Origin of the sequence: Stenotrophomonas sp. (genome assembly GCF_032099025.1) — a bacterium.
GTDB lineage: Bacteria > Pseudomonadota > Gammaproteobacteria > Xanthomonadales > Xanthomonadaceae > Stenotrophomonas.
In genome coordinates this window covers 357,465-413,707 of sequence record NZ_DAMCID010000001.1, presented here as the reverse complement: position 1 = coordinate 413,707, position 56,243 = coordinate 357,465, and the positions used below count along the sequence as shown (strand labels likewise).

The 56,243-nt window shown below is 63.2% G+C and carries 54 protein-coding genes and 3 pseudogenes (1 of these 57 only partly in view); 29 read left to right on the top strand and 28 right to left on the bottom strand.

What is annotated here, in order from left to right; translation table 11 throughout:
• Together RT456_RS01775 and RT456_RS01770 are read right to left on the bottom strand one after the other, a co-directional pair.
• Positions 1-1,702, bottom strand: partial view of a P-loop NTPase fold protein gene (locus RT456_RS01775; protein WP_313341655.1) — the 5' portion only. Its footprint begins 158 nt before the window's first position; the window shows 1,702 of its 1,860 coding nt (coding positions 1-1,702); the start codon lies at positions 1,700-1,702; its stop codon lies beyond the left edge, outside the window.
• Between the two features lie 404 nt (positions 1,703-2,106).
• Positions 2,107-3,138, bottom strand: coding sequence for a DNA-binding protein (locus tag RT456_RS01770; protein ID WP_313341652.1), 1,032 nt, complete (start codon positions 3,136-3,138; stop codon positions 2,107-2,109).
• Between the two features lie 272 nt (positions 3,139-3,410).
• Here RT456_RS01770 and RT456_RS01765 point away from each other — a divergent pair, with 272 nt between their 5' ends.
• The 7 genes from RT456_RS01765 to RT456_RS01735 all read left to right on the top strand — a co-directional run bounded on the left by RT456_RS01765 (position 3,411) and on the right by RT456_RS01735 (position 9,520).
• On the top strand, positions 3,411-4,991 hold the full coding sequence (locus tag RT456_RS01765; RefSeq protein ID WP_312734949.1) for an AAA family ATPase: 1,581 nt from the start codon (positions 3,411-3,413) through the stop codon (positions 4,989-4,991).
• Positions 4,969-6,066 carry a UvrD-helicase domain-containing protein gene (locus tag RT456_RS01760; protein ID WP_312734951.1) on the top strand — a complete coding sequence of 366 codons (1,098 nt, stop codon included), beginning with the start codon at positions 4,969-4,971 and terminating at the stop codon, positions 6,064-6,066. Before RT456_RS01765 ends, RT456_RS01760 begins: the two co-directional genes overlap by 23 nt.
• A 111-nt stretch (positions 6,067-6,177) precedes the next feature.
• Positions 6,178-6,525: a metalloregulator ArsR/SmtB family transcription factor gene (locus RT456_RS01755; protein WP_312734953.1), complete on the top strand. Its 348-nt coding sequence runs from the start codon at positions 6,178-6,180 to the stop codon at positions 6,523-6,525.
• Entirely contained in the window at positions 6,522-7,052 is a 531-nt protein-coding gene (locus RT456_RS01750) for an arsenate reductase ArsC (protein WP_312734955.1), read from the top strand. The genes RT456_RS01755 and RT456_RS01750 overlap by 4 nt, the downstream gene beginning before the upstream one ends.
• Positions 7,053-7,061: 9 nt before the next feature.
• Positions 7,062-7,475: an arsenate reductase (glutaredoxin) gene (arsC, locus tag RT456_RS01745; protein ID WP_312734958.1), complete on the top strand. Its 414-nt coding sequence runs from the start codon at positions 7,062-7,064 to the stop codon at positions 7,473-7,475.
• Positions 7,472-8,197 carry an arsenical resistance protein ArsH gene (arsH, locus tag RT456_RS01740; protein WP_057681756.1) on the top strand — a complete coding sequence of 242 codons (726 nt, stop codon included), beginning with the start codon at positions 7,472-7,474 and terminating at the stop codon, positions 8,195-8,197. The genes arsC and arsH overlap by 4 nt, the downstream gene beginning before the upstream one ends.
• Before the next feature lie 18 nt (positions 8,198-8,215).
• Positions 8,216-9,520 carry an arsenic transporter gene (locus RT456_RS01735; protein WP_312734963.1) on the top strand — a complete coding sequence of 435 codons (1,305 nt, stop codon included), beginning with the start codon at positions 8,216-8,218 and terminating at the stop codon, positions 9,518-9,520.
• A 32-nt stretch (positions 9,521-9,552) separates the two neighbouring features.
• On the opposite strand, the gene RT456_RS01730 is transcribed toward RT456_RS01735, so the two are convergent.
• The 6 genes from RT456_RS01730 to RT456_RS01705 form a co-directional block, all read right to left on the bottom strand.
• Positions 9,553-9,831 (bottom strand): hypothetical protein, encoded by a 279-nt coding sequence (locus RT456_RS01730; RefSeq protein ID WP_312734966.1) that lies wholly within the window; start codon positions 9,829-9,831, stop codon positions 9,553-9,555.
• Positions 9,828-13,025, bottom strand: coding sequence for a CusA/CzcA family heavy metal efflux RND transporter (locus tag RT456_RS01725; protein ID WP_312734970.1), 3,198 nt, complete (start codon positions 13,023-13,025; stop codon positions 9,828-9,830). Before RT456_RS01725 ends, RT456_RS01730 begins: the two co-directional genes overlap by 4 nt.
• An 8-nt stretch (positions 13,026-13,033) precedes the next feature.
• The gene (locus tag RT456_RS01720; protein WP_312734971.1) at positions 13,034-13,984 is read right to left on the bottom strand and encodes an efflux RND transporter periplasmic adaptor subunit; all 951 of its coding nucleotides are present in this window, start codon (positions 13,982-13,984) and stop codon (positions 13,034-13,036) included.
• Positions 13,981-15,258, bottom strand: coding sequence for a TolC family protein (locus RT456_RS01715; protein WP_312735473.1), 1,278 nt, complete (start codon positions 15,256-15,258; stop codon positions 13,981-13,983). The genes RT456_RS01720 and RT456_RS01715 overlap by 4 nt, the downstream gene beginning before the upstream one ends.
• Positions 15,259-15,341: 83 nt before the next feature.
• Complete coding sequence (locus RT456_RS01710; protein WP_312734972.1) at positions 15,342-15,698, bottom strand: hypothetical protein; 357 nt, start codon at positions 15,696-15,698, stop codon at positions 15,342-15,344.
• A complete protein-coding gene (locus RT456_RS01705) occupies positions 15,695-16,312 on the bottom strand; it encodes a cation transporter (protein ID WP_313341644.1) in 618 nt (205 codons plus the stop codon). Before RT456_RS01705 ends, RT456_RS01710 begins: the two co-directional genes overlap by 4 nt.
• Positions 16,313-16,416: 104 nt before the next feature.
• Between RT456_RS01705 and RT456_RS01700 the strand changes: the two genes are divergently transcribed.
• The 3 genes and pseudogenes from RT456_RS01700 to RT456_RS01690 all read left to right on the top strand — a co-directional run.
• Positions 16,417-16,830, top strand: coding sequence for a helix-turn-helix domain-containing protein (locus tag RT456_RS01700; protein ID WP_017160757.1), 414 nt, complete (start codon positions 16,417-16,419; stop codon positions 16,828-16,830).
• Positions 16,827-17,834 (top strand): annotated as a pseudogene (locus RT456_RS01695) (site-specific integrase); the annotation flags it as partial. The gene RT456_RS01700 and the pseudogene RT456_RS01695, both read left to right, overlap by 4 nt.
• A pseudogene (locus RT456_RS01690) lies at positions 17,807-17,986 on the top strand (hypothetical protein); the annotation flags it as partial. The pseudogenes RT456_RS01695 and RT456_RS01690, both read left to right, overlap by 28 nt.
• Before the next feature lie 82 nt (positions 17,987-18,068).
• Here RT456_RS01690 and RT456_RS01685 read toward each other — a convergent pair.
• The 5 genes from RT456_RS01685 to RT456_RS01665 form a co-directional block, all read right to left on the bottom strand.
• Positions 18,069-19,508 (bottom strand): hypothetical protein, encoded by a 1,440-nt coding sequence (locus tag RT456_RS01685; RefSeq protein WP_312734977.1) that lies wholly within the window; start codon positions 19,506-19,508, stop codon positions 18,069-18,071.
• Positions 19,505-20,515 (bottom strand): ATP-binding protein, encoded by a 1,011-nt coding sequence (locus tag RT456_RS01680; protein WP_312734980.1) that lies wholly within the window; start codon positions 20,513-20,515, stop codon positions 19,505-19,507. Before RT456_RS01680 ends, RT456_RS01685 begins: the two co-directional genes overlap by 4 nt.
• An 11-nt stretch (positions 20,516-20,526) precedes the next feature.
• Positions 20,527-22,332 (bottom strand): Mu transposase C-terminal domain-containing protein, encoded by a 1,806-nt coding sequence (locus RT456_RS01675; protein ID WP_313341636.1) that lies wholly within the window; start codon positions 22,330-22,332, stop codon positions 20,527-20,529.
• 115 nt (positions 22,333-22,447) lie between these two features.
• The gene (locus tag RT456_RS01670) at positions 22,448-22,978 is read right to left on the bottom strand and encodes a hypothetical protein (protein ID WP_312734987.1); all 531 of its coding nucleotides are present in this window, start codon (positions 22,976-22,978) and stop codon (positions 22,448-22,450) included.
• 488 nt (positions 22,979-23,466) lie between these two features.
• Complete coding sequence (locus tag RT456_RS01665) at positions 23,467-24,675, bottom strand: serine hydrolase domain-containing protein (RefSeq protein WP_313341633.1); 1,209 nt, start codon at positions 24,673-24,675, stop codon at positions 23,467-23,469.
• A gap of 126 nt (positions 24,676-24,801) precedes the next feature.
• On the opposite strand from RT456_RS01665, the gene RT456_RS01660 reads away from it, so the two are divergent.
• Positions 24,802-25,368, top strand: coding sequence for a hypothetical protein (locus tag RT456_RS01660; RefSeq protein ID WP_313341631.1), 567 nt, complete (start codon positions 24,802-24,804; stop codon positions 25,366-25,368).
• A 9-nt stretch (positions 25,369-25,377) separates the two neighbouring features.
• On the opposite strand, the gene RT456_RS01655 is transcribed toward RT456_RS01660, so the two are convergent.
• The 3 genes and pseudogenes from RT456_RS01655 to RT456_RS01645 form a co-directional block, all read right to left on the bottom strand.
• A complete protein-coding gene (locus tag RT456_RS01655) occupies positions 25,378-26,511 on the bottom strand; it encodes a hypothetical protein (protein WP_313341913.1) in 1,134 nt (377 codons plus the stop codon).
• Between the two features lie 255 nt (positions 26,512-26,766).
• Positions 26,767-27,321 (bottom strand): hypothetical protein, encoded by a 555-nt coding sequence (locus tag RT456_RS01650; protein ID WP_313341628.1) that lies wholly within the window; start codon positions 27,319-27,321, stop codon positions 26,767-26,769.
• Between the two features lie 319 nt (positions 27,322-27,640).
• A pseudogene (locus tag RT456_RS01645) lies at positions 27,641-27,937 on the bottom strand (DUF3526 domain-containing protein); the annotation flags it as partial.
• 43 nt (positions 27,938-27,980) lie between these two features.
• Here RT456_RS01645 and RT456_RS01640 point away from each other — a divergent pair.
• The gene (locus RT456_RS01640) at positions 27,981-28,415 is read left to right on the top strand and encodes a hypothetical protein (protein WP_313341625.1); all 435 of its coding nucleotides are present in this window, start codon (positions 27,981-27,983) and stop codon (positions 28,413-28,415) included.
• Positions 28,416-28,449: 34 nt separating this feature from the next.
• Here RT456_RS01640 and RT456_RS01635 read toward each other — a convergent pair whose 3' ends face one another.
• The 4 genes from RT456_RS01635 to RT456_RS01620 form a co-directional block, all read right to left on the bottom strand.
• Positions 28,450-29,379, bottom strand: coding sequence for a hypothetical protein (locus RT456_RS01635; protein WP_313341622.1), 930 nt, complete (start codon positions 29,377-29,379; stop codon positions 28,450-28,452).
• Positions 29,380-29,690: 311 nt separating this feature from the next.
• Positions 29,691-30,188, bottom strand: a complete 498-nt coding sequence (locus tag RT456_RS01630; protein ID WP_313341620.1) for a hypothetical protein — start codon at positions 30,186-30,188, stop codon at positions 29,691-29,693.
• Between the two features lie 210 nt (positions 30,189-30,398).
• Complete coding sequence (locus tag RT456_RS01625; protein WP_313341617.1) at positions 30,399-31,301, bottom strand: hypothetical protein; 903 nt, start codon at positions 31,299-31,301, stop codon at positions 30,399-30,401.
• A 264-nt stretch (positions 31,302-31,565) separates the two neighbouring features.
• Positions 31,566-32,297, bottom strand: coding sequence for a hypothetical protein (locus RT456_RS01620; protein WP_313341615.1), 732 nt, complete (start codon positions 32,295-32,297; stop codon positions 31,566-31,568).
• A 361-nt stretch (positions 32,298-32,658) separates the two neighbouring features.
• On the opposite strand from RT456_RS01620, the gene RT456_RS01615 reads away from it, so the two are divergent.
• The 3 genes from RT456_RS01615 to RT456_RS01605 all read left to right on the top strand — a co-directional run bounded on the left by RT456_RS01615 (position 32,659) and on the right by RT456_RS01605 (position 34,501).
• Positions 32,659-33,156: a ferritin-like domain-containing protein gene (locus RT456_RS01615; RefSeq protein WP_313341612.1), complete on the top strand. Its 498-nt coding sequence runs from the start codon at positions 32,659-32,661 to the stop codon at positions 33,154-33,156.
• Positions 33,157-33,298: 142 nt separating this feature from the next.
• Complete coding sequence (locus RT456_RS01610; protein WP_313341609.1) at positions 33,299-33,937, top strand: DUF6766 family protein; 639 nt, start codon at positions 33,299-33,301, stop codon at positions 33,935-33,937.
• A gap of 15 nt (positions 33,938-33,952) precedes the next feature.
• Positions 33,953-34,501 carry an isochorismatase family cysteine hydrolase gene (locus tag RT456_RS01605; RefSeq protein ID WP_313341607.1) on the top strand — a complete coding sequence of 183 codons (549 nt, stop codon included), beginning with the start codon at positions 33,953-33,955 and terminating at the stop codon, positions 34,499-34,501.
• 33 nt (positions 34,502-34,534) lie between these two features.
• Here the strand turns inward: RT456_RS01605 and RT456_RS01600 are convergent, their stop codons facing one another.
• Both RT456_RS01600 and RT456_RS01595 read right to left on the bottom strand, forming a co-directional pair.
• Positions 34,535-35,344, bottom strand: coding sequence for an OBAP family protein (locus RT456_RS01600; protein ID WP_313341604.1), 810 nt, complete (start codon positions 35,342-35,344; stop codon positions 34,535-34,537).
• 505 nt (positions 35,345-35,849) lie between these two features.
• Positions 35,850-36,224, bottom strand: a complete 375-nt coding sequence (locus tag RT456_RS01595) for a response regulator (protein ID WP_313341601.1) — start codon at positions 36,222-36,224, stop codon at positions 35,850-35,852.
• A 161-nt stretch (positions 36,225-36,385) separates the two neighbouring features.
• On the opposite strand from RT456_RS01595, the gene RT456_RS01590 reads away from it, so the two are divergent.
• Entirely contained in the window at positions 36,386-37,528 is a 1,143-nt protein-coding gene (locus RT456_RS01590; protein WP_313341598.1) for an ATP-binding protein, read from the top strand.
• Positions 37,518-37,886: a response regulator gene (locus RT456_RS01585; protein ID WP_313341595.1), complete on the top strand. Its 369-nt coding sequence runs from the start codon at positions 37,518-37,520 to the stop codon at positions 37,884-37,886. Before RT456_RS01590 ends, RT456_RS01585 begins: the two co-directional genes overlap by 11 nt.
• 33 nt (positions 37,887-37,919) lie before the next feature.
• Here the strand turns inward: RT456_RS01585 and RT456_RS01580 are convergent, their stop codons facing one another.
• Complete coding sequence (locus tag RT456_RS01580) at positions 37,920-39,083, bottom strand: zinc-dependent alcohol dehydrogenase (RefSeq protein ID WP_313341593.1); 1,164 nt, start codon at positions 39,081-39,083, stop codon at positions 37,920-37,922.
• Between the two features lie 153 nt (positions 39,084-39,236).
• Here RT456_RS01580 and RT456_RS01575 point away from each other — a divergent pair, with 153 nt between their 5' ends.
• The 3 genes from RT456_RS01575 (at position 39,237) to RT456_RS01565 (ending at position 42,625) form a co-directional block, all read left to right on the top strand.
• Complete coding sequence (locus RT456_RS01575; protein WP_313341590.1) at positions 39,237-39,716, top strand: DUF4126 domain-containing protein; 480 nt, start codon at positions 39,237-39,239, stop codon at positions 39,714-39,716.
• A 106-nt stretch (positions 39,717-39,822) separates the two neighbouring features.
• The gene (locus tag RT456_RS01570) at positions 39,823-40,689 is read left to right on the top strand and encodes an SDR family oxidoreductase (protein ID WP_313341587.1); all 867 of its coding nucleotides are present in this window, start codon (positions 39,823-39,825) and stop codon (positions 40,687-40,689) included.
• Positions 40,690-40,801: 112 nt separating this feature from the next.
• Positions 40,802-42,625 carry a glycoside hydrolase family 15 protein gene (locus tag RT456_RS01565; protein WP_313341584.1) on the top strand — a complete coding sequence of 608 codons (1,824 nt, stop codon included), beginning with the start codon at positions 40,802-40,804 and terminating at the stop codon, positions 42,623-42,625.
• A gap of 115 nt (positions 42,626-42,740) precedes the next feature.
• On the opposite strand, the gene RT456_RS01560 is transcribed toward RT456_RS01565, so the two are convergent.
• Complete coding sequence (locus RT456_RS01560; protein ID WP_313341581.1) at positions 42,741-43,061, bottom strand: hypothetical protein; 321 nt, start codon at positions 43,059-43,061, stop codon at positions 42,741-42,743.
• Positions 43,062-43,797: 736 nt separating this feature from the next.
• Here RT456_RS01560 and RT456_RS01555 point away from each other — a divergent pair.
• Positions 43,798-44,469: a methyltransferase gene (locus RT456_RS01555; protein WP_313341578.1), complete on the top strand. Its 672-nt coding sequence runs from the start codon at positions 43,798-43,800 to the stop codon at positions 44,467-44,469.
• Here RT456_RS01555 and ltaE read toward each other — a convergent pair whose 3' ends face one another.
• From ltaE to RT456_RS01535, 4 genes are all read right to left on the bottom strand, one after another.
• The gene (ltaE, locus tag RT456_RS01550) at positions 44,470-45,498 is read right to left on the bottom strand and encodes a low-specificity L-threonine aldolase (protein ID WP_313341575.1); all 1,029 of its coding nucleotides are present in this window, start codon (positions 45,496-45,498) and stop codon (positions 44,470-44,472) included.
• 102 nt (positions 45,499-45,600) lie between these two features.
• Positions 45,601-45,957: a hypothetical protein gene (locus tag RT456_RS01545; protein WP_313341572.1), complete on the bottom strand. Its 357-nt coding sequence runs from the start codon at positions 45,955-45,957 to the stop codon at positions 45,601-45,603.
• The gene (locus RT456_RS01540) at positions 45,945-46,394 is read right to left on the bottom strand and encodes a hypothetical protein (protein ID WP_313341569.1); all 450 of its coding nucleotides are present in this window, start codon (positions 46,392-46,394) and stop codon (positions 45,945-45,947) included. The genes RT456_RS01545 and RT456_RS01540 overlap by 13 nt, the downstream gene beginning before the upstream one ends.
• A 52-nt stretch (positions 46,395-46,446) precedes the next feature.
• Entirely contained in the window at positions 46,447-46,989 is a 543-nt protein-coding gene (locus RT456_RS01535) for a hypothetical protein (protein ID WP_313341566.1), read from the bottom strand.
• Between the two features lie 575 nt (positions 46,990-47,564).
• Between RT456_RS01535 and RT456_RS01530 the strand changes: the two genes are divergently transcribed.
• The 8 genes from RT456_RS01530 to RT456_RS01495 form a co-directional block, all read left to right on the top strand.
• Positions 47,565-48,557 carry a sigma-54 dependent transcriptional regulator gene (locus RT456_RS01530; protein WP_313341563.1) on the top strand — a complete coding sequence of 331 codons (993 nt, stop codon included), beginning with the start codon at positions 47,565-47,567 and terminating at the stop codon, positions 48,555-48,557.
• Between the two features lie 206 nt (positions 48,558-48,763).
• Entirely contained in the window at positions 48,764-49,045 is a 282-nt protein-coding gene (locus RT456_RS01525) for a hypothetical protein (RefSeq protein ID WP_313341560.1), read from the top strand.
• Between the two features lie 21 nt (positions 49,046-49,066).
• Positions 49,067-50,971, top strand: a complete 1,905-nt coding sequence (locus RT456_RS01520; RefSeq protein WP_313341558.1) for a phage tail sheath subtilisin-like domain-containing protein — start codon at positions 49,067-49,069, stop codon at positions 50,969-50,971.
• A gap of 25 nt (positions 50,972-50,996) precedes the next feature.
• Complete coding sequence (locus RT456_RS01515; protein ID WP_313341555.1) at positions 50,997-51,521, top strand: phage tail protein; 525 nt, start codon at positions 50,997-50,999, stop codon at positions 51,519-51,521.
• An 11-nt stretch (positions 51,522-51,532) separates the two neighbouring features.
• Positions 51,533-52,288, top strand: a complete 756-nt coding sequence (locus tag RT456_RS01510; protein WP_313341552.1) for a hypothetical protein — start codon at positions 51,533-51,535, stop codon at positions 52,286-52,288.
• Positions 52,285-53,094, top strand: a complete 810-nt coding sequence (locus tag RT456_RS01505) for a hypothetical protein (RefSeq protein ID WP_313341549.1) — start codon at positions 52,285-52,287, stop codon at positions 53,092-53,094. Before RT456_RS01510 ends, RT456_RS01505 begins: the two co-directional genes overlap by 4 nt.
• Entirely contained in the window at positions 53,091-54,374 is a 1,284-nt protein-coding gene (locus tag RT456_RS01500; RefSeq protein WP_313341546.1) for a DUF4255 domain-containing protein, read from the top strand. Before RT456_RS01505 ends, RT456_RS01500 begins: the two co-directional genes overlap by 4 nt.
• A gap of 5 nt (positions 54,375-54,379) precedes the next feature.
• On the top strand, positions 54,380-56,243 hold a 1,864-nt coding region (locus RT456_RS01495), incomplete at its 3' end, for an ATP-binding protein (RefSeq protein ID WP_313341543.1).

Genomic DNA, 56,243 nt, shown 5'->3' with positions numbered 1-56,243 from the left:
TACCGACGAACCCACGATCAATGATCCCGGTGAGGCCTGTTGCATCAAGGCGCAGGAGGTCCTGCAGCCCCTGTGCGAAAAGGTCACGGCGGCCTTGGTCGCCAGCCTGCGCAAGGCGCGTCACGATCTCGGAGGCTAGCAGTCCCCGTCCTTCCGAGGACAGCTTGATGAAATCGCTCTTGCGCGCAAGCAGGGATTTCCGGGCGGTCACGGCGGCGAGCAGTTCGCCGACGTCGTCTGGTAGGCCTGAGCCGGTTACCAAGCGCGCATCCCGAATAATGAAGAGGTAGGGACGGAGGTCAGCCTCGGCGATCTTGGGCTCAAGTGTTGCCCAGCGGCTGATCTTGGGATCGTTGGCGAAGTCGGTGGAAGCCTCGACGTCATCCGCCTTCGCGCTCGCCTTGGCGGCGTTCGGCCGAGGCTTGGAATCGCGAGGGGCTTCCAACTGTCGCAACATAGTGCTGGTGCCGTCCCCTTCGCGACACTCCGCGGCGATGGCGTCGAACAGGTCTGGATGGAAGTACTCAGCAAGCATAAGCTTCATTAACGGCGCGACCTTAATGTCATCTAGTCCGCGCGCATGTGCCGCCCGTAAGCGAACGAACACGGCGTTGATGAACCGTTTGATTTGGCGTGGATTTCCATCGGTGCCCGCAGCAAGTACTGGCGCAATGCCCAGCATCAAGGCCTGCAATGAGCGCAGAGACTCATTGGCGTTCATACTGGCTTGGACTGGCGCCAAGTTAAGCTGCTGCGTCAGCCATGGCTTCTTCAATAGCTCCTTCGCCTGGGCGAGCACCGTGAGGAAGCCGGTATCAGAACTTCCCAGCACGCCCTCAAGCAGGAGTAATTGGACGTAATGGCCGACCTCTACTGGTCCCAAGACCGGCAACACGAACGGCACCTGGATCAGTTTGTCCAAATAGTTACGCGCGTACTCGTCACCTTTCAGGCCCGGCCGGGCGGGGAAATGCTCCCTAACCGCATATTCGATCATGGCTCGGTCGCAGCCAAGGACAAATACCGTCCGCGGGCCCGAAAGGAACAGGCGGATCGCCTCGAGCGTGCCAATCGCGGTCTGCGGCAAACAGCGATCCAGGTCATCGACTAAGACCACGAGCTGCTTAATTCCAGTCTTGGTCAACAGCTCGTTGAAATCACGACGGAAGCCGTGTAGATCCAGCGGGTCGTCCGCCGGCGTGTCCTTACCCACGATCTCGGTGGCAGTGTCGAAGTTCTCGCCTGCAGCCTCCTTCGATAGCAGCGTGGGAAGCATCAGCGCCAGACCGGCTGGACCGGCCACCAAAGCGCCGATCCCGCCGACGACGCCGGCCCGAGCCAGCTTCAAGTAGTCGATCCGTTTGCGCAGGCGATGGAACAGATCCGTTGCCTTGGCAACGAATTTCTTTTCCTGCTGGAGATGGCGGACTATGCCCTCCAAGATCGCAATCTTGGCGTCTTCGAAGCCCTCATACTCCCAGCCGTTGAACCACAATGCGGCTACGCCGGCCTGGTCCTCCAGTGAGTTCTTGACCAGCGACAACACGGTGGACTTGCCTGCGCCCCAGTCCCCATGAACCCCGAGCACCAAGCCGTGGTCTGGATGCGCGCGGATGACTTCTGCGATGGTGCGCGCCAGCGGTTCCGCGTGCAGCAAGTCCACGACCGCCACGTCGTCCGGAAAAATAAGCAATCCTTGCATGTCCCCCCCCTGGGGCTGCTACGGCTCGTTTCACCCCCGCCCTACCGCGGGTGTTTCCTTATCTATTTGCGTCCGAGTTTGCTATGGATAAGGTCATTAAGTGACGCCATGCCGGTCTTCTTCAACAGTGTACCCAGCTGCATGTCACTGCGTACGCCGAAGTCGCGGCCATATTGTGACTCGATCGTATCCACGCGAGTGTCGTCTCGCTTGTCGCGCAAGCGGCCGTTCTGGTTACGTGCGCGGTTTCCGCGCATCCCCTCCGCATCCTTTCTCACGTCGCACCTCCGTTGACGGGCTGCACCTGCTCATTCTAGCGCCATAATGCCGGGCCCAGGCAAGTGCGGCCAACACTTAATTTGGGGAGCTGTTTTCCACGTAGGCTATGGCGAAGGCGTCCTTTCCTATGAGATTCGCTTGGAGCCTTTACCGGCGGAACGGGCCGGCCCAAGCTGGGCTAAAAGCGGCTCTAGGGTGCTCAGGCGCACGGTGGCGCGGAGCGTCTCCGTCTCGGCGTGCTCGCGTCGTTCGCGCTCCTGGACCACCTCGGTCCGGACTTGCGCGAGCTCTTGTCGAGCCACCTCCAAGGTCTGGGTGTCTTGGCCCCAGCGCACCTGCAACGCCTGGTATTCGGCCGCCGCCAGGCGCAGCGTATCGAGCTCGCCCTGTTGCGTCTGGACGGTCTGCCGCAGCTGTGCCACCTCCCTTTCCACCCGGGTGTGGCGTTCCAGCCACTGGCCGTTCTCCCGGTTGAGCTGCACCAGGTCATGGTTCTTGGCGTTCAATGCTTCGTTGGCTTGGCGCAGAGCGACCTGCAGTTCCTGCACCTGGTGCTCGTGCCGGCGTTGCTCCTGTTCGCGCTGGTATTTGACCGAGGTACGGTAGTGCTCAAGGGCTTCCCTGGCATGCTCGTGCTTCTGCTCCAGGGAGCACGCGTGACTTTCGTGCTGTGCCAGCCGCGCCGTGAGGCCGGCAATGCGCTCCTCCAGTTGGGCCAGTTCGGTGGTGCGGCTAGCCACCTCGCCTCTGGCGGCTTCACCCGCTTGGCGTTCTGTCTGTAGCAGCGTCTCGGTGCGCTGAAGCTGCGCGCTGAGATTGCCGGCCTCCTGCCGGGCCTGTTCCATGGCTTGGGTGCGCTCGTGCAGCTCGGCCTGGAACCGTTCCCGTGCCTGCGCGACCATCGTTTCGGCCTCAGCATGCAGCCGCTCGGCCAGACGAGCCACCAAGTCCTGCAGGGCGTCGCTGACCGCGATCTTGGCGCCCACGCCTTGCCCTTCCTCCTCTTCCAGCTCCTTCAGGTAGCGGTGGATGGTTGTTTTGGACCCGGTATTCCCCAGTGCCACGCGTACCGCGTCCACCGAGGGGTTCTTGCCTTCGGCCCGGAGACTGTCCCGGGCGCGTTGCACATCGCTTTTGTACAAACCAGAACGTGCCATTCGCCCTCCCATGTATTTCGTAATGCATTACATACCATGTAATTACGTACTACTCAACAGCTGGACAGGCCCGGCTGCGGACACAAGTTTCAGGCGGGATAATATTGAATTATCCCGCGTAAGGCTGATTCTTGCCCTTCCCAGCGCCCCAAATAGTACGAAACCGCCCAAGGCCGGCGATCGCTGGGTAGTATGGCCCAGAGCGGAAAGGAGGCCAGCCAGGGTGCGGCCAGGCTCCGCCACCGAGCCCGTTGGTCATCAAAGGACTGTGCATGCCGATCGAACGTATCGTCATCGACAACTTCAAGTCGTTTCGGCATCTGGACCTGCCGCTCAACGCCCACATGAACCTGGTGGTGGGCGACAACGAGGTCGGCAAGTCCACCCTGCTGGAGGCCATCCACGCGGTGGTCACCGGGCAGTTGCATGGGCGCAATCTTGCCTACGAGCTAACGCCTTACCTGTTCCATCAGCCGACGGTGCAGGAGTACTTGGCGGCGCTTGCGGCAGGTACGCCAGCATCGCCGCCACGGATATCTATCGAAGCGTACCTGGGAGCCGACGCCGCGCTGGCGGCGCTGCGCGGCACCAACAACTCGCTGCGCCATGACACCGCCGGCATCCGGTTGCTGGTTGAGCTCAACGACGACTACCGCGATGAGTTCAGCGCCTACCTGCAGCAGCACCAGGGCGCGGTCAGCCTGCCGGTGGAGTACTACACGGTGCGCTGGTACTCCTTCGCCAACAATGGCGTCACCGCCCGCAGTATTCCCTTTGACTCCACCATCATCGACACGCACGGCATCAAGACTCTGTCCGGTGCCGATCGCTATATCGCCGGCATCATCGAGCAGGCACTGACGCCGGCGCAACGCGTCTCGCTGTCGCTGAGCTTCCGCCGCATGCGGCAGAGTTTTTCCGAAGAAGCGGATGTTGCGGCCATCAATGCCTACCTGACCGAGCACACCGGGGACATCAGCCACCGAGCACTGACGGTGGGTGTGGACACATCACCGCGTTCGACGTGGGAAACCAGCTTGTCACCATACTTGGATGAGCTACCTTTCACCCAGGCCGGCAAGGGTGAACAGAGCGCGGTGAAGATGAAGCTGGCGATGCACGCGGCGGGCGCGGCCCACGTGCTGCTGATCGAGGAGCCGGAGAATCATCTGTCCTTCTCCAGCATGACCCAGCTGATCGACAAGATTGCAGCCCTCTCCACCGCCCAACAGGTGATCATCGCCACCCACAGTAGCTTCGTGTTGAACAAGCTGGGCGTGGACAACGTGATCCTGTTCAGTGCGCAGGGCCAGATGAAGCTGGACCAGCTGCCGAGCGACACCCACGACTATTTCATGAAGCTGCCTGGTCACGACACGCTGCGGCTGATCCTGGCCAAACAGGCGATCCTTGTGGAAGGACCGTCCGATGAGCTGATCGTGCAGCGTGCTTACAGCGACCACCACGGCGTGGCGCCGATGGCCCATGGCGTGGACATCATCTCGGTCAAATCGCTGGCATTCAAACGCTTCTTGCAGATCGCGGATCGGCTGAAGATTCAGGCCAAGGTGATCACCGACAACGATGGCGACATCGCCGTTGTGCAGGAACGCTATGCCGAGCACCTCACCGCGATCTACTACGATTCCGACGAAAGTGCCCCATCGCTGGAAGAGCAACTGATCAAAGCCAATTCGCTGGCTGAGCTCAACACCGTGCTGGGAAAGACCTTCGCCGATGAGGTGGCGCTGCTCAAGTACATGAAAGGCCATAAGACCGATACGGCCCTGGCGATCTTCAACAGCCCTCACTCGATCAGGTTCCCGGACTATGTCCAGCGTGCCATCGCCTAACCGGGTACTGCTCTCAGCGGCAGGCTCGGGCAAGACCACGCTGCTGGTCCGGCAGGCCTTGGAGCGACCTGGGCGCCGCGTCGCGATTGTCACCTACACGCTGGAAAATCTAGAAGAGATCCGGCGCTCGTTTGAGGTCCACGCCGGCGCGGTCCCCGCGCATGTCACCTTGCACAGTTGGTATGGCTTCCTGCTGCGCCAGTGCATCCGCCCGTACCAGGCGGCACTGTGCTCTGAGCCTCGCATCGAGACCATCCTGTTCGTAGAAGGTGTCACCAACAACCGGGCCCCACGCACCCAGGTGGCGCGCCACTACCTGTCAGGCAACCGGATGTATTCTGACCGGGCCGCCGACTTTGCTGTGCGCTGCGATGAGCTGACCCAAGGTCAGGTCATGGCACGCCTTGCGGCCATGTATGACGAGCTCTACATCGACGAAGTTCAGGACCTGGCCGGCTTTGATCTGGATCTGGTCGAGCGGCTGTTGAAGAGCGATATCGCCATCACGTTGGTGGGTGATACGCGCCAGGCGACGTATGCCACCAACTATGCGCAAAGGCACAGCCAGTATCGCGGGCCCAATCTGGCAGCGCTGTTTCAGATCTGGGAGTCGGACGGCTTATGCCAGCTGGATCACCGCCTCATCAGTCTGCGCTGCGTCCAGGCCCTGTGCGACATGGCTGACACGCTCTATCCGCAGATGCCCCGGACCCAATCTGGCAATGGCGAGGTCACCGGACACGATGGCATCTACCTTGTCGCCCCCGGCGACGTCGCTGCGTACATGCTGGAGTTTGCCCCCACCGTGCTCCGGCATGACCGGCGCCAGGAGTGCGGCGGACTACCGGCAGTGAACTTTGGGCAGTGCAAGGGCCGCACCTACAGTCGAGTCCTCATCTTTCCGAACGGGCCGTTGACTCAGTACCTGCGCACCGCAGATGCGGCGCGTATCACTGCGCCACCGAAATACTACGTGGCCTTTACCCGGGCGCGGCAAAGCGTGGCATTTGTGTACGCCGGCGTGTGTACGCTGCCGGGGCATCAGCTCTATGTCCCTGCCAGCGCAAGCGCATAGAGAAGCGTTGGAATTCTTGGCATTGGCGGTTCCCGGGCCCAGAAATAATTGGCTTGATAGGTGGCAACACCCCATGATTGCATCCTACAAGGATCGTTGTAGAATCGGCGAATGAACGATGACTCTGCCGTCTCAGCGCTCTCTGCTCTTGCTCACTCCGACCGGCTGGCCGCATTCAGGATGCTGGTGCGCGCTGGTCCCAACGGAATGCCCTCGGGTGAAATTGCCGAAGCGCTCGCGATTCCGCCACCGCGCATGAGCTTTCACCTTGCGACCCTGGAGCGGGCGAGCCTTCTGCGCTCTTGGCGCGACGGGCGGCGTGTCCTGTACGCCGCCAGCTACGAGGACATGCGCCAGCTTCTTGAATTCCTCACCGAGGACTGCTGTTCCGGGAATCCGGACATCTGCGGCGCCCTCAATAACCTCGTCAATCCTTGTACCGTGGAGACCTGCGCATGAGCTTTCCTCAGCCCTTTAACGTCCTGTTCCTATGCACCGGTAATTCAGCCCGCTCGATCCTGGCCGAGAGCGTCCTTCGCAAGATCGGCGATGGCCGTTTCAATGCGTTCTCCGCAGGCAGCCACCCCAAGGAGGAGGTCCACCCTCTGGCAATCGAGACGCTGCGTCAGGCCGACTACCCAGTCGAGGGCCTGCGCTCCAAGGCGTGGGACGAGTTCGGAGTGCCGGATGCCCCGCGCATGGATTTCGTGTTCACCGTCTGCGACCAAGCCGCCGGCGAGGCCTGCCCGTTCTGGCCAGGACAGCCGGTTACCGGGCACTGGGGCATCGAGGACCCTAGCCACGAAACGCGCGGGGACATGTGGCAGCGCGCTGCCTTCCGGCAGGCGCTGGTGTACATGGAGAACCGCATCAAGGCGTTCGTCGCGCTACCGATCCACACGCTGTCGCGGGCGACCTTGACGGCGCAGGTAGGCGACATCGGGCAGTTCGAGGGCGCCACGTCGCCCCGACCCGACGTGGCTTGAGAGATCATCATGACGCTGACGATCTACCATAACCCGGCCTGCGGCACGTCTCGGAATACCTTGGAAATGATGCGCCAGTCAGGTGAAGACCCGGTGGTCATCGAGTACCTGCAGGCGCCGCCCACGCGCGAGAAGCTGGTCGAGCTGCTCGCCGCGATGGGCATGTCCCCTCGTGAGCTCCTGCGCCAGAAGGGAACACCGTATGCGGAGCTGGGCTTGGACAATCCCGCGCTCACCAACGAGCAACTGGTGGACGCGATGATGGCGCATCCGATCCTGATCAACCGTCCCATCGTCGTTTCCGGCCGGGGCGCGGCCCTGTGCCGACCGTCCGAAAAGGTGCTCGCGCTGCTGGACAAGCCGGTGTCCTCCTTCACCAAGGAAGACGGCGAAATCGTGACCGCAGCCGGGGCGTCGACGTGATTGATCGCATTGCCGTAGATCTGCCGAGCATCGACGCAGCACAACTTGCACCGATCGACGTTGACGCACTAGCTGGGCCCGGCGACCCAAGGCACCCACCGCGGATCCTCATCCTCTATGGCTCGCTGCGGGAACGCTCTTATTCCCGGCTTCTGGCAGAAGAAGCCGGCCGACTCTTGCGCTGGTACGGCTGCGACGTGCGGATCTTCGATCCGCACGACTTACCACTGCCTGACGGAGCCACCCCGGATCATCCGAAGGTGAGTGAGCTGCGCGAACTCGCGTACTGGTCCGAAGGCATGGTCTGGGTCAGCCCCGAACGCCACGGCGCCATGACCGGGATCATGAAGGCGCAGATCGACTGGATTCCTCTGGCCGACGGGGCCAAGCGCCCGACACAAGGCAAAACCTTGGCGGTGATGCAGGTGTCTGGTGGCTCGCAGAGCTTCAACGCAGTAAACCAGCTGCGCGTACTCGGCCGTTGGATGCGCATGGTCACCATCCCGAACCAGTCCTCAGTGGCCAAGGCCTTCCAGGAATTTGATGAGGCCGGGCGCATGAAGCCGTCTGCGTACTATCAGCGCGTTGCTGACGTATGCGAGGAGTTGGTGAAGTTCACCTGGCTGGTGCGTGGTCGCTCAGCGTACCTGACCGATCGCTATTCCGAACGTGTTGAGAGCGCCGAAGAACTGTCCAAGCGCGTGAATCAGCGCTCCATCTAACCCCTGTCGGAGCGCTGCATGCTTGCCCTCGCGATTTTCATCGTCACTCTTATATTCGTCATCTGGCAGCCGCGCGGGTTCGGTATCGGTTGGTCGGCACTGGCCGGCGCCGCTGTAGCATTGGCCACCGGCGTCGTCGGGTGGGGTGACGTCGCCACGGTGTGGGGGATTGTCTGGGATGCGACGTTCACCTTCGTCGCACTCATCATCATCTCGCTCATCCTCGACGCGGCCGGCTTCTTCGCATGGGCGGCGTTGCACGTGGCCCGCTGGGGCGGCGGCAGTGGTCGGAAACTCTTTCCGCTGATTGTCTTGCTGGGCGCTGCGATCGCGGCAGTGTTCGCCAACGATGGCGCGGCTCTCCTGCTGACGCCGATTGTCCTTGCCATTCTGTTGCGCTTGAACTTCCCGCCCGCGAGTGCGCTCGCGTTTACTGTGGCCTGCGGTTTCATCGCTGATACGGCCAGCCTGCCGCTCGTTGTCTCGAACTTGGTCAACATCGTCACCGCGAACTTCTTTGACGTCTCGTTCGGGCGCTACGCAACGGTCATGGTGCCGGTGAATCTGGTATCGGTCGGCGCCACGCTGATCGTCCTATGGCTCTGGTTCCGCCGCGACATTCCTCGCACCTACCCGGTCCACGATCTTGAAGCGCCGCATCAAGCGATCCGCGACAAGGCGGTCTTCCGCGCCGCCTTGCCCCTGCTCGCATCACTGCTCGTTGCCTACTTCGTGACCGGGCCGCTGGGCGTCCCGATCGCCTTGGTGACGGGTGTGGCTGCGCTGGTGCTGATGGCAATTGCGGGTCGCTGGGCGACAGGCGGCCGAGGCGCCACCATGGCCCTGACCAAGATTCTGCGCGGTGCGCCCTGGCAGATCGTGCTGTTCTCGGTTGGCATGTATCTGGTGGTTTATGGGCTTGGCAACGCCTGGCTGACAAAGGCGGCAAGTGCGGTGCTTGAGTGGCTGGCGGCGCAGGGAACCTTTGTGGCCACGATCGGTACCGGCTTCGCAGTGGCGGGCCTCGCTTCGATCATGAACAACATGCCGGCGACGCTGGTGGGTGCGCTTGCCATCGATGGGGCCAATCTTCCGGCCGCCACCCGCGAATTGATGATGTATGCCAACGTCGTGGGCAACGACCTTGGCCCCAAGCTCACTCCGATTGGGTCGCTCGCGACCCTGCTGTGGCTGCACGTCCTTGCCGGCAAGGGCCAACGGATAACGTGGGGGCAGTACATGAAGGTAGGGCTGATCCTCACGCCCCCGGTCCTGTTGGCCACGCTTGTCGCCCTCTGGATCTGGCTGCCGCTCGCTCAATGACGTTGTCGGCGCACAGGTTCGCCGGCAGCGGATTACATCTTCTTCAAGGGTGCCGCGGTGGGGGGCGGCGGCACCGGGCCCGGGTCGTTGAAGCACAGCATGACCTGATCGATGCCGAACTGGTCGGCCAGCACCCGCGCGGTCACGGCATGCACCAGGTCCAGGTCGACCGAGGGCGCAGCGACAGTGATGGTGGCCGCGATCGCGCGGCCAGGTTCTTTGCCGGGGACCAGACGTAGATCGTCCACCGCCTTCACACCGGGGTCGGTAAACATCGCCGCACGGACCTGTTCCAAATTGATCTCGTTCATGGTGTCGACGACTCCATGGCAGTGCCACCGGCGCGGGGAGCTCGGTCGCGATGCAGCCAACGATAAAGCACCGGCAGCACCAGCAAGGTCAATGCGGTGGATGACACGATGCCGCCGATGACGACGGTGGCCAGCGGCCGCTGCACCTCCGAGCCGGCACCGACATTCAAGGCCATGGGCAGGAACCCGAGCGAGGCCACCAGGGCGGTCATCAGCACCGGCCGCAGGCGGCCAAGGGCGCCGTCCCGCACAGCGTCGTCCAGCGGATCGCCCTGTTCGCGCAGGCGGCGGATGAAGGCAATCATGACCAGCCCGTTGAGCACAGCCACGCCCGACAGGGCGATGAAGCCCACGCCGGCAGAGATCGACAGCGGAATCCCGCGCAGAGCCAGAGCGAGCACTCCGCCCGTCAGCGCCAGTGGTACGCCACTGAACACGATGGCAGCATCCTTGGCCGAGCCGAAGGCCATGAACAGCAGCGCGAAGATCAACGCGAGTGTCACCGGAACCACCACCCCCAAGCGTTGGGTCGCCGAGATCAGCTGCTCGAAGGTGCCGCCGTAGTCGATCCAGTAGCCCTCTGGAAGCCTGACATCCTGGCTGATGCGTGTGCGCAACTCGCCGACGAACCCGCCCAGATCGCGCTCGCGCACGTTGGCGGTGATCACCACGCGCCGCTTGCCGTTCTCGCGATTGATCTGATTGGGCCCGCGCTCCACCTGGATCTTCGCCACTTCCCGCAGCGGCACCGTACGAGGACCACCATTGGCGCCGGTGGCCAGGCGGCTGGACTCGTCGATACTGGTGTTTGCCGGCAGCGGAATGGGCAGATCTGCCAGCACGGCGGGGTCTTGGCGCTGCGATTCGGGCAGGCGCACCACCAGGTCGAAGCGACGGTCGCCTTCGATCAACTGGCCGGCGACACTGCCCCCAATGGCGGTGGCCACCGTTTCCTGCACATCGCCCGGGTTCAGGCCATACCGTGCCAATGCCGCTGGATCTGGCGTGATGGTCAGCAGCGGCAGGCCGGTGACCTGCTCGGCCTTGACGTCCTCGGCGCCGGGGACGCTGCGCATGACCCGCTCGACCCGGCTGGCCAGGCGCGTCAACTGGTCCAGGTTGTCGCCGTAGACCTTGACCGCCACGTCCGAACGGACGCCGGAGATCAACTCGTTGGTGCGCATCTGGATCGGCTGGGTGAACTCGTAGTTGCTGCCCGGAATTTCCTTGGCCGCCGCCTCCAGCTCTTCCACCAGCTCGGCCTTGGGCTTGCGCGGATCGGGCCACTGGTCGCGGGGCTTGAGCATCAGGAAGGTGTCGGCCATCGACGGCGGCATCGGGTCGGTGGCCACCTCGGCGGTGCCGATCTTGGAGAAGATGTTGGCCACCTCCGGGAACTGGGCCAGGCGCTTCTCCAGCGTTTCCTGCATAGCCACCGACTGCTCCAGGCTGGTGCCGGGAATACGCATGGGCTGCAAGGTGATGTCGCCCTCATCCAGGCTCGGCACGAACTCCGAGCCTAAACGGGTGGCCAGCACGCCACAGCCCACCACCAGCACGGCCGCGCCTGCCAGCACCACGACCCGGCGCCGCAGCGCCCAATCCAGCAGTGGCGTGTAGCGAGCGCGCGACCAGCGCATCAGGCGGTTGTCGTGCTCAGCCACGCGGCCGCGCAGGAAGGTGGCGATCGCCGCCGGCACGAAGGTCAGCGACAACACCATGGCGCCGGTCAGGGCGAGCACCACCGTGATCGCCATCGGGTGGAACATTTTTCCTTCCACCCCTGACAGCGCGAAGATCGGCAGGTAGACCGCCGCGATGATGCCCAGGCCAAACAGGCTGGGACGGATCACCTCGGCGGTGGCCGAGGCGGTCAGGTCATAGCGCTCTTCATCGTTGAGCTGGCGGCCCAGCGCGTGCTGCGCCTCCCCGAACCGGCGCAGACAGTTCTCGATGATGATCACCGCCCCGTCCACGATCAGGCCGAAGTCCAGCGCACCCAGACTCATCAGGTTGCCCGATACGCCGCCACGGACCATGCCGATGATGGTGAACAGCATGGCCAGCGGAATCACTGCGGCGGTGATCAGCGAAGCGCGCACATTGCCAAGCAGCAGGAACAGCACCACCACCACCAGCAGCGCGCCCTCGATCAGGTTCTTGGACACCGTGCTGATCGTGCGGTCCACCAGCGCGGTGCGGTCATACACGGCCTTGGCATGCACGCCCGGGGGCAAGCTGGCGTTGGCGGCGTCCAGCTTGGCCGCAGCCGCTTGGGAGACCTCCCGGCTGTTGGCGCCGAACAGCATGAAGGCGGTGCCGACCACGACCTCATGGCCGTTCTGGGTGGCCGCGCCCGTGCGCAGCTCCTTACCTTCCCCGACGCTGGCCACATCGCGCACCCGAATGGGCACGCCATCGCGCCGGTCCAGCACGATGTTGCCGATCGCCTCCAGATTGGCCAGCTGGCCGGGCACGCGCACCAGGAACTGCTGGCCGTTGCGCTCGATGTAGCCGGCGCCGATGTTCTGGTTATTGCGCATGACCGCGGCGACCACGTCGTTTAACGTGAAGCCCAGCGCCACCAACTGGGCCGGGTCGGGGGTGATGTGGATCTGCCGCTCAAAGCCGCCGATTGTGTTGACCTCGGTGACGCCGGGCGTGGTGCGCAGCTGCGGCCGGATCACCCAGTCCTGCAGGGTGCGCAGATCCGTGGCCGTGTACGGGGTGCCGTCGGGCTTGCGAGCGTTGTGCTCGGCCTCCACGGTGTACATGAAGATCTCGCCCAGTCCGGTGGAGATAGGCCCCATTTCCGGGTCCAACCCTTCGGGCAGTTGGCTGGCGATCTGCTGCAGGCGCTCGGCGACCTGCTGGCGGGCAAAGTACAGGTCGGTGCCGTCCTTGAACACGACAGTGACTTGGGAGAGCCCGTAGCGTGACAGTGAGCGGCTGTAGTCCAGCTTGGGCAGGCCGGCCATGGCCGTTTCGATGGCAAAGGTGACCCGTTGCTCGGCCTCCAGCGGTGAGTAACCCGGGGCCTGGGTGTTGATCTGGACCTGGACGTTGGTGATGTCCGGCGTGGCGTCGATTGAGAGGTGACGGTAGCTCCACACGCCCAGCGCAACCAGCGCAGCGGTGAGCACCAGCGTCAGCCAGCGATGGCGGATGGACAGCCCAATGAGGCGTTCGAGCATGGCGGGCCTCAATGGTCTTCTTCGACGGTGGATTTTTCGATGTCGGCCTTGATCAGGAAGCTCTGGGCCACCACCACCTGTTCACCGGCCTTGAGCCCTTCCAGCACTTCGGCGCGCTCAGCGTCGCGGCGCCCCAGCTTGACCGACCGGGTGTGGTAGGTCTCTCCCTGCTGCACGTAGACCACGTCCTGATCTTCTGCGGTCTGCAACGCGGTGATCGGCACCACCAACGCCGCCGATTGGCGATCCACGGTGACCCGCGCCTTGACCGCCGAACCCGGCCGCCACAGGCCATCGGTGTTGGCCACGGTGGCGCGCGCAATGGTGCTTTGGCTGGCGGTGGCGGTGCCGGGCAGGACGCGCTCCAAGGTGGTCTGCGCCGTGACGCCATCGCTCAAGCGGGTGACTGTCACCGGCACGCCGGCACCGATGTGCTGGACGTCGGCCCCGAAGATGTGCAGGTCCACCCACAGGGTGGACAGGTCGGCGACCTCGAACAGTGGCGCGCCCTCAGCCGCCGCCATGCCCACGGCGGCCGTACGCGCCATCACCACGCCGCTGATCGGCGCGGTGACGGTATAGGTGGTCAGGCTCAGGTTGCTCTCCACGGTGGCCAGGGCCTGGCCGGCACGCACCTGATCACCCACGCCGGCTCGCACAGAGCGGACCGGTCCGGGGAAGCGTGCAGTGACCTGCGCGATGCGCCCATCGATCGGGGTGAGCAGACCTTGCACCTCATGCTCGTCAGCAATCTCACCAGGTCCTGCCGGCGCGACCTGGATACCCGCCGCCTGCGCCGCCTTGGCGGCAATCTTGGTTTCCAGCGGCGCTTCCTCGTGCTCGCCGTGCTCTTCGCCCTCAGCGGCGGCGGCGCCCTCAGTGGCTTCGTTGGGAGCCGACGCATTGCAGGCGGTCAGCAACAGGGTCATGCCCAGTGCGGTCCAGGAAAAACGGCTCATGGGTTATCTCCAAATGAAGCGGCCGGCGGCGGCGTTACAAGCGCCTGGCCGGTCAGTCGTTGAATTTCGATCAGGGCACGCTGCGCATCCAAGGCCACGTCCAGCTGCTGCTGGGCCATGGCCGTGCGTTCGGACTGCAACTGTGCCCATTCCAGGTAACTGATCGCCCCGGCGTGATAGGCACGCTCAGCGGCCTGCTCGGCTCGGGCCAGCTTCGGCAACACGTCGCTGTGCAGGCGCGCTACCTCTGCCTGTGCCACGATGTAGCGGCCATGGGCCTCGACCAGCGTGGAATACAGCGACAGACCCTTGGCCTCGCGCTCGATCGTCAGGACCTCCAGCTCGGCTTCGCCGGCGCGGATCTCTGGCTGTGCGCGGCTGCGGCTGCCCAGTGGCATGGACACGCTGGCCACCAGCGCGGTGTCGTCGGTCTCCTGCAGTCGGCGCACACCCAGCTGCCAGGACAGATCCGGTGAGGCCGCCGAACGCGCCAGTTGGAGTCGCGCCTGCGCGATCCGGCGGGAATCGGCAAATTGCGCAAGTTCCGGAGTCCGCTCCAGCTCCTCGGCCAGCGTCTGCATGGAGGCGATCGCCGGCAGGGCCATCGGATCGGCCGGGGCCACCTCAAAGTTGGGAGTACGCTCGCCCCACAGCGCGGCCAGATGCTGACGGGCGGCCAGTCGCTGTTGCTCGGCCCGATCACGGGTCAGCTCGGCCCGCGCCAGCGCTGCCTGTGCGGTGAGCAGCACCGATTCGGGCGAAGCCCCGGCCTGCAGGCGCTGCCGGGCGGCGGCCACGGTGCGCTGGCGCTGGCCAACATCCATCTCCGCCAGGCCGCGTTGCCGGTCAGCACCGACAACGGCCAAATAGCGCTGCGCCGTCTCGGCAAGCAAGTCCAGCCGCCCGGTCTCGCGCTGCACGGCCAGCGCGTCAATTCGGCTTTGGGCCAAGGTCCGGCGCGCGTCGAGCTTGCCGCCGCGCTCCAGCACCGAGCTCAGGCTCAAGGTCAACTCGGCGTTGTCCAGACCGCGGGCCGCGCCAGTGCCCAACGCATTTTCGATCTCGGCACCGAGCGTCCACGGTGGGCGCTGCACCGCCTGGTCGCGCTCGGCAGCGAGCACGGTGGCCCGGGCATCGACCAGGCGCAGCTCGGGGTGGCTTTGGGCCACACGCGCGAACGCGTCGTCCAAGGTCATCAACTCGGCCGCTGCCACCGGCGTTGTCGCCGCAGTCAGCAGCAGCCACGCGGCCAAGGCCGCCAATCGCACATACATGGGAGTACTCCGAAGGGTTTCGATATCAACAAGCGACCGCCACCACGCACCGCAGGTCGCTGAGCCGGTGCTGCCGGCGGACATCACCCTGCGATCGGAGGCCGGAACGGCGCGACCGGGTGCTCGTGCGGATAGGGGCGCGTGTTGGCGTGCATCACCGGCAGATACCGGCCGATGTCCGCAACGGACAGCAGGATCTCAGGGGGCTGTGCGGCTTGGCTGCAGCACAGCGCCAGCTGGTGAAGCCGGTGCAAGGCGGCGCCGATGCCACGCTCAGGTGCTGGTGCGACCACTGCCGGCCCATGGGCGGCAATGGTCGGATGGATGTGAACGTGCAGTTCGCTCGCCAGACCCAAGACCGGCTGGACTAGCAAACCTACCGCCAGCTGCGCCAGCAGCAGCCAGCGGAGGCCCGTCCGCAGCCGGCCAATGGCGATCATGCGGGGGTCTTGCTCGCGTCGGCACGTGCCCGGCGGGCATCACCCAGGATCTCGAAAGCTTCCTTGATCACATACAGACCGATCAGGGCGCCGATCACGAAATCCGGGTACGGGCTAGCCAACCACCACACCAACAGGCCGGCCAGGATCACCCCAACATTGGCCACCACATCGGCGCGGGTGAACAACCAGGTCGCCCGCAGATGCACTTCGCCGGACTTCAGCGGAGCCAGCATGCGCAGCACCGTCACGTTGACCACCAGCGACAGCAGGGCGGTACCAATCATCCAGCCGCTGACCGGCTCGGCACCGAACATTACGCGGCGGCCGACCTCGACCAACACGCCCACACCCAGCACAAGCAGCACGCTGCCGCTGACCCACGCGGCATTGGCCTTGAAGCGCGCCGTGCGCCCGATAGCGACCAGGCCAATGGCATAGGCGGTGGCATCGGACAGCATGTCCAGAGCGTCGGCCAGTAGGCCAGTGGAATGGGCAATCCAGCCGGCGATGCCGCCGATCACGGCCATCGCCGCGTTCAATGCTAAGGCGATCCAGAGGACGCGCCGCTCCTGCGCATTCTTGGCCTCGTGGTGGCAGCCACAATCACTCATCGGAACATCTCCATTCGCAAGGAAGCCGGGCCCGGCGGGACGCTGGCATGACACAGCCGGTGAGGGTAAAGTCCGTAGCTACTACGGAGTCAAGCGTACTACGAATGAAAATCAGTGAGGCTGCCGACGCCAGTGGATGCCACTTGGAGACGATCCGCTATTACGAGCGGATCGGCCTGCTGCCGCGCCCGGGGCGCTCGGGCAATGGCTACCGGGTCTATGGCCCGGCCGACATCGAGCGGCTGCGCTTCATTGCCCGCGGCCGGGACCTGGGCTTCAGCCTGGAGGAGGTCCGCAGCCTGCTGCAGCTGGCCGGCGATGAGGAGCTTTCGTGCGGGGACGTGGACCGGCTGGCACGCAGCCATCTGACCGACGTGCGGGCGCGCATGGCCGACCTGCAGCGCATGGCCAGCGAGTTGGAACGGGTGATTGCCAGTTGCCACGGCGGTCAGCGGGCTGAATGCACCATCCTGTCGACCCTGCGGCAGCCGGTCGCTGTGGAGGCCACGCGCCAGTGACCGAACTGGACCGCTACCTCGATGCGGCCACGCGCCAGAACACGGTGCGCAGCTATGCGTCGGCGCTGCGGCACTTCGAGGTTGAATGGCAAGGCCACCTCCCAGCGACACCGGACAGCGTGGCGCGGTACCTGGCCGCGTATGCGCAGACCCTAGCCGCCAGCACGCTTCGCCACCGGCTGGCCGCCATTGCCTCTTGGCACCGCGACCACGGCTTTGTCGACCCGACCCGGTCGCCGCTGGTGCGCAAGGTGCTCAAAGGCATCCAGACCCTGCACCCGGGCCAGGTCAAGCAAGCCGCGCCGCTGCAGATTCGGCGGCTGGTCGAGCTCGATGACTGGTTGGCTGCCGCGATCGCGGCGGCGCATGCCCGGGGCGACGGAGCGGCGGCGCTGCGCCATCAACGCGACCGAGCGTTGGTGCTGCTCGGATTCTGGCGGGGCTTCCGTGGCGATGAACTGCTGCGTCTGGACGTGGCCCATCTCACGATGGTGCCGGGACAGGGGATGACCTGTTTCCTGCCGCGCAGCAAGGGCGACCGCCAGGCCGCCGGCGTCACCTACAAGGTGCCGGCGCTGTCGCGGTTGTGCCCGGTGGAGGCGACCCAGGTGTGGCTGCAGGCGGCCGACCTGCACGAAGGGCCGGTGTTTCGGGCGGTCAACCAATGGGGCCAGGTGAGCGCCGAGGGCCTGCATCCCAACAGCTTGGTGCGCCTGCTACGCGAGTTGCTGACCAGTGCCGGCTTTGCCGATGCGGGGCTCCACAGCAGCCATTCGTTGCGCCGCGGCTTTGCCAGCTGGGCCAACGACCAAGGCTGGGACATGAAGGCGCTGATGGAGTACGTGGGCTGGCGCGATGTGCAGTCGGCCATGCGCTATCTGGACGGGCGTGACCCCTTTGCCCGGGACCGCATTGAAGCAAGCCTGCCCAGTCCAACCGCGGTACCGGCGATGGCGCTGCCGGCGCCCGAGGACAAATCGGCCCTGCAGCTGCGCATGCGCATGACGAGACCGCCTACCGGCGACTGAAGCCTGATCCCACCGCCAACGAACTGGAGGAGGTCTATACCCCCACCGCCGCTGAGATTGCATTCGCCAAACAGCTGGCCACCCAGCCGAGACCGCAGCTGGCGGTACTGATTCATCTCAAGCTCTTCTAGCGCCTGGGTTACTTCACGGTGTTGGCCGAAGTGCCCGAGCGGATCCGGAAGCAACGCCTAGGCCGCCCGACCCCGCAATTCAGTTTATTGGGACTTCAACCTCGCGCATCAATACTCGCCGGCTGCGTGAGGACACGTCTGGTTGGATTTTTTCGCCGACTCGGGCTTGTTTGCGCCGCGCGCTAAGCTTGTTCAACAATAGGTGTCTGCGCAGACCTAGCGCAACGATCATGTCCCGCTCGTCCCGCAATACGCGCCCCTTGTCGCAACGTCCCAAATCGCGGAGGCCGTCTATACGAAGGTGCACCGGGCAGCTTCGAGATGCACCACGCTGAAACAGGGACCAATGCGGCAGATTGCTGATCCCATCACAATGCACGGCGTTTTTGTTGGAACGCCTAACCGAGGACTGCAGTTGCGCAAGGGTCTGCACCCACTCCTCGAAAGAGCTCAAATAGCTAAGTGCAGCCTCTCTTAAGCTTGGGCATAGCATCGGTGCCGTATGAGATAAGTAGAAGCCTTGGAACAACTGATCTTCAATCTCACGAAGTTCGATACGCCGCTGCATTAGCCACACCGCATACGCCTGTGCAAGACAGCAAAGATGCGGTTGTAGTTTCACGACGCGATGAATGCGGCGATCACTGATCCCCACCGACCGGGTAGCATGAATTCTGCACGCAGCATGTCCCTTTAGATGGGTTCGACGCAGCCGACGTGCGATGCATCTGAGTAGTTTCCGGTACGGATCAATGGGATCGGGTTGTTCGGGGTCATGCAAATAATGTGGCAGTGGCGACAGATGTGTGGTTGGAAACAGCTTGAAGGAGTGAGGGCGTTGCGAAAGCGCGGCTTCAATGCGTTTGCTTGGGATTCTCACAAGCGCATACCAATACAGGCTTGCATCCGTGCTACGTCCTTGGGCGTCGATGAATGGCGAGCCCTCGCCCGTTCCAGCTTTTTGGTAGTCATATGTAGCCGCATTCGCCGCAGCCTCCCATTTCTCAAGTTCGTCTAGAACCCGAGCCTCCGATTGCCTTCTAGGAGTTTCGATCGCGCCGGGAATTTCGCGCCTTAGTGGCGATGCGCCGCAGGATTTGCAGACGAATCCATGCACCTCCCTCCCCTTTGTATCCAGAGCGATTCCACAGCGAGGGCAGCCAGTCTTCAGCTTTCGGCGGTGGAGGATGCAGTGGCGGAATCGCTTATCCTGCTGATAGCGATAGTGCATGCCTGATTGAATGCAAGTGGGGCAATAGCGGAGAGGCTCGTCCTCCAGCCATCGACAGCGTTCTCCCAGTGCTGAATTGACGTCTAGAATGAAGGCACAAAGATCATCGGGTGCCTGGACGGTGAGAATCTGCTCAGAAAGGAATACGGCTGTCTCCCCAAGGTTGAATCTCCACGACTGGCTTAACCTACTCCATTGGATATCGCTGACGTTGAACCACTCCAACAACTGGACGATTGTCCAGGAGGAGCAATGGTCGTCGATCAGCAAGCGGCTCCAGGCGATCATGACCGCCTTGATGCCCTTGCCCTGCCGGTTGCTGTAGCCGCTAGCGCTGGTGGCGTTCTGCTCCGGTAGCCTGAGTCCAGAATAGCTCGCTCCCACGTGACCCGTGGAATCCTCAGGGCTTCGGCGTCAGCACCTTCGTTCTCCTGGCCGACCAGCATCAGCGCCTCGGCTACCCATTGCATGCTTATGCCTTCATGGTCGACCATTCCAGCTGATTGAGCCCGAAACGCTTCGTACAACTCTGATGCACAGTTCGCCAAGCGGAAGCCATTGGCATGGGCACACGGCCACAAATATTGCGTGTATGACCACCCAGACCCGCGGGGGTATTCGGTCTCCTCGTCGCACGACTTGAGAACGACGCGGAGATCAGCAGCATCCTGCAGGCTTCTAAACTCGATCAACTCCGCCATGAATCTGATCGTCAGGTCCGGCATCTCGGCCATAAACCGCTGATGCATTGTGCATAGTTGACTCTGGCCGAAAAGAACCACCGTGACCTTTATCTCATGAACATTCAGCCAGTTGACAACGCGCTTCAGCCATCCGAGATCTTTGACGTGCAGGTTTTGGGCTTCGTCAATAACCAGGAAAAGATGACGTCCAGAGACGGACATGGCGTAGAGTGCTCGAAGCAATTGATCGCGCTTTCCTGCAAGTGAGCGATGCACCCGAGGCTCGTAGTCGATGATAGATAGAAGATCCTCGATCAATGCGCCTTCCGCGGCGACCTCCTTGGATGACGGCTCGTAGACCACGAATGCAGATCCGGGAAACTGGGCGGGGGCCAGCTTCTCTAGAGCATAAATGCAGGACGATTTCCCGCACAATGGGTGCGCCCAGAAGGCGATCGAGGAGCGGAAGCGTTGCGCTCTGTCGAACACCAGGCGGGCGACTTCCTTTACGGGCGCGGTAGGCAGTACAGCTGCTGCCATAAGAAGTGGGTGCCTATCCCGCAGCGATGGGTAGGTGGCTCGGATCGCCGCGATGCTGTCCTGAGGGTTCATGCGTGGCCTCATCATTTTGCGATGACGGTAAAGTCGATATCCCGCCCAGCTCGAACGCGCGCCGCCAAGGTTTTCGTGTCGGGGCGTTTGGGCTTTCGCTCGCTCAGTGGCTCAGCTGTATATCCCTTCCGGGCCTCCTCAGCGACTACGGTTGCTGCGCGGGTGGACCGTGGAGCACTCGAACAGGCGTCGAGGGCTTGCTGGGCAAGCTTTCCGAGCGCCTGACCTGTCGGGTTCACGTACGGATCATCATGCCCGTTCTGAATGTTGGACTTGAGTAATCGTCGCATCTCGAGAGAGTGCGGAAAACGCCAGCGGGAAGACAGCGGCACCAGTTCGCCTAGTTCCATCCCGTCTTCCGTGTAGGCGCGAACGCGGGATACGTCGTACGGGTCTGCATGAATCTGTACTCTGCGACCAATGAGATCCCAGCGAGCTGCCAAAACTGGCGAGCTGTACTCTACGCTGGCATAGCAGATGCACGGTGATCTACCCTTTGCGCGACTGCCGCGCACCGGAGCTGAGCTCACCTCGATCCTCAGCGGCGGTGACAGGGCTGATCGGGCCGGAGCTAGCGGGGCGAGACAGCCAGAGCCTGTTGCGTAGTACTCAAGCATTTGCGCCGCAGGGCTACCCCCATAGTTTGCTTCGGTACCATTGAGGTTCCAACGATCCACGGCGGCAGCGGTCTCCCGCATGAGTTGTTCAAGGGTAACCTTGTGCTTTACGGCCTGCGATTCGGGCTTGTTTCGCCTGGTGTCTACCGGACTGTTCCCCGTTGTCGAAGGTGATTGGTGAAACACTTCCTGCTCAATCCACCCAAAGACCCGCTCGACCACCGCTCGACGCTCCGGTCGCTTGATGCCGCCCCAAGAGACGGCGGCCCCCGTCTCCGAACGCACCCTGTCACCAACGGAGTCGGAAAGGTGCGCGAGCGCGTTATCAACGAAGACGCTTACGAATCCGGCGCGGAATTCTGGGTCATCAGCTTGATTCCCAATCGAAACATGTAGCGCACGCACAATCTCCTCAGACAGGCACTGCCCAGCGACAGCGTTGCCCATGCACCCAAGGAAATCAGCGGTGGTAATCTGTCGGCGCACCACGACAGCCCAGCCAAGAATGTAGCTCGTGAACCTGTCCACTACTACGATGAGGGTCATGCGGTAGCAGGGCACATACTTGGTGCCCTTGGGAGTGTTGACCCCTACTGCGAAGATGATGTCTGACGTGTGCTCGTCAGCTTCAACGATCTCAAATGGTGCTACAGCCTCGGGACTCTCTGGCCAACGGCCTGGTCGTTTTGATCTTTGCCTGCATTCCTCGCCGTACTGCAGCAAGGCAATCTTCTCGTGTCTCTGGGTAAAGAAATCCTCCACGTACTTGCCGATGCAGTTCCTCCCTTTGCGGTTCACGCAGAACGGCCAGGCCTGTCGACTAATGCCAGAGGTGGTACATAGCTGCAGGAAGATTTCATGAGCAGTCAGCTTGGTAGCTCTTCCTCGCTTCCGGCCATCCGGATCAATCCCAGTCGCGAGGTACTTATCCAGTCCCGCTTGGACATCCGGCTGCCGAGTGAACAGCGCCGACAGTGCCCCCGTGTAGCCCCCTAATGACTGCCGTGGCATAGCACATACCGGCTTCACTCGAATAGGTTTGCCTGTTCGAAATCCCTTTGCCAAGCCCGTCCAGCCTGCTACGCGGCCATCATCCATTACGGCTACGCATCTGTTGAGGTATCGAAGTACCTCGCTTGTTTGAAGTCCGTAGGATGATGCGATCGAGGAAGTCGAATCCCCGTTCAGATAGGCGATCAAGCCATGCATCCTCCGCTCATACAACGCCAACTCTGCTGCGCTCAATTGACTCGCGTCGAACGCGGGCCACGCCCCGTAGTCGGCAAGTTCCGCAGGAAGTGTCCTGCGGTTAAATCTAACGGCCGAAGTCATGCCGAGCCCTCAGGAGCTTGGTATGCGAGGACCATGGGTTGGCGTCCATGTCGGAGCTTATGACGCGGTTGCGCAAAGCAAGGACGGTGGCACCGATTACCACAGCGGGATGAATCGGTCCTTGGCTGCGCATCACCTCGCCGAGAGTGGTCTTGCCGCGCCGTCGGACAACGGCCTCAATTTGTTGTGCAACCGGGCCAAGGTCTGAGCCGCGGCTGCGATGGTAAGCCGAGATAGCGAATTGCCAGTTACGTATCCTCATCGCGAATCGGCAAAAGTCGCGTGTGCTAATCACAACGAGCGAATCGCGGCACACGACGCTCAGTGCGTCCACGTTTTCCTTGGATCGCATCGAGCCATCGTCGATCGCAAAGGCCTTCACCGATCTATCAACCAACGTAACCATTGCGTCGGCGACGACCGTGTCTACCCCATCAGGTATCTCTAATGCCCGCTCCTTATACTCAGTGCTGAGGATCGTCGGATCGCCCTCGCAGTAATAGAAGAGTTTCATCCGCAGGTCGCCGCTCAGTGTCACCGGTGACTCTGCTGTGGGCGACTGAAGTACCCAGAGGTTTGCTGAGTTGCTAGACCGCGCTTGGCGTATGCCGAGACGGCGTTGCCTAGCCTTCGTAACGAGGCTCATCCTCTCTCTCCTGGCGTATCACCCAGCATGCTTGGCTCTTTGCCTGCACAAATGCGACCGCAGGCGTGTTGGTGGCCGAGTTGCTAGCTGGAGCTCTGCGCGATTTCCGTTTGCGATGCACAGCGCGGCTCCGGAGGCCATGGTCAGGAACCTACTCCTGCAATGGGGGCGGTGCAACCGGATCCGTGCAAGAACTGACCAGTTGACTGAGCAAATTGCAGAAATACGTGCTGTTTCAGAAGTTGTTGCAGATTTACCTTAATGTGGCACCGTATTCAGCTTGTTAGCAGTAGGCATGCGCGCTGGCTAAACTACTGAAAACTGGATGATCTCAGGTTGCACACATACGTGGTCCGTCAATCCACCAGGCGCGCGTCCACCAATCCTGCGACCCCCTGGCCGATCTGATCAGGGCGACTGTGATCGGCATGGAGATTCGTGAATACAGCAACCGAGACGCCCGTTCCCAGGTATCTGCCGAAGTACGACGTAAACCCCTGCCATGCGCCGTCATGCTCCACGATGGGACCCGATGGGTGGTTGCGGACAAACCAGCCCAGACCGTAGCCTCCCTCGGGAACCACGCCGTCGACCGGATACGGTGTCCACATCTGCGCCAACGTAGCGGGAGCCAGAACGGAGGCGCTGCACAAGGCGCGATCCCAGTGCTCCAGATCCCGCACGGTCAGGTACAGGGTGCCGTCCGCCGTGGAATTGAAGGTGGGCGATACCCATGCCTGGTTGTACAGGGTCCCTTCCCTGCGTTCGTACCCTGCGGCCCGATGGGGGACGATCTCCTGGTCGGATATCACCCGGGATGCGGTCATGCCGAGACGGCCGAAAATGTCCTCCGCCAGGATGTCGCCGTGGAATTTCCCGGTGATGCTGCGGATGACGGCGCCAAGAAGGAGGTAATTTGCGTTGCGGTAGCTCCACGTTTCTCCTGGAGACGCCTCAACGGGCAGCTGGGAAACCTTCTGCACCAGTTCCGCTTCCGTAAAGTCCCGGCGCACGTCGAACGGCCCGTCGCGGCCGGTCAACTCGTCGCCGTCATAATCGGCAATGCCCGACGTGTGCGAGAGCAGCTGGCCGATGGTGATCGCCTGCCACGTCTCAGGCAGTCCGGCCACATGTGAGCGGATGCTGTCATCCAGGCGAAGCCTGCCCTGCTCCACAAGCATCATCACCAGGGTTGCGGTGAACGTTTTTCCAATCGAGCCAGACTGCATCACGGTATCCGGGGTGGCCGGCACGTCGTGCTCGATGTTCGCAAGTCCATACCCCTTCAAGAGCACGGCGTGCCCATGGCGATAGACGCCGAGCGTCAAGCCAGGGATCTGCTGCCGAGCCATTTCAGACGCGACATAGCGGTCAATCGCCTGAAGCTGGGTGACAGGAAGTTCGGCCGGGCTTGCGGCCGCCTGGCACAGCGCCGTTGCGGCAATAAGTTTCGACAGCATCGGGTTGCTCTGTGTCCGTAATGTGGTTGCTGCGTCCAGGTAGGATCCCACCGCCAAGCGGATTTTACCGGCAAGGTCGGAGATAGAGTCTTCGCAGAAGTACATGGCGTGCAGAGCGTTACACTGCCATCCTGGAAGGCTAAGCTATGGCCCGTAGCCGCCTGGATAGGGCCAGGACAGGAATTGCACGAAACCGTACGTCAAGGTCCCACGAATGGAGAGCGATTTTAGATGAAGAATTGGCTGATCGGCGTAGTAGTCACCATGGCATGGACCAGCCCCTGCGCTGCTCAAATCGCCCCTGAGTTGCTCGGCGGCGCGGATCCGGGAAAGCCGATGTTCAGCGAATCCTTCTACAAGGGGGTTGAGGGCAATTGGGTGCTGGTGCGCGAATCCGTCAACACCGGTTACCACTGCTCGGTTAATTTCATCTCGCCAGATTCCACCTTTTCGCTTCGTGGCCCCGCCGACGCTGAAATGGCGCGAAAGGGTCATGGCGGCCTTTGGTTCATCAGCCAGGCGATCCCTCCGGTGACAAAGACCGAGATCGTTCCCATCACGTTGTCATCTACCAACCACCCCACGCAGAACGTCCAGGCCGCCCATGTGAGCATGCCGGGCCAGAGCAGTGGGGCGTTGTTGCTCACCATCGACGTGCGGAAATCGGTGAAGGAAAAGCCGGACAGTAATGAGCTCGCTATCCAGTTTCAGGGGAAAGAGGTGTTCCGCTCAAAGGTTGTCCAGCTGCAGCTGGCGTATCGCCAGCTTTCGGCTTGCATGAGCGCGACTCAAAAATAGGCCGTGATTTCAGCCGTTTGGCATGTTCAAGATGTCGGCGCAGGCGTCACTTATCTTTCTAGTGTCGCCACTTGCTTCACTGAAGACATTCACATCGGCAACCCTCAGCATCCCGGCGCTGTCCGGGATCAGTACATAGCGGACGTTGCAGCTTTTATATCCGCCGCCGCCATACGTCGCGCCGGTTGCGAGGTTCTGCCACATGACGCGATTGTCAAAGGACTGCCCATAAGACAGCGTCCGCGCGATGCCGACCTGACGGACAGCTGGGTTGCCGTTCGAGGCGACGACCTCTTGCTCGGTCTTGCCCACCCACACCGGAATCAGGATCGATTCACTGCGCGATAAACGCCTTTTTGCCCGGTATTCAGCGGCGGCCTGAGTAAAATCCAGATCGGTCTTCATCGTCTCCAGACTGCCCTGCACCCTCCCCTGTGCTTCGGCTACTTGTTGCTGCATTTGCGCCAATTTTGCCTTGTGCGCTGCCGATTCTGCTGGGGTCAGCTTGCGGCCGTTGTTGATCGCAGGCTTCGGTACATCGGACCACAGCTTTTCCCAGGTAAAGTCGGCAAGCGAACTCATCGACAGTCCGTCCGGGACCAGTTCCAGTCCATTCAAACCAAGGGCTGCCAGTTTCGGTCGCAATGTGTCGGCCTGAACCACACGATTGACCGACGCAGCTTCTTTGGCGCCGATAATGCTGTCACTGTTGCAGGCTACATTCCATGCCTGTCGCATCGTATGGCTGCTCGTACTTTGCCAATCGGTGGGCTGGAGATCAATGATCGCCGGATCCTGTTTCATGGACTTCGTGCCGCTGGCCACCCGGAATTCCACGGAATCCGGCGTGTCCAACATGCCGGTTGAATCAGCCTTGTGCTTGGGCGCGCCACGGCCGCGCTGACTCGGCTTGGGGCATTTGAACTGGAGTTGATATTCCAACCATAGGGGTTGGTCGATCGCTTCATAGACCATTGTCACATCAATCTGACGGATCCGGTTTGGGCCAGGATTCGTGACATCATCGACCGGCGTGCGGTCGGTAGCCGCGTCATTGGCGTAGACATTGACACGCTTTCCGGCTGCACCCTGCATATCGATCAGAAGCTCGCTGGCCCCGACTTGCGCCGCGAAAGCCATGATGCCCGCGCCGATTGCGAATTTTGTGATTGGTCGTGCCATGAGCGCTTCCTTGTCCGTTTTACCAACTCGCGCTCTACCGCGCACGTACGCTAAGCAACCTTTGGAGCTTCTGCCGCAACCAGGCGCTTCCGGGTCGATCGTGCTGCACCGATGCTAAGCATCGGCAATGGCTCTGGCAACCCCCGGCCCCGCTTCAAGCTTGCGGAAAACCCCAGCACTAGACTGTGCGACAGGCGTTGCGCGGTCAAGCGCGACCTAGAACTCCGCTTCCTTGCTTGCAGCAGGCTGCAGCACTTGCTGCCCCACATCATTACCGATGTTGAGGAGCCCGATCCCGCCAGAAAGCCCTTGTGCTCGCATGGCCTGCGATTGCACGACCGAAGAATAATCCGCAAAGAAATCAGGCTTGCGCCATTGCGCGGAAATCGATTCGCGGCTGCCGCCCAGATCGTTGTTCCAGCTCACCGCTTTCTGCGCACTGGGCGGGCCGAACTTGCGCTTGAGCAGCTCCATCACGCGCGGCTGCGCCTCGAACCCCGTGGTGTTGAAGCGCAAGGCGATCACACGCCCGTTGCGCAGCAGAACCAGGCCGCCTGCACCCTCCAGAGAAAAAGCGTCACCTGCGCCCGCGCCCATCGACATGCCGATCGGTGCCACCCACGCCGGAAACTCACCCGTGGCGAAGACCAGGTACCCGTACTCCCCTGCCCCGAACTCGGTATTGCCGACGGCCATGTTTGTCGTGCCGGGCGCGACGCACAACCCTGTTGCCGGTGGGGTGGCCTTCAGCGGCTCCGGCGGCGGGCTCATCAGCTCGTTGAACGCCCTGGCCCCCAACCCTTTGTTGCTTCTGCGGGCAGCTGGAGCGGGCAAGGATATCTGGCAAGCGGGCAGCGCTAGTGGTGCCCCTATTGTGATGCCGAATATGTCACGTTCCCCCGCAGAGACCGGAACGGCAGACGCCATGGACAGTAGAACGACAAGCGAACTGGCTGCTGCAGTGAAATGCATAGGGCTGTACTCCATCCTGGATCATGATTGAGGGGAATTGTATCCCCTGTGGGAAGCCTGGCTTCACTCCGCTGGCTCGAACGGGGGTATCCGATCATAGTCGCTCTTCACGAACCCAAGGCAGCACCCATCCCACTGCGGCGGCGGCAGCATTGCGGCGTCCGATGCCATGTCGGTACGCGGCCACCAACGGCGCAACCTGGTCATCACGGTTTTGATGGAAGGCCAGATCCCACTTGTAGTGGAAAGCATCGCCAAGCGGCGCCGAATCACGCCATTGCGGATGGCTGGCATAGAACTGCTACATGGTACGGTCGCGGGGAATATCCCAGGCGCCGTTCACCGCCTCGCGCTGCGCACGCGCGATGGTGGCCCCCTGCTCTACCGGGATTGCGCGCTCGATTGCCACCTTGGCGGAAAGGTTAAACTCTGCTCTACCAACAAGGAGCTCAGTCAACATGTCATGGCAGACCCCGCCACCGCTCACTGAAGTACAGCAGGCAATCTCCCTGTTCTTCGACGAGCTTCGCTTGAATCTTGGCCAGGTACCGTCTTCCGCATCGATCAAGGCATTCAGTGGGCGCAGCGAGGCTGAAACCTTGGAGCACCATCTGCGCTGGCTGTGGGATGATCTGGAAGACTGGGTGGCCGAACTGCCTGACCCCAGCTTTGAAGGCCCGTGGTTGAGTCATATCACCTCGCTTGGCGACGCCCCGGAGCTGGCGCTGGCCTGGCGGATCCAGGCGGACGACAGCAGCCGGATCGTTGAACATGATTGGGTGACCGTCAACGTGCAGTACGACGGTGAGCCGACCGACAGCACAGCCCGCTTCGACATGACCAAGGTCGATGGTCGCTACGTGCTCGCGCTTGACTCCATTCGCGTCATCTAATGGGACCAGCGGCTGAGCATGGAGAGTCATGAACTCATTGGCAGCTGAAGCGCTCCCAATGGGTTCCATCGAAGCGCAGGATCGCGTCATCGCCCACAGTCCACATTGCTCCCGCGGTGGCGGATGCGCTGTAGTAGGCCGGATGTCCTTCCACGGGCACGACCACCCTTTCCACCGTGCTGCCTGACAACGCCAACAACGCCCGCTGCGCGCACAGGTAGAGCGTGTCCTGGAACAGGCAGGCATGTTCGATGCTGAGATGCGCCAATGCCGGCAAAGTGAGCTCACGCCAGCCGTCCGCTCGGTTGCCTCGGAACACCGTGCCCGCATCCCCGGCCAGCACCACGCTGCCATCGGGCATGCAGTGCACCACACGAATGGTCGACTTGGTAGGTGGAGTTAGCGACTGCCACTGCCGGCCATCCCAATGCCAAAGTGCACCGCCCTCGCCCGCGGCATAGATGTCGTTTGCGCCGAAGCCATCCATCGCGTTGAAACCACAGGTGACCTGGTCCACCAATGGCGCGTGGCAACCATCATCCATCCGAACCCATCCTTCGGCGCTGCGATGGTGTACTTGTTGCTGCGTGCCGCACGCATACAACTCCCCTGCGATCTGCTGCAGGTGCAACACGTATGCATTGGGCAAGGGCAGCGTTTCATCCTGCGGTGCTTGGCCGGTCGGGTTGATCCGCAGCAGACCGCGCCTGCCCAGCATGGCGAAGGCGAGCGGCTGCTCCTCCGTGGCCGACAGCAACGCTGCGCCGTACGTGATATCGGGAAGATCGTAGACAAAGTAGAACGTGCCGTCGCGTATCAGCATCACCCGGGTGATGCTGGGCTCGTGGCCCTCCAGGTACAGGTGGCCCAAGAGCAGTGCGACGTTGGGTGCGCCGGAGATGACATGGGTGAAATACAGGTCCGTGTCCCGGCGACCTTGGGTGCTGTGTCCATCATTGCTCATGCTGTTCGCCTGGTCTGAACCCGGTATTGTCCAGCGCCATGGTCGTCGTGCCGGGCGCGACGCACAACCCCGTTGCCGGTGGGTGGGGGCCAAGGCTGGGTTCACTCCCCAGGCTCAAACGGGGGGATGGACCCGTAGTCGCTCTTGACGAACGGCGTGTCCGTGAACAGGTAACCGTAGAAGAACTGGCGCAGCCTTTCGTGTTAGCCGCGAATGCGGTCCAGGTAAGCCACATGGGCCTGCATATCCGCGCGGAAGGCCCATGTCCGCTATCGGGCAGGAGCGGTCGTTATGCGGCACCCCAACGCAACCTATCTGGTACGCCGGAAGTACTCGCGAAAGTGCAAATCGGGAACACGCGTACTGTTCGTTCCTATGTACGCCCACATCTCGTCGTGGCCGACGAAGAAGTACGTTGTCACGCTATTCTCGCCTGTCACCGGTTCCGGCGACTCGATCACAACGGAACGAGAGTCGCAGTGCAGGATCTTGTAAGGCTTATTGTGCTCAAAGCCGAAAAATGGTTTGATCTCCCCGCCCACGGTGACCTGGGTGTCCGGCATTCGCAGAAGCAACTCATCGGCGCTGAATTCCATGGTCATGTGACCAATGATCGCAGCGAGAAAACGGTCCTGACGCTCCTCCAGCTTGGAGTATGTTCGATTGAAGGTCATCGTCCTTTCGTGATCTGACTGCCAAGTGCCGAGAAGCTGGCCGCACTCTGCAGATGCCTGGGGGGTGGCAAGTGCCAACGCCAGCAAGGCAAGAACTCGCGCATTGTTTACCTTCTCGCCCGTTGAGTTCGACATCCCAGCCCCGTCCCATGATCTGAATGACAGCATATCGGTGTGCCGGTGGCTTTCGCAACGGTGCCCGATGTCTGCTTTGGGTCGAGAGCGGACGCTAACACTCTATGTCCCGTTGCCTGGTGGCGGCACGTCTGCTTTCCGCCAGGAGCGGACGTTAGCCAACGTTTGAACTTAGCCGTGCCGCGAAACGACATGGACTTGAATGGATCTTTAGGCCGCAGATGTGTGAGCTACATACTGACGAACACCAAAATCCTGCCAGAGTAGATCTTCGATTACCGCGAGCTGGACATACTTTGGAAGCTCGTATATGGACTGCCATGACTCTGCGGTTGGGGCGTGAAGACGAACAACTCTGCTCAGCGATTCGCGTGCCTCCGCAGGATAAAGGCGTGCAACAAGGCTGATCAACTCGTCGAAATGAGGAGGCGCGAAGTCGCGCTGCTCGAACGAGCTTATGACGCCTCCCAAAAAACGTCCAAACGAGCCTCCTCTAGGCCCCAATGGCTCGGGTACGCTGTGGAAGCAAACGTCCAATTCTCTGTTGTAGGTGTAGTGATGTGCTGGGTCCGCACTCGGAAGGTTCTTATGAGGGCTGATCGCTGCAGTCATATCGAACATACGTGCCCTGTAGACAGTCCCGGCGGGTCCGTCATGGATCACGCCTTCGTGGTAGCGCCATGGATAAGAGCGGTTGTGCTTACGGGTCTTGTAGCCGGAGAGTTGCTTGCTTCGGTGGAATAGCGGGGCGATGTAAGCGCATGGAAAATTTGCGGAGAGGGCGTGCAGCGCGTTGTGCTGCTCAAATAGTCCGGTCTTTGAGTCCTTATGAAGCTCGAAACCGTAAAAATAGTGCTCCAACCCAAATACCGCTTTACGATCGCTGGAAAGCTTCCCAGAATATTCCTCACGGTAGAGAGTCGAGCGCTTGAACTGAATATAAAATGGAAGAGCTGACGTCAGAACTCCGTCGTATCCCAGTACCCTCTCCGCGGACTGGGAGATCCGGGATATCGTCATCCAGCGCGAATAGACGTTCTTCTCAAGCTCTCTTTCGATTGCACCAATGAAATCCTCTTCGATAAATTCTGAAGCTTCAACTGTTTGAGTCACGAGCATGCTCCATCTGTGGCCTAACTATCTATTAGGGTGTGTTTTATAGATTTGCTCACAACGTACCTTGCAGCGGGCCAACTACTTGTTGAACTTTATCTTATGAACGCTGAGGTCACGCAGCAAGGTGACTCATAGCCAGCATCCGACGGTTGTTGTCCACTTTGGGTTGCTAACAGGTGGTAGAGCGGCAGCGAGGCTCCTCCTGTCGTCAGTCCGCTTCCGGCCAGAAGCGGACATCCGCCCTAGCCCCGATAAACATCCCTAATCAGCACAAGGACCGGAATTCGTCGCATCTTCCAAGGAAGCCTCCAGCAGGCAAGCATAGGTATCCAGCCGCGTCCGCATCCCGATCAGCACCCAGCCCATCAGGTACAGCATCACGAGCCCCGCGATCAAAGTGCCGGCCACCAGGTTCACATCAAACGCACCGGCCCAGTCGCCCCACTTCCAATTGCGAAATTGAAGATACAGGGCAATAAGCACAGGAAACGGACCAAGCTTCTGCAGCCCGCCGTACATCAGCCCCATGCGGTCGATCATGCCGACCCGCAGGTCTTTTACGAACCGAAGCCGGCGCTCTCGCTCTACCTTGGGGTACTCCCGCAATCGTTCCACCAGCATCTGCCAATGGTGGAACGCAGCATCCATTTCAATTGCATGCGTCAGTCGGGGGTTGATGTATTGGCGCCCCTCCCTGCTGAGCATGAGTACGAATGAAAGGACAAAGCCAGCCACCTCAACGGCAAGGCAGATTTTTAGTATCTTCAGCGCCCAGAGGGGCGGTACCAGGCTTGTCGACAAGGCAGCCACGCTAAGCCCCAAGGCGGTTGCTGCCACGCCGACCCACAGTGACCAACGCTCCAGCTGCGATGCTTTGGGGTAGATGGTGGTGGAGGTGTAGGCCTGCACCTGCTCGTACAGCCACGAAAACGTCAGCGTAGGCTGGGTCTCGCAGCTGAGCGGGCGGACACTACTTGCAACCTGCATATCCATTGCGGGTACTCCCTTGGTGACGGCTGGCGATGCTGCATGGGCTCCGGCAGGAGCTGCCTGAAAGCCAGTTTAGCTCGGGCAGTCACTTCGGGGGAGACCCTCTTCGTTTCCGGTGATTCGCGGATTTACTGGGGGGGCAGCGTTGGCGCCGCAACGCGGCATGCCGTGCCGGCAAGAGGCCTTGGCTGAGCCTGAATGATTTAGAGACCGCCCGGCGTCGCTCCGGGCCGCGCGTTCACCTGCGGCGATTGCAATCAAGGTGGCTTGGTTAAGAAATTCTCAACGCTTAAGGGCCTCCCTTCACGCATCTTCGGCGACGCCGGCGGCAAGGTATTGGCTCACCCCAGCAGAGGACCCATAGATGGCCATCAAAACGCTTGAAGAGCTGTTCGTTCACGAGCTGTCCGACATTTACAGCGCTGAAAAGCAGCTGACCAAAGCCCTGCCCCGCTTAGCCCGAGCCGCAGAAAGCCCGGATCTCGCGGCGGCTTTTGAGACCCACCTGGAAGAGACGCAGGGGCAGATCGAGCGCATCGATCAGGTCGTTGAAGTGCTGGGCATCCGGCTCAAGCGCATCAAGTGTGCCGCGATGGAAGGGCTGGTTGAGGAAGGCAAAGAAGTTATTGATTCGGTTGAGAAGGGCCCGGTGCGCGACGCTGCGCTGATCGGCGGCGCCCAGAAGGTGGAGCACTACGAGATCGCCTCCTATGGCACCATCGCAGCGCTCGCCAAGCAGCTCGGATACAAGGACGCGCTCCCCCTTCTTCTTGCGACCTTGGACGAAGAGAAGGCAACCGATGAGAAATTGACGCTCCTGGCCAAGTCCGGTGGAAATGCCAAGGCAGCCCAGGCGGCGTGAGGTAGGACCATGGAACGCGACCAGAAAGCGTCCTGATCCAGCCGGTAATCCGGGGAGCGGCACTGGCTGCCGCTCCTTCACCGGATTTCTCCACCGGCGGGACTAACGTCGGATAGCTAGCTTAACTCTGGGCCGTATGGGAATGTGGAAACGTAACGGTTTGTCGATCGTGCTGCTCTTTTTGCTTCTCTGCTTCCTGGGAGGGCAAGTGTGGACGGGCTTCCTGGCACACAACCAGGAACTTGCTGACGCACACCGAGCGCCGTTGGACTTGTGGGACTACCTGCAGAGCGGGCACTTCGTCAGCGCCACGTTTGAGAACTGGGAGAGTGAGTTCCTCCAGATGGGCATGTATGTCCTGCTGACTGTCAGCCTGCGTCAAAAGGGCTCCGCTGAATCCCGACCACTGAACGAGGCCGAAGAAGAGGAGCGCATTGAGTCTGGCCCTACCCCTTGGGCCGTTCGCAAAGGCGGGCTCTGGAAGACCTTATACGGCCACTCCCTGGCGATCACCTTCGGTGCGCTGTTCCTGTTGAGCTTCTCGTTGCACCTTGCGGGCAGCTGGCGTGCGGAAGTCGATGAACAGAGGGCCCTTGGGCAGCCCACGCCGACGTGCTGGGAACACCTATGGAGCAGCAGCTTCTGGTTCGAGTCGTTCCAGAACTGGCAGAGCGAATTTTTGGCTGTGCTCGCGTTGGTCATCTTGACCATTTTCCTGCGCCAGAAGGACTCGCCCCAGTCGAAGCCGCTGGCTGCACCGCACAGTCAGACGGGCGATTGAGGCGCCGGAGCATCCATGAGTCAGCCCACCCCTGCTCTTCTGATCATTGACATGTTCACTCTGTTCGACTTCCCCGAAGCTGACCAGGTGAAGCTCAACGCGCTGAAGGCCGCCGGGCAGATCGCTGTCCTCGCGCGGCGCTTCCGCGAGCGAGGTAACCCGGTGATATATGCAAATGACAATTTTGCCAACTGGCAGATGGACTTCAAAGAACTGGTAGGCTTCTGTCTGGCGACGGAAGGCGAGTCGTCAGCAATCGCTAAAATTCTGCAGCCGCAGCGTGGCGACTACTTCGTGCTCAAACCCAAGCACTCGGCGTTCCTCGCCACCCCGCTTTCCGTGCTCCTGGCCAAGCTTGGCGTGAGCGAGCTCGTCATTACAGGAATGACCGCCGAGTCATGCATCGCCGCCACCTGCTTCGACAGCAATGCGAGGGAATACCACACGATCGTGGTGCAGGAAGCGGTGGCTGGTATTGGCTCCAGACGAACGACCGCATTACGGCTGCTGGGTGACTCCAAGGCGGCTAGTGTCCTCAAGCTGGCGAGTTACCTGCGCCGCTGAAGGGTGTTTCTCAAACCCCTTGCCGACTCACACCTACTGTTCGGTAGAGTCATTGGACGTTGCGTTCTGCTCGGGGTTGGAAGGCGCCTTGACGTTACTGCCGGCGTCGTGAGCGTGTGCACCCGTCGGATCTTGAAGCTGGACCACCCTCCCCTGTTGCCAGGCGTCTGCTCCCGGGTCTATAGCGGGTTCGGGGATATCGGCGCGGCGGTTCCGTTTGTCCTCGCTGCTGACCTCCAGCCGTGCATCCCGTGCTGCCACCATCGCGGGGTCGGCTTGGCCATCGGCGGTAAAGCCCATCATCAGCTGCGGCATCCCGCGCGGCAGGTCTTTATCCAGGTCGGTGTGCCAGGTGTGCCACGTTTTTCCATACGTGTGGATGAGCTTTTCCATGAGCTCATGCTCGGCCACCTCCGGGATCCCTGGTGCGATCAGCTGCCCCGATTTCACTTCATGGACGTGGCTGTGCCAGAGCGCCTTCTCCTGCTCAGGGAGGCCAGCGAACAGCTTCTCACTGATGATGTATTCCACCCCCATCAGCTTGGCGTCTTTCACATTGCCGTCGTAGATCGTGCACTGAATGACATCCTCGTTGAGGATGGAGCAATAGTGATGCGCTTCCATTTGAGCGTCCATCCGGCCGTTGTAGAAATGGAAGCCGTCCAGGTAGGCATTGATCGCGGCAATCGGCGGGCGATCCTGCAGCAGCGCGGCGCCGGCCTCCAGCGCCTTGGTCTTGGCCGTTTCATCGGTTCCCGGGGCTTGCACGCTGGACTCGGTGTTGCCGCCTCCACAGGCGGTCAAGGTAAGTGCGGCTGTGGCGGACAGGATGGATCGACGCATCGCGTTTAGGTCACTGTACAGCGGGCGCTGGCGTCGCCCTGAACGTGGGTGCTCGGATGGGAGCGGGTTCGTAGGCCATCTCGCCTGCAGTCGCGATCAGTTCCAAGAGGCGAGCGGCAACGGGGCCACCCTCTTTCCGCACGCCGATGAAGTGGACCCATGAGCCCTCCACTTCCACTCGAGTTCCTTCAAGATCCGTGGACCGGCTGACCAGTGCTCGCAGGTTCTGGATCCAGGTCTCGCAGGGGACCGCGTCCAGCTGGACCACGGTAGTGGCATCGCCCACGTAGAGATCCGCCATTTCCATCCGAGTTACGCGGGGCGTTGCGGCGCGGAACTGTGGGTAAGCACTCATAAGATCCTCCTGGCAGATATCTGAAGACAAATATCCGCTTGGCGGAGGGCACGGCGCGTCACTGCGGCGTCAAGGGATCGTCAAATCCGCCTCTAGCCAGTCGGCGATTGATTCGTGACGGCGGAGCGGAGCCGCTCAACAACGAAGCGGTCAGGCAGATGCCGCCGGGTGGAGCTCAGAGATTGCGCGCCGGATATCCTTGAGTCGGAACGGCTTCTCCATGACGGGCGTACGGTTGAACCTCTCAGGGAACTTCCTCACCCCAAAGCCCGTGGTGAACACAAACGGGATCCCGCGCTCCATCAGCACGTCCGCAACAGGGAAAGACTCTTGGCCATGCAGGTTGACGTCCAGCATCGCCACATTGAAGGCTTCGCTTTGCGCTCGCTCCAAGGCCTCTGGCAGATACTCTGCTTTCTCCCCTACGGCGTAACCCAGGCTTTTGAGCGACTCCTCCAGCACATACATCAGGCTGGGTTCGTCCTCGACCAGGAACACGCTCACCGGGCCCGCCTCGTCCATCATGCAATGCCTCTTTCGCCAGCGTGATAACACCGAGCACTCAGTGTGAACGACTGTCCCTCTGTATGTGTAAAGACGGGATCAACGCGAGGCTGCGGTGCCGAATGTTTTACGATTTCTTTACAAACGGTGCTTTAGGGTGACCCGATCCGGGGAGGATGGCCGTGACAGAGTTGCAACGCCCCAAAGACGCCTTGAACGACGAGAGCCGGCAGTTCGCGCTTCTGGTCAACTCCGTTACCGACTATGCGATCTACATGCTGGACGAGCATGGCGTGATTCGCACTTGGAACCCCGGTGGTCAGAGAATCAAGGGCTACACCGCCGATGAGGTGATTGGCACCAACTTTTCCCGCTTCTACTTGCCCGACGATGCCGCAGCAGGCGTCCCGCAACGCAACCTGCGAACGGCCGCCACGGAGGGCCGGTGCATCGAGGATGGATGGCGGGTTCGGCGAGACGGTTCTCGTTTCCTGGCGAGCGTAGTCATCGATCCCATCTGGGTGGAAGGCGTGCTGGTTGGATACGCCAAAGTGACACGCGACATCACCGAGCGCCACGACGCGCAGGAACGGCTGCAGCAGGTTCAACACAGCCTGCTGCAGGCGCAGAAGATGGAAGCCATCGGCAAGTTGACTCTGGGTCTGGCCCATGACTTCAACAACCTGCTGACCATCATTGTCAATTGTCTGGACCTCATCAGCGTCCGGGTGAAGGACGGGCCCGCTGCCAAGCTGATTGAGACGGCCCTACGGGCGGCCGAACGGGGAGCGCTACTCTCCCGACAGTTGCTGACATTTGGCCGGGGACAGAACTTGTCCCCTGAACGTTTGAATGTCACCGCAGCGCTGCGCGAATCCCAAGAGCTCCTGCAACGCTCCGCGGGTGACGCGGTCAACGTTGTTTTCGACCTCGATGAAGATCTTCCCCTGGTATTCGTCGACAAGGCCCAACTGGAGGCAGCGGTGCTCAACCTGGTGTGCAACAGCCGGGATGCCATGCCCAATGGCGGCACCATCACGATTGCTGCGCGCGTGCAGGAAACACAGGATCCTGCCTCCGAAAACCACGCGCCGGAGCCCCACGTCTGCCTGACGGTCGAGGACGATGGCGAGGGCATCCCAGCTGACAAACAGGCACGGGTCTTCGAGCCGTTCTTTACGACCAAGCCGGTAGGACGCGGCAGCGGTCTGGGCCTGAGTCAGGTCTTTGGGTTTACCAAGCAATCCGGGGGATTTCCTCACCTGAGCAGCGTTCCGGGCGTAGGCACCCGCATCGTGCTTTGTTTTCCAATCCATGAGCCTTGAAATGCCCATCAACATATTGTTTGTTGAAGACGAAGACGATCTGCGCACCGTGGTGGTTGAAGCGTTGGCCGATCAAGGATTCGTGGTCACCCCTGCATCCGATGGCGTGGAAGCCATCGCTCATCTCAGGGGTGACACACGGTATGCGGTGGTTGTTACGGACGTGAGCATGCCAGGCGGTGTAACGGGCCTGGACGTCGCTGCGGAGGTTGCCCAGGCACAGCCCAACGCCCAGGTATTGGTGGTATCAGGCCTGCAACGTTCGCAGCTCCCACCTATCCCTTCGTCCATGCGTTTTCTGCCCAAGCCCTACCGCTTCAAGCAGCTGATCACGGCCATCCACGAACAGCTCTCGTAGTCGAGCGGGTTGCCGCCCCGCCCTTGTCATGTGTCAGGGGATGAGGATCACCTTGCGGCAGTCCTCCTCCTTACGGTCGAACAGTTCGTAGCCGCGGGCGGCTTCTTCGAGCGGAAGACGGTGAGTGATGATCACGCCAGGGTCGAGCGCGCCTTCCCCGATGTAATCGAGCAGCTCGGGCATCAGACCCTGCACGTGGGTCTGGCCCATCTTGAAGGTCAGGCCCTTGTCGAACGCATCTCCAAGCAGGAAGCCATGCAGATAGCCGGAATAGACGCCGGGGATGCTTACCGTGCCGCAGCGGCGGGTGGCGGCGATGCACTGGCGGATCGCCACCCCGCTGCTGCCTTCCACCTTCAGCGTGGTCAACGCCGATTCAAGAGCGCTGCCTTCGGCTTCGAAGCCGACTGCCTCAATGGACGCATCCACGCCGCGCCCATTGGTCTGGGTGATGATGTATTGCGCGGGGTCCTCGATCTGACTGAAGTCCACCGGGGTTACGCCGTACGTCTGCGCGGCGAAGGCCAGTCGGTAGGCCAGATGATCGACCATGAAGATGGTCTCAGCGCCCAACAGGCGACAGCACGCGGCAGCCATCAGTCCAACCGGGCCGGCGCCGAAGATGGCCACAGTAGATCCCGGCTTGACGCCCGCGTTGATCGCGGCCTGGTAGCCGGTTGGCAAAATATCCGACAAGAACAGCACCTGTTCATCGGGCAGCGCGTCCGGCACGCGCAGCGGGCCCACGTTTGCCTTCGGAACCCGCACGTATTCAGCCTGCCCGCCTGAAACGCCGCCGTATAGATGGCTGTAGCCGAAAAGTGCCGCCGGCGGGCGGATGCCCTTCTGGTTCAGTGCCGCGCCCTTGCCGGTGTTGGTTGTCTCGCACGCTGCGTGTTCAGCCAGCTTGCAGTGGAAGCACTCGCCGCAGGCGATGACGAACGGCACCACGACCCGGTCGCCCGGCCTCAGATCGGTCACCCCACTGCCCACCTCCTCCACGACCCCCATGAATTCATGGCCCAGCACGTCGCCGGTATGAAGATCAGGAATCTTGCCGCGGTAAAGGTGAAGGTCCGAGCCGCAAATGGCCGTCGCGGTGACGCGCAGGATCAGGTCATCGGGCGCAGCCAGGGTGGGATCGGGAACGGTGTCCACCCGGACGTCTTTGCTGCCGTGGTAGGTCAACGCGCGCATTGGGGCTCCTCGTGACGTGATCGATGCACCTAGAGATACCCGTCACCGCGTCCCCGGTCGGTGACTGCCGTGTAGTGAAGATGTGGATCCCGCCAAGACGCCGTTCTCATGGTTACAGGCCCAGCATGCACATTTTCGACTCAGGAGAACGAGATGGCTTTGATCCACTCGATATTGATGGGCGCAGTAGCCGGGATGCGCGCGATGACCCCGTTGGCTGCGGTGACGAACGCCGCCCGCAGCGGCAACCTGCCGGCCGATAACGGTGCGCCTCGCCTTTTGTCCAACAACCTCGCGTCGGCAGGCATGCTTGCGTTGGCAGGCGGTGAGCTCATCGGCGACAAGATGAAAACGGCCCCTGATCGGATCGTGCCGGCAGGCATGGTGGCGCGCGTCGCTACCGGGCTGATTGCCGGCGCGGCGTTGGCTCCGCATCGGCAGCGAAAGCTGGGCGCGCTGTTGGGGGCCGGTGCTGCCGTTGGTATGGCCTACGTGACCTTCAACCTGCGCATGCGCGCGATTGCCCGCTACGGCCAAACCAGCACCGGGGCCGTGGAGGATGCCATCGCCGTGGGAAGCGCCGCGCTGATCACTCAGTCCGCAAGGGGCGCCAAGCGAAGAGGACGCCGCTGATTGGCTTTGTCCAGGCCCCTGCACAAGCCATCCACATCGCAGGGGCGCTCTGTTTACCCGCACATTCGCACACTGGCGTTTCTTCCACCCCATAGAGGCTCCCTCGATGCCCGTGCCCAACTACCCGAAGCCGCCCTTCAAAGCTCAGCAGCAGTCGTTTCCTGGCAAGACCGACAAGCTCGACCCCCGGCCAGACCACGGTGAGGAGAGCTACGTTGGCCACGGCCTTCTGAAGGGCAAGAAAGCCCTGGTCACCGGCGGCGACAGTGGCATCGGTGCCGCAGTGGCCATCGCCTACGCCCGCGAGGGCGCCGACGTGGCGATTGCATTTCTTGAGGGGGAGGAAAAGGATGCTGCCAGCATTGGCGCGCTGATCGAAGCGGCGGGTCAGAAGGCCGTCCTGTGCCCCTGCGACATCAGCGACGACGCCCAGGCTGCGGCGCTCATCAAGCAGGTCACGGCCGAACTTGGCGGCTTGGACATCCTGGTCAACAACGCTGCGTACCAGCGCTATTACGAGTCCTTCGACGACATCACCCTCGAGGACTGGCGCAAAACGTTCGAGACGAACGTGCATGCAGTGTTTAATCTCACACGCCTTTCCGTGGCACACCTGCAGGACGGCGGCTCGGTGATCAACACCGCCTCGGTCAACTCCAAGAAGCCCACCCCCAATATCCTGCCCTACTCCGCTACTAAGGGCGCCCTTGCGAACCTCACCATTGGTCTTGCGGGCCTGCTCGCAGAGAAAGGCATCCGGGTCAATGCAGTGCTGCCAGGCCCGATCTGGACGCCCTTCATTCCTGCCGGCATGGCCGCGGAAGAAGTGGAGCAGTTCGGTAGCCAGACGCCTTTCGGTCGACCCGGCCAGCCAGCCGAGCTCGCCTCGGCTTACGTGATGCTTGCGGCCGACAGCGCCAGCTACACCTCCGGTGCACTGCTCACCGTCTCCGGCGGTGCCGTCACCCTGTAACGCGCCTGGCACTCCCCTCCCCGCGGACTCCAATGACTTCTCTCAATCCATACGACACGCAGAAGCCGCTGACCCAGCTTCCCAGCGGTACCACCGGCGGCACGCTGCTTCCGTGACCGCTGGTGCCAGCAAGGCCGGGACCGTTCCTGTCGAGCGCGACGCGGACGGGTATGCCCCCATCCACTCCTATGCCGCCATCGGCGATGGGCGCTCCAGCGCGCTCATCGCCCCCGATGGAAGCATTGACTGGTGGTGCGCGCCCTGCATGGACGCCCCGCCCTTGCTCGACCGTCTGCTTGATGAACCCGCCGGCGGTCGCTTTGTCCTGCACGCCCGGGACGCTCAGGAAGTGCAACGGCGGTACCGCGATAACAGCAACGTCCTGGAAACGCTAGTCCGCACCACGACCGGCTTGGTACGGGTAACCGAGTCGCTCAACAGCGGCCCGGCCGGCCGCTTGCCTTGGTCCGAGCTGGCCAGGCGGTTGGAGGGCGTTGAGGGAGAGGTGACCTTCGACCTGCACTACCTGCCAGGCACCCGAGCCGGCACCTGCACGCCGTGGATGAGCGACACCCCCAACGGGTGCGTACATCATGCCGGCCCCGTGATGACGATGCTGCGCTATCCCGACAGCGCGGAGATCACCCAGTGTGACGACCGTGAAGTGCGCGGCAGCCTCACCCTTCGGCCTGGTGACAGGCACATCATCGCGCTGCTGGCCGCGCAGGACGAAGTGCTCCCCGTCCCTCCCTTGGCCGATATCGATACCCGCATCGATCGCTCCGACCGGGAGTGGCGTCAGTGGGTGGACGACCTGCACTGCGGTGTCAGCCGCCACGCCGAGGTCATTCGATCAGCGCTGGCGCTGAAGTTTCTGTGGTTCGCCCCCACCGGTGCCATCGCCGCAGCGGTAAGCGCCTCGCTGCCGGAACGCATGGGTGGCGACAAAAACTGGGACTATCGATATGCCTGGGTGCGCGACGCGGCCTACGTCATCAAGACCTTCCTGCGCGTGGGCGCCCTCCCCGACGCCAAGGCTGGCTTCAGCTGGCTGATGACCACCATTGGCCGCCATCGCCCAGGGCTTGCGCCGTGCTACTCCCTTCGCGGCGAGCAGGTCGAGAAGGAACGCTGCATCGACGTGCCGGGCTACCGCAACAGCCAACCGGTGCGCGTGGGTAACGCGGCCTCTGAGCAGCTGCAGACCTGCGCCTACGGCGACGTTCTGGAGATGGCGAGCCGGATGATCGAAGCGGGCCACATCCTCGACCCCACCACCGCCCGCCTGCTGTTTGAGCTCGCCGACGAATGCGCCGATACCTGGATGCGCAAGGACAGCGGCTTCTGGGAGCTGGGAGACGCGCAGCACTACACAATGTCCAAGGTGGAATGCTGGATGGCCCTACGCCGGGCCTGTGAACTGGCCGAAGCTGGCCACATCACCACCGCGCGTCTGCCGCGCTGGCAGCGCGAGAAGGAGCGCATCCCGGCCTGGGTCGACGAGCACTGCTGGGATGAGGCAAAGCAGAGCTACGTGATGCACCCCGGCACTGACCGCCTGGACGCCAGCCTCATGTTGGCCTCGCGCTTCGGCCTTGCTGAGGTTCGGCGGGAGCGCTTCATATCGACCCGAGAGGCCATGCGGCGCGAGCTGTCGGATGAGAGCGGCGATCTGCTTTGGCGTTACAGCGGCATGCAGGACTGCGAGGGGACGTTCATCAGCTGCGCTTTCTGGATGGTGGAAGCTTACGGACTGTTGGGCGAGGCAGATGAGGCCAATCGCTTGTTCGGATCGTTGGTGGCCCGTGTCCAGAACGACGTGGGTCTGATGTCGGAGATGTGGGACCCGCAGGCAGAACAGGGGCTGGGCAACACGCCGCAGGGCCTGAGTCACTTGGCCCTGGTGCATGCCGCGTACGCCGTGGATGGTGAGTAGCTTGGCCGAGAGCCGCCCGGACTGATGCGGGTGGCGAGCCGTGGTTGATCATGCCGTGCGGGGTTTATGAGGAGCGTCCCGGGGCGACGTTGCCGCCGCCCCGCTCTGGCCTGACTTACCCAACCGGCCCGAGCCTCCAACTGGCCCCAGTCTTCTCAAACCGGACCATCGCTTTGGACAGCGCGTCCGGCGACGGGTCTGCCGCCAGGACAAACACTTCGCGTCCGATACCCAGGTACATCCGCGTCCCAGGCTCGATGCCGAGGTCACGCATCCACAGGCCCCGCGTCTTCAGACAGGGCACGGTCGGGCAGCCGGGATACGTCTCTAGTCCGTCGTGATGAAGTGCATTGATCATTACGCTCTTCGGCGCGCGCCAGAAGCGCTTGCGGAAGGCCTGTTGCTCGGGGGTCAGGCTCGCCCAATCGTCGTGCATGATGCTTCTCCTCTGTGTTCTCCCTCGCCGGGATGGCGAGGGAGTCGGGAGGTTCAGAACCGTGAAACAAACAAGACGGTGCGACGTGTTTCCACGAGGGTGTTGTATTCCGCCACCCTCCCGACACAGGACGTTCAACATGCAATGTTTGTTTCGGGTTCTGACACCCAGGGCACACCATGCGACAGACGTGACAGTACTGGAATTCGACGCCGCCCGGTCGCGGTTCACGGCATCAATGGGGTTGCGAAACGGAATTTCGCGAGCAAATCATTTCGTCAAAATCCTTGTACCGGCACGCAGTTACCAAGGCAGCAGGTCCCACTTCCAGCCCGTTCGGTCGCAACCCAAATGTTCGCCAAACCACCGGCAACACTGTCGCTCCCAACCCGCACCGCGCAACAACAGCAAGATCCTGCAAACGCCCTCCCCCACCCTGCGTTACGCTCCCACCCAGTAACTGGCACGGAGCAGCATGGCCGCTACGCATGAGACAGCGATCCAGCAGGCCAGAGTGCTGTTTGACTCCGCGCTTCGGTAGGCGCAGGAAATGTAAGAGGCACCGTTGCGTGACACTTCCTGGTCGATCTCGGACTTCGTTCGAGGTCATGCGCTACCTGGTGTTGATGGGTTCAGTGCGGTCGTCTGGCAACCGACCCTACCCGGTCGCGGTGCGTGTCCGTCGTATGTAACAATTGCAGTTACATATAAATGGACCCACGCGGGCTGAGTATCCATGTCGACGTTCAACGACCCCTTCGCAGTCAGCAGTTATCAGCAAACCGCCCAAGCCAAGGTGCCTGGCATGGCGGCACTCCATCGCATGACGCACATTCTGTTGGCGGAATCCGTTCCGCCAACGGGCGAGGTGCTGGTGCTGGGTGCCGGGGGCGGGCTGGAGCTCGACGCCTTTGCCCAGGCGCAGCCCGGCTGGCGATTTGTCGGCGTAGACCCTTCACCTCCGATGCTGGACCTTGCACGGCATACCCTGGGCGCGAACGCCTCGCGTGCTGTGCTGGTGGAGGGGCTGATTGAGGATGCGCCGACCCGCGAGTTTCACGGCGCTACATGCCTGCTCACCCTGCACTTCCTCGACCCCGATGCGCGGCTGAAAACCCTGCGTGGGTTGTTCCAGCGCCTGCGGCCTGGCGGCGTGCTCGTGGTAGCTCACCACAGCTATGCACCTGAAGCGCGTATGCGTTGGTTGCGCCGCTCGGCAGCGTTCGCGTCAGCGGACGGTGTTCTGGATGAGCAGGCCGAAGCGTCGATTGCGGTCATGGCGGACAAGCTCCCGGCCATCTCCCCAGAGGACGAGGTTGCGTTGCTGGAGGCGGCCGGCTTCACGGACGTGGAGCTGTTCTACGCCGCCCTCAGCTTCCGGGGCTGGGTCGCGCGCCGGCCTGTTTGATTACCCAGCCACCACGCTCCGGATCACCGAGACGGTCCTGTCGATCGCTTCCCGGTCGATCTGCCAATGGGTCACCAACCGCATCTTCCCGCCGTACGCACCGTTCGCGTGTATGCCTGCCGCCTCCAGGGCCTCCATCAGCCGACGCATGTCTACCCCTTCGGGTAGCGCGAACCACACCATGTTGATGTGGACGTCGTCCATGTCCACGTCAATGCCTGGCACGTCGGCCAATTGCCGAGCCAGGTACGTTGCATTGTCATGGTCCACATCCAGCCGTTGCGTCATCTCGGTGAGCGCAAGAATGCCCGGCGCGGCAATCACCCCGGCTTGGCGCCACCCTCCTCCCAGCAGCTTGCGGTTGTAACGCGCGCGCTTGATGAAGGCCGCCGGCCCCGCCAGGATCGAGCCGACGGGTGCGGCCAGGCCCTTGGAGAGGCAGCACATCACCGTGTCCACATGCTGGGTAATCGCCTTTACGTCGCACCCCAGGTAGGTGGCGGCATTGAACACGCGTGCGCCGTCCAGATGGATGGGCACGCCGTGTTCCCGGGCGATGGCGGCGGTGGCCTCCATGGTTGCCAGCGGGATGACGCGGCCGTTGCCGTGCGCGTTCTCCAGGCAGATCAGTCCGGTGCGGGGAATGTGGATATCCTCCCCCACCCGGATGCGGGCCGCGATCTCGCTGGGCTCCAACAGGCCCCGGTTGCTGGCGATGGTGCGCAGCTGGACGCCACTGATCACCGCCGCGGCACCGTTTTCGTGCCAGACCAGGTGCGAGTCGTCGCCCGCGATCACTTCGTCGCCACGGCGGCAATGGGTGAACACCGCGAGCTGGTTGCCGAATACCCCCGTCGGAACGAACAGCGCGTCGTCCTTTCCCAGCATGTCGGCGGCGAGGCGCTCAAGCTGGATGACGGTGGGGTCGTCCTGATAGACGTCATCCCCCACGTCCGCGGTGGCCATGGCCTGGCGCATCGCGGGGGTGGGTTGGGTGACGGTGTCGCTGCGCAGATCAATCCACTGCATCTGGGAACTCGCTGAATGGGGTGGCAAGCCCGCGAGTCAGGGTGACGCGGGGATCTTGATGGAGGTTATGTTAACGAATTCCTTGAGGCCCTCAGTGCCGTGCTAGCGGCCAAGGAATCTGTGCCACCAACGGCTGAGTCCGGCAAAGGCAAGGTAGAACAGCCAGGCAATCGGAAGCGGCGTCACCAGCAGCAACAATGCATCCATCCAGTCAGGGCCAACGGCCAGCATGCGCTTCACCGGGTCGTCCAGGAGGCTTTCAAGCAGCCCCACCGTGGCAAACAAGGAAAGCATGTTGCACATGAGGAACAGCATGGTGCGTTCGAAGATCCGCCAGCCTCTGCTGGGATCGTCAATCACGGCCTCAGGCAACTTGGTGTCGGTGATCTGCGAGCAGACGATGCATCCGAGCAGACCACCTCCGATCTGGACGACTGCCACGAAACCTAAAGGCGACATTGTTGGGATCCCCATTGCGCAACCCGCCAGCAGTAGCCGCCGCAGATCGCGCCGGCAACCGCGCCCGTGGCGGGGATGGTCCAGTTCCATGCGGGCTCGCCTGCATTGACCACTATGATGACCGCCTCCGCCACTACGCTGGTGAGGAAGCCTGCGCCGGCGCCCACCAAGAGGCTCCCCATGAAGCCCAGTGTGCGCCGGGAAGCCAGGAGGGCGAACATCACTCCGGCGGCGAGCGCCGGGAGCGCGCCTACCACGTAGCCGCCAATGATGAAGACAACGACCATGAGGATCGTGCCGCTGCTGAAGAATTCGGACAGCGGCACTGGATGCTCCAACCCCAGATGAACCTGGATGAACATGCAGAGGCCACCCATCACCGGGCCGAGCGCGAAGAAGATGAGCGTGTTGCGCCTTAGCGTGCCCTTTTGACTCATGGCTCGGTCCTTGCTGCTGTGTCCAATAGGGTGGGCAGAGGTGGCTTCGCGTCTACTGGGTGTAGTAGAGGCACCCTGCCACGGCGGACGGTCCATGATCGGCGTCGATCCGCGAGGTTATCAATGCCTTCACCTCGATGCCATCGCCTTCGGCTTCCGGCGTTGACTCGACAATGCGCATCCCTCCGGGGGTGCCCTGCCCCGTCTCCGGTTCAATGCCCATGGACGTGGCAAGGTCTGCACCGATGGCTGGGTCATCGAAGGTAGCCACCACGGAACTGCGCGACAGTATCAAGCGCGTGGTCGGATGGCCGAACATGAGAACGGGTTCGGTGAGCCGCATTTCCGCCAGGACACCGGAAATATTGCCTAGCGCCGCGCCGTACTCCCCGGCTTCGCGGGCGACCGGTTGCCAGCCTGCCGAGGGCTCGCGGGTGGATGCGACGTCGCGTAGCTCATAGGCCAATGTGCGGAACGCTGGGCGGTCGGCCTTGCAGGTTGCGAGCGCTACTGCGCGATCGATCTGTTCCTGATTGGGGGTGGGGTTCCGGGCTGGTTCTGCTGCTGATGCCATGGGTGCCAGGGCTAGTGCCATGCCGATGAGACCTAGGGATTTACTCCATTCGCTTGCGATCAAGTTGTAATGCTCTCTCTTTTGAGCGCCCTCTGCGGGACGTCTCCTGGGGCAGCCACGCAGGGCGTGGCACTACGATTCTTCGTGCACCGGTCGATGCGTGCGGCGCACGCAATTGTAAGCGTGCACCGGGCATGGAGCGCGTTGCACGCGATTGCAAGGGTGCGCCGGGCATGGGGCGCGGTGCATGCGATTGTAAGCGTGCGCCGGGCATTTGGCAGGACGCTTGTCTCCAAGGCCGCTTGCCGCCATGCGTGACGCAATTCAGCTTCGTAAATCGGTCAGCTGAGCTCTCGTAAAGGGGCGTTCGTTCGAAGATTGGACGGTTCGCCAAGGGCTGGCGTACCGAATTCGTGCCTCCCTGTCCGGTCACTGCCCACTTTTACGTGCAACTTGATGTTGCCCCAGATTCTGGAGCCCGTGGCCAGGTGTGTTTTCCGCCAGGCGACCTCCATCTGCAGCGCAGCGCATCTGGAAGAAATCGGTCAATTACGGAGTGAGCTGCTATGGACAGTGCGACTCGGAAGCCCCCGGAAATGCAGGTGCTGGTAGGCGACTCCCCCGCGATGCGGGAGCTGAAGGACCTCATCTCGTGCTATGCCGGCTGCGATGCGTCGGTCCTGATCGAGGGCGAAACCGGTACGGGCAAGGAACTGGTCGCACGCCAGTTGCACTACGCGAGCTCGCGCCGCGACAAGCCGTTCGTGCCGGTCAACTGCGGCGCCCTGGCCGACAACCTGCTCGAAACGGAACTCTTCGGCCATCGGCGTGGCGCCTTCACTGACGCGCGGAGCAGCGAACAGGGGCTGGTGGAGGTCGCCAGCGGTGGCACGCTGTTCCTGGACGAGATCGACTCGCTGTCCCCGAGGGCGCAGACCACGTTGCTGCGCTTCCTGCAGAGCGGCGAGTTTCGTGTCGTCGGCGAGCGGACGTTGCGTGTTGCTGACGTCCGCGTGTTGGCGGCCACGAACTGTCCCCTGCTGTCTGCGATCGAACAGGGTCGCTTCCGCAGCGATCTCTACTACCGGCTCGGCGCGCTGCAGTTGACCCTGCCGCCGCTGCGGGATCGTGCCGGCGACTTGGAAGGGCTGGCCATGCACCTGCTGCCCGAGCTGACCGCACGCTTCGGTCTCCCGCCGTGCGAGTGGACCGAGCAGGCGTTGCAGGCCCTGTCCCGCCACGACTGGCCGGGCAATGTGCGCGAGCTGGAGAACGTCACGCTCCGGGCCTGCATGCACGCCAGCAATGGCCGCATCGGGATCGGAGAATTGGCGCTCGCGGCAAAAACGCTGTTTTCCCCGCCCGCAGCGTCGATTACCGCAATGCCACGCATCTGCGGCGACGATGTGCTTTCGATGGCGGAAGCCAAGCAGCAGGCCGTGGAGCGCTTCGAGCACGACTACCTGACGCAGCTCATGGCCCGTACCGGCAACAACGTCAGCCGTGCTGCCGAAGAGGCCAGCACCGAGCGCAGACATCTTGGAAAGATGCTCAAGCGCCACGGCATGGGGCGGCACTGCCACGACTGACTGCCGGGTCCTGGCGCACCCGCGCGCATCGCCCTTGGGTGTGCAATCACCCAGGAGAGCCGGTCGCAGAGCGCCGTTTGCGCGCCTGAATTGCGCACTCGATCACGCTTTCTGTCGAATTCCCTGCCTCCGAGCGCCATCTGCGCCGGGAACGCCGCTGGCATGGATGTTGCGAACTGTACTTCGACAGCATCGGGACGCTTCGCATGACCACGCTCGAGCCGCCTGGAAATGATCCGGATCTGGAAGTCGCCGACACCGTGCTGGCGTACCTCCGCGCGCATCCGGAAGCCGCGGACACGCTGCAGGGCATCGTTCGGTGGTGGCTGCCGCAGCAACGGTACAACCGCGAAAGCGGTCGTATCGAGGCGGTGCTGATGTTGCTTGCCGAGCGTGGCCGCCTGCAGGTTCGTCTGCTACCGGACGGACAGGTTCTGTATGCGTTGAGCGACGCCTTCAACCCCGATCGCACCGCTGACCTGCACTGACATGGAACAAGGAGAACCGAAATGCCCGCTGCCCTTAGCTATCCCGGCGTCTACGTAGAGGAGATCCCCAGTGGCGTGCGCACCATCACCGGTGTGGCCACGTCGGTCACGGCATTCGTTGGCCGCGCACTACGTGGCCCGGTGAACGAAGCGGTGACCATCAATGGCTTCGGCGACTTCGAGCGCAGCTTCGGCGGGTTGTGGCTGGGTAGCCAACTCGGTTACGCCGTTCACGACTTCTTCCTCAACGGCGGCGGCCAGGCGGTGATCGTGCGCCTGTTCCACCCCAGCTACGCCAGCGACGCGGATCGCGCCGACGCAGAGGCGGCGGCTGCAGAGGTGCTGACGGCGGCCGGGAGCGGCGCCGACCTGGCGACGGTGGTCGCCAATGCAAGTACCAAGGCTGCTACCTTCACCGAAGAACCCGAGCTGTCCGCGGCCAAAGCCGTCGCCACTGCGATCACCTCTGCCTCGGCAGCGTCTGGCGCCACCAAGGAATCCGCGCTCGCGGCCGGTGGCAAGGCGGCAGCCCCCTCGAGAGCGGCGCTGGAGGCCGGCGGATTGTCACTGCAGGCCGCCAACGAGGGACGCTGGGGCGGAAAACTGCGCGCGGCGGTCACGATGTCGGGTAACGCCGAGGTCGCGGCCGCGCTGGGCGTGGGCGTCGGCGATGTGTTCAACCTGACCGTGCGCGATGCCTCGCCGGGCGGCGGCAGCGAGACCTATCTGAACCTCACGGTGGTCGAAAGCGCGCGCCGCGTGGACCGGGTACTGCTCTCCGAATCGAACCTGGTGCGTGTGCAGGGCGCCCTGCCCGCCACGGTCGACGATGGCGTGGACGAGGTCAGCGCCGCCGAGGACGCGGTGGGCGCGGCCAAGCTCGCGTTCGACAAGGGCGTGCGCGACGGCGCGGACACGACCGCGCTGAAGCAGGCGATGGACCAGTCGCGCGCAGCGCTGCAGCTGGAATACGACGAGGCCGATCGCCGGGCCAGCGATGGCGGCGCCTTGGCGGCGCCCGACTTCCTGCCCGAGCTCGGCTTGGTGCAGAAGCGCGGCCTGTACGCGTTGGAGCAGGCCGACCTGTTCAACCTGCTGTGCATTCCGCCCTACCGCAGCAACGACGGCGCGAACTTCGATGCCGAAGCGATCGTGTTGGCCGCGGCCACCGCGTACTGCGAGCAGCGCCGCGCCTTCCATGTCATCGACTCGCCCAGCGCATGGGACACCAAGGCCGACGCGCTGGAGGGTCTGGATGAGTTCGCCGACCCGCGCAGCCGCAACGCCGCCCTGTTCTTCCCTCGCCTGCGCCAGCCCAACCTGCTGCGCAACAACGCGATTGAAACCTTCGCGGCATGCGGCGCGGTGGCGGGCGTGTTCGCGCGGACCGATACGCAGCGCGGTGTGTGGAAGGCGCCGGCGGGACTCGATGCCGGGCTGGTCGGGGTGCCGCAGCTGTCGGTGCCACTGACCGATGCCGAGAACGGCGAGCTCAACCAGCGCGGCATCAACTGCCTGCGTGCCATGCCAGCCAGCGGCCGCGTGGTCTGGGGTGCACGGACGCTGCGCGGCGCCGACCAGCTGGCCGACGAGTACAAGTACATCCCGGTGCGGCGGACCGCGTTGTTCATCGAGGAAAGCCTGTTCCGCGGCCTGAAATGGGTGGTGTTCGAACCCAACGACGAGCCGCTGTGGGCGCAGGTGCGGCTCAACGTCGGCGCGTTCATGCACAACCTGTTCCGCCAGGGCGCGTTCCAGGGCAGCTCGCCCCGCGACACCTACTTCGTGCGCTGCGACAAGGACACCACGACGCAGAACGACATCAACCTGGGCGTGGTGAACGTCGTGGTGGGTTTCGCCCCGCTGAAGCCGGCCGAGTTCGTGGTGCTGAAGCTGCAGCAGATCGCCGGCGCGATCGAGACCTGATCCCCCTCTTCACCGGAGCACGTCCATGGTCCAGTTCACCGTCAACACGCAGCGTTTCGACCCTTACAAGAACTTCAAGTTCCGCGTCAAATGGGACAACAAGTACGTTGCCGGCATCAGCAAGGTGGGTGCGCTCAAGCGCAGCACCGAGGTGGTCGAACACCGCGAAGGTGGCGACCCGAGCATCAGCCGCAAGTCGCCCGGGCGCACCAAGTCCGAGCCGATCACGCTGGAGCGCGGCGTTACCCACGACAAGGAGTTCGAGCAGTGGGCGAACAAGGTGTGGAACTTCGGTTCCGGCCTGGGTTCTGAAACCTCGCTCAAGGACTTCCGCAAAGACCTGATCATCGAGGTCTACAACGAATCCGGGCAGCTGGCGATCGCCTATCGCCTGTTCCGTTGCTGGGTATCGGAATACCAGGCGCTGCCTGACCTGGACGCCAATGCCAACGCGGTAGCCATCCAGCACATCAAGCTTGAGAACGAGGGCTGGGAGCGCGACCCCGACGTGGTTGAGCCGGCCGAACCGAGCTTCACCGAGCCGACGTGAGCACGATGCCGATGCCTGCTGCCGTTCACGCCGCCGGATTCGAGCAGGTGCTGTTGCAGACCTGGGAACAGCTGCATGCGGCGGACGCCGACACGCGCGCCGTGGGCCTGTTGCAGGCGGTGTGGCCGCAGCCCGAGGCGGAGACGTGGAGCGCGGCGAGCCTGGGCACACGCGATGCGGCGCTGTTCCGGTTGCAGTCGGCGTTGTTCGGCCCCCAGCTGCACACGTTGACGCAGTGTCCGGCCTGCGGCGAGACCCTGGAGTCGCAGTTTGACTGCGCACAGTTCACTGGAGAGGGTGCGCCGACACCTGTGCCGACGGCATTGGCGCTGCGCGAGCAGGACTGGGAGATCGAGTTCCGTCTTCCCAGCAGCAACGACGTGGTGGCGCTGCGCGATGCTGCAGCGGATCCTGCCGTAGCCGTCTCCGCACTGCTGCGCCGCTGCGTGTTGCGCCTGCGCCAGGGCGAACGCGAGGCCAGCGCGGACGAACTGCCAACGGACCTGGTGGTGCAGCTGGAAGCCCGCATGGCCGCGTCCGACCCGCTGGCTGACCTGCGCCTGTCGCTCAGCTGCCCGGCCTGCGCCACGGCGTGGGACGCGGCCTTCGACATCGGGGAGTATCTGTGGGAGTCGCTGGACGACTGGGCCCAGGACCTGCTGTCCGAGGTACACCTGCTGGCGCGTGCCTACGGGTGGCGCGAACACGACATCCTTTCGCTGACGGCGGTGCGCCGCCGCTTCTACCTTGACCTGGTGCAGCCGTGAGCGGCTTCCTGCAGCGGCTGGTGGAACGGGTACAGGGCCCGGCGCACGCGGCGCTGCGGCGACGCAGGCCGAGCGTGTTTGAAGCTCGGGAGGCCGCGCCGACCCCGCCGATGGCGCTCGATGCGGAGCGCGCCTCGCCGGCGCCTACGCCGCCCGGCGGTAGTGAGCGCGTCTTCGTGCACAGTCACGATATCCATCATCACGACCGCACGGACGCTCAGTTGACGCCGCGCGCACACCGTGCGGAGCGCCCGGCCCGGCCGGCCTCAGCGGGTACGCAGCCGCTGCAAGCCGCGTTGCCAGCACCACCGTCGCTGCATCCCCTGCCCGTTTCGTCCGCCACCCCCGCCATGCGGCGCGGGATGGCGGCCGTGGCCGCGAGTGCCGAGGCTCCGCCACTGTCGGTGCGGCGCCCACGCCGTGCGGCTGACACCACCGCGCCGGCGCCGCCCGCACCGCGCATGCAGCAGACGGCCGAAGCAGGCGAACCCGCGCCGTTGCGCCGCGCGCGCCCGGCAGCAGCAGAGTCCTCCGCTTCCCCGCCGCCGCTGCCGGCCTTGCCGTTGCCGGCGCGCCTGCCGGCCACCCGGCGTGCCGCCGCGCCGGTCGCCCATCCGGCACGCCGCGCGGCATTGCCGGCTGCGGCCGAGACGCCGGTGCACGTCACCATCGGCAGCGTCGAGATCCGCGCGAATCCGCCTGGACCTGGGCCTGCGCCGCAACGACCGCCTTCGCGTCCGGTCGCCGGCGCGGTGGTGCCCAGCCTCGATGCCTACCTGCGTCAGCGTCATGGGGGCCCGCGATGAGCAATGCGCTCGCAATCGCGGCGGTGACCGCGGCGTTGAAGAACCTGGTGGATCGCCATCTCGACGGCCTCGACCTGTCCGCGCTCGGCAGCGTCAGTGTCGGTGCGATGGCGCTGGACCGCGTGTTGACCGGCGACAACGAGCCCAACCAGATCAACCTGTTCCTCTACCAGGTCAGCGCCAACAGCGGCTGGCGCAACGTGGGGCTGGCGTCGCGCGACGGCGCCGGACAGCGCACCGCCAACCCGCCGCTCGCGCTGGACCTGCACTACCTGCTCACCGCATTCGGCAGCCAGGAGTTGAATCGTGATGCGCTGTTGGGACTGGGCATGCAGGCGTTGCATGAAACGCCCCTGCTCGACCGCGCTCGCCTGCGTGCCCTGCTGGCGCCGCCCGCCCTGCCGTTCGGGTCGTTCTCGGCCGAGAGCCTGGCGGACCAGGTGGAGTGGCTGAAGATCACGCCGCAGTACCTGGGCGCCGAGGAGCTGTCCAAGCTGTGGACCGCGGCGCAGGCGCGCTTCCGCGCGTCGATGGCCTATCAGGTCTCGGTGGTGCTGATCCAGTCGGACGCCAACGTGCGCGCCGCGTTGCCGGTCCTGCGGCGCGGGCCCGATGATCGCGGCCCACGCGCCGTCGCCGCGATGCCGCCGCGCCTGCGCGCGATCGAGAACCTCACGCTGCCGGGACTGCCTGGCGGTCGCCTGGGCGACCTGCTGCGGGTCGATGTGGATGGCGCCGGTGCCGGAACCCACGTGGTGTTCGACCACGCGCGCAGCGGCCTGCGCCAGTCCCTGCCCCTGCTGGCCGATGGACCGCGCCAGTGGCGGCTGCAGCTGCCGGCCGCCGACGTGCCGGATGTCGCCTCGGCGTGGGCGCCCGGCCTGTACACGCTGCGCCTGCGCGTCAGTACGCCCGGGCAACCGGACCTGATCGGCGATCCCCTGCCGTGGATGCTGGCGCCGCGCATCACAGTGAACCCGTTGACGGCGGCCATGGGGGCCGAACTCGCGCTGGCGATCGAGTGCGTGCCGCAACTGCTGGCCGCCCAGCATGGCGGCGTGCGGCTGCTGTTCGGCGGGCAGGAACTGGCGGTGGACAGCGTCGACACGCCGGTGGACGCGAGCCTGCCCAGCACGGTGCATGCGACCGTGCCTGCGGCGATGGCCACCGCAGGCGTGCACGCCGTGGCGCTGCGCGTGGATGGTGTGGACAGCCTGCCGGTGCTGCGCAGCGAGGGTGTGGCGCAGTTCGATCCGCAACAGAGCGTGGAACTGGCATGAGGCCCATGCACGCCCTTGCCCCCCACGACCACCCCGGCTGGAGCCTGGCCAACGAGCGCTATCTGGCGCTGTCGCTGGACTGGCTGCACCTGCGCCTGGAGGCGTTGACACCCGCCGCTGCCAGCGCTGCCGCACCCACTGCCGCTGGTGGCGCGCCGCGTTCGTGGTCGCGCTGGAAGAAGCAGCTGCCCGACCTGCCAGCCCTGCCGGCACCCGATCCCGCTGCGGCACTGGCCGAGGTCGCCGCTGCGCGCGACGCCTTCGCGGGCGACGAACCGCTGCCGGCACTGCTGTCGCTGGCGCGACGTTTTGGCCTGGACCGCTTCGAGACCGACATCCTGTGGCTATGCGTGGCGGTCGAGCTGGATTCGACGCTGCCTGCCGCGATTGCGGCCGCACAGGACGGCTTGGCGGTACCGACCTTCGCGCTGGCGCTGCGCCTGTTCGACGAAGCGGCGTGGGATGCCTTGTCGCCCCACCGACCGCTGCGCCACCTGCGCCTGCTGGAGATCAACCAGCCCGGCGCAACCGCGCTCACCGCTGCGGCGTTGCGTGCGGACGAGCGCATCGTCAACGCAGTGAAGGGCCTCAACGTGGCCGATGCGCGCCTGGGCACCTGGATCGGCCCCGAGGTCGCGGAGCGTCCTGTGTCGGGGCTGCAACAGGCCAGCGTGGAGCAGATCCTGGCGGCGCTGGACGATGCGCCCGGTGACGCCCCGCCGGTGGTCCAGCTGTTGGGACAGGACCGCCACAGCCGCCTGGCCATCGCCACCCAGGTCTGCGCGCGGCTGTCGCGCCGGCTGTACCGCATCGCCTCCGAATCGCTGCCGGTGCAGCGCGGCGAACTGGAGACGCTGGCACGCCTGTGGCGCCGGGAAAGCCTGCTGCTGCCGCTGGCCTTGTACGTGGAGGCCGACGAGGCCGAGGGCGAACGGCTGGCCGCACTGAGTACGTTGCTCTCGCTGCCGCTGGGACCGGTGTTCGTCGGTCTGCGGGATACGTCGTTGGCGCTGGACGTGCCGAGCTGTTCCGTCCGCGCGCCGCTGCCGACGGCGAGCGAGCAGTACCACGCCTGGCGGGAAGCGCTCGTCGAGGAAGACAACGAGGCCGAGGCGGCGAGCCTGTCCAGCCACTTCGATCTGGACCTCGGCCGTATACGCCAGGCCGCCACGGGTGCGCGGACACGTGCCGTTCCTGCGTGGGATCTGTGCCGCGATTTCGCTTCGTCGCAGCTGGAACTGCTGGCGCAGCGGCTGGAGCCGAGGGCGCACTGGAACGACCTGATGCTGAGCGACGAACCGCATGCGCTGCTGCGGCAGATCGCCGCACAGGCGCGCGGCCGCCACCGCGTATACCGTGAGTGGGGCTATGGCGAGCGCATGAACCGCGGCCTCGGCATCAGCGCGCTGTTCGCCGGCGAGAGCGGCACCGGCAAGACCATGGCCGCCGAGGTCATCGCCAACGAACTGCGGCTGCACCTGTACCGCATCGATCTGTCCTCGGTGGTGAGCAAATACATCGGGGAAACCGAGAAGAACCTGCGGCGGCTGTTCGACGCTGCCGAACAGGGCGGCGCCCTGTTGTTCTTCGACGAGGCCGACGCCCTGTTCGGCAAACGCAGCGAGGTCAAGGACAGCCACGACCGCTACGCCAACATCGAGATCAACTACCTGCTGCAGCGCATGGAGTCGTTCTCCGGCTTGGCCATCCTGGCCACCAACATGAAGGCATCGCTGGACACTGCGTTCCTGCGGCGGCTGCGTTTCGTGGTGAACTTCCCGTACCCCGGCCCGGCCGAACGCGGCCGCATCTGGCGCAACGCGTTGCCGGTGGACGTTCCGGGCCGCGCACTGGATTGGGCGCGACTGG

Excerpts from the sequence above, each read along its gene's own strand:
- RT456_RS01685 (WP_312734977.1), bottom strand. The coding sequence starts at position 19,508 with ATGATCGCCTGGAGCCGCTTGCTGATCGACGACCATTGCTCCTCCTGG.
- RT456_RS01660 (WP_313341631.1), top strand. The coding sequence starts at position 24,802 with ATGAAGAATTGGCTGATCGGCGTAGTAGTCACCATGGCATGGACCAGC.
- RT456_RS01580 (WP_313341593.1), bottom strand. The coding sequence starts at position 39,083 with ATGCGCGCGTTGACCTACCACGGCAGCAAAGACGTCCGGGTGGACACC.
- RT456_RS01640 (WP_313341625.1), top strand. The coding sequence starts at position 27,981 with ATGTCATGGCAGACCCCGCCACCGCTCACTGAAGTACAGCAGGCAATC.
- RT456_RS01500 (WP_313341546.1), top strand. The coding sequence starts at position 53,091 with ATGAGCAATGCGCTCGCAATCGCGGCGGTGACCGCGGCGTTGAAGAAC.
- RT456_RS01560 (WP_313341581.1), bottom strand. The coding sequence starts at position 43,061 with ATGCACGACGATTGGGCGAGCCTGACCCCCGAGCAACAGGCCTTCCGC.
- RT456_RS01555 (WP_313341578.1), top strand. The coding sequence starts at position 43,798 with ATGTCGACGTTCAACGACCCCTTCGCAGTCAGCAGTTATCAGCAAACC.
- RT456_RS01715 (WP_312735473.1), bottom strand. The coding sequence starts at position 15,258 with ATGTATGTGCGATTGGCGGCCTTGGCCGCGTGGCTGCTGCTGACTGCG.
- RT456_RS01535 (WP_313341566.1), bottom strand. The coding sequence starts at position 46,989 with ATGGCACTAGCCCTGGCACCCATGGCATCAGCAGCAGAACCAGCCCGG.
- RT456_RS01570 (WP_313341587.1), top strand. The coding sequence starts at position 39,823 with ATGCCCGTGCCCAACTACCCGAAGCCGCCCTTCAAAGCTCAGCAGCAG.
- RT456_RS01510 (WP_313341552.1), top strand. The coding sequence starts at position 51,533 with ATGCCTGCTGCCGTTCACGCCGCCGGATTCGAGCAGGTGCTGTTGCAG.
- RT456_RS01650 (WP_313341628.1), bottom strand. The coding sequence starts at position 27,321 with ATGAGCCCGCCGCCGGAGCCGCTGAAGGCCACCCCACCGGCAACAGGG.
- RT456_RS01525 (WP_313341560.1), top strand. The coding sequence starts at position 48,764 with ATGACCACGCTCGAGCCGCCTGGAAATGATCCGGATCTGGAAGTCGCC.
- RT456_RS01530 (WP_313341563.1), top strand. The coding sequence starts at position 47,565 with ATGCAGGTGCTGGTAGGCGACTCCCCCGCGATGCGGGAGCTGAAGGAC.
- RT456_RS01595 (WP_313341601.1), bottom strand. The coding sequence starts at position 36,224 with ATGATGGACGAGGCGGGCCCGGTGAGCGTGTTCCTGGTCGAGGACGAA.
- arsC (WP_312734958.1), top strand. The coding sequence starts at position 7,062 with ATGACGCTGACGATCTACCATAACCCGGCCTGCGGCACGTCTCGGAAT.
- RT456_RS01710 (WP_312734972.1), bottom strand. The coding sequence starts at position 15,698 with ATGATCGCCATTGGCCGGCTGCGGACGGGCCTCCGCTGGCTGCTGCTG.
- RT456_RS01520 (WP_313341558.1), top strand. The coding sequence starts at position 49,067 with ATGCCCGCTGCCCTTAGCTATCCCGGCGTCTACGTAGAGGAGATCCCC.
- RT456_RS01760 (WP_312734951.1), top strand. The coding sequence starts at position 4,969 with ATGTCCAGCGTGCCATCGCCTAACCGGGTACTGCTCTCAGCGGCAGGC.
- RT456_RS01730 (WP_312734966.1), bottom strand. The coding sequence starts at position 9,831 with ATGAACGAGATCAATTTGGAACAGGTCCGTGCGGCGATGTTTACCGAC.
- RT456_RS01610 (WP_313341609.1), top strand. The coding sequence starts at position 33,299 with ATGTGGAAACGTAACGGTTTGTCGATCGTGCTGCTCTTTTTGCTTCTC.
- RT456_RS01600 (WP_313341604.1), bottom strand. The coding sequence starts at position 35,344 with ATGCGTCGATCCATCCTGTCCGCCACAGCCGCACTTACCTTGACCGCC.
- RT456_RS01575 (WP_313341590.1), top strand. The coding sequence starts at position 39,237 with ATGGCTTTGATCCACTCGATATTGATGGGCGCAGTAGCCGGGATGCGC.
- RT456_RS01670 (WP_312734987.1), bottom strand. The coding sequence starts at position 22,978 with ATGAAACTCTTCTATTACTGCGAGGGCGATCCGACGATCCTCAGCACT.
- RT456_RS01615 (WP_313341612.1), top strand. The coding sequence starts at position 32,659 with ATGGCCATCAAAACGCTTGAAGAGCTGTTCGTTCACGAGCTGTCCGAC.
- RT456_RS01750 (WP_312734955.1), top strand. The coding sequence starts at position 6,522 with ATGAGCTTTCCTCAGCCCTTTAACGTCCTGTTCCTATGCACCGGTAAT.
- RT456_RS01630 (WP_313341620.1), bottom strand. The coding sequence starts at position 30,188 with ATGTCGAACTCAACGGGCGAGAAGGTAAACAATGCGCGAGTTCTTGCC.
- ltaE (WP_313341575.1), bottom strand. The coding sequence starts at position 45,498 with ATGCAGTGGATTGATCTGCGCAGCGACACCGTCACCCAACCCACCCCC.
- RT456_RS01680 (WP_312734980.1), bottom strand. The coding sequence starts at position 20,515 with ATGAACCCTCAGGACAGCATCGCGGCGATCCGAGCCACCTACCCATCG.
- RT456_RS01725 (WP_312734970.1), bottom strand. The coding sequence starts at position 13,025 with ATGCTCGAACGCCTCATTGGGCTGTCCATCCGCCATCGCTGGCTGACG.
- RT456_RS01605 (WP_313341607.1), top strand. The coding sequence starts at position 33,953 with ATGAGTCAGCCCACCCCTGCTCTTCTGATCATTGACATGTTCACTCTG.
- RT456_RS01540 (WP_313341569.1), bottom strand. The coding sequence starts at position 46,394 with ATGAGTCAAAAGGGCACGCTAAGGCGCAACACGCTCATCTTCTTCGCG.
- RT456_RS01720 (WP_312734971.1), bottom strand. The coding sequence starts at position 13,984 with ATGAGCCGTTTTTCCTGGACCGCACTGGGCATGACCCTGTTGCTGACC.
- RT456_RS01585 (WP_313341595.1), top strand. The coding sequence starts at position 37,518 with ATGAGCCTTGAAATGCCCATCAACATATTGTTTGTTGAAGACGAAGAC.
- RT456_RS01665 (WP_313341633.1), bottom strand. The coding sequence starts at position 24,675 with ATGTACTTCTGCGAAGACTCTATCTCCGACCTTGCCGGTAAAATCCGC.
- RT456_RS01620 (WP_313341615.1), bottom strand. The coding sequence starts at position 32,297 with ATGGATATGCAGGTTGCAAGTAGTGTCCGCCCGCTCAGCTGCGAGACC.
- RT456_RS01545 (WP_313341572.1), bottom strand. The coding sequence starts at position 45,957 with ATGTCGCCTTTAGGTTTCGTGGCAGTCGTCCAGATCGGAGGTGGTCTG.
- RT456_RS01735 (WP_312734963.1), top strand. The coding sequence starts at position 8,216 with ATGCTTGCCCTCGCGATTTTCATCGTCACTCTTATATTCGTCATCTGG.
- RT456_RS01705 (WP_313341644.1), bottom strand. The coding sequence starts at position 16,312 with ATGAGTGATTGTGGCTGCCACCACGAGGCCAAGAATGCGCAGGAGCGG.
- RT456_RS01635 (WP_313341622.1), bottom strand. The coding sequence starts at position 29,379 with ATGAGCAATGATGGACACAGCACCCAAGGTCGCCGGGACACGGACCTG.
- RT456_RS01515 (WP_313341555.1), top strand. The coding sequence starts at position 50,997 with ATGGTCCAGTTCACCGTCAACACGCAGCGTTTCGACCCTTACAAGAAC.
- RT456_RS01765 (WP_312734949.1), top strand. The coding sequence starts at position 3,411 with ATGCCGATCGAACGTATCGTCATCGACAACTTCAAGTCGTTTCGGCAT.
- RT456_RS01755 (WP_312734953.1), top strand. The coding sequence starts at position 6,178 with ATGAACGATGACTCTGCCGTCTCAGCGCTCTCTGCTCTTGCTCACTCC.
- RT456_RS01770 (WP_313341652.1), bottom strand. The coding sequence starts at position 3,138 with ATGGCACGTTCTGGTTTGTACAAAAGCGATGTGCAACGCGCCCGGGAC.
- RT456_RS01700 (WP_017160757.1), top strand. The coding sequence starts at position 16,417 with ATGAAAATCAGTGAGGCTGCCGACGCCAGTGGATGCCACTTGGAGACG.